Annotated in this window: 42 protein-coding genes and 2 pseudogenes; 22 read left to right on the forward strand and 22 right to left on the reverse strand. The window is 72.2% G+C overall.

Going from position 1 to position 47803, the window contains the following annotated elements:
* Both FB157_RS45035 and FB157_RS45040 read right to left on the reverse strand, forming a co-directional pair.
* Positions 1-591: maltotransferase domain-containing protein (locus FB157_RS45035; RefSeq protein WP_145887323.1), on the reverse strand; the 591-nt coding region annotated here is incomplete at its 3' end.
* A 108-nt stretch (positions 592-699) separates the two neighbouring features.
* Complete coding sequence (locus FB157_RS45040) at positions 700-999, reverse strand: DUF5133 domain-containing protein (RefSeq protein WP_145887325.1); 300 nt, start codon at positions 997-999, stop codon at positions 700-702.
* Between the two features lie 303 nt (positions 1000-1302).
* Between FB157_RS45040 and FB157_RS45045 the strand changes: the two genes are divergently transcribed.
* From FB157_RS45045 to FB157_RS49240, 3 genes are all read left to right on the forward strand, one after another.
* A complete protein-coding gene (locus FB157_RS45045; protein ID WP_145887327.1) occupies positions 1303-1815 on the forward strand; it encodes a pep a2 in 513 nt (170 codons plus the stop codon).
* 23 nt (positions 1816-1838) lie between these two features.
* The gene (gene glgX, locus FB157_RS45050) at positions 1839-3980 is read left to right on the forward strand and encodes a glycogen debranching protein GlgX (protein WP_186581978.1); all 2142 of its coding nucleotides are present in this window, start codon (positions 1839-1841) and stop codon (positions 3978-3980) included.
* Between the two features lie 179 nt (positions 3981-4159).
* Complete coding sequence (locus FB157_RS49240) at positions 4160-4282, forward strand: hypothetical protein (RefSeq protein ID WP_261387002.1); 123 nt, start codon at positions 4160-4162, stop codon at positions 4280-4282.
* A 31-nt stretch (positions 4283-4313) separates the two neighbouring features.
* On the opposite strand, the gene FB157_RS45055 is transcribed toward FB157_RS49240, so the two are convergent.
* Positions 4314-5123 (reverse strand): VOC family protein, encoded by an 810-nt coding sequence (locus FB157_RS45055; protein WP_186581975.1) that lies wholly within the window; start codon positions 5121-5123, stop codon positions 4314-4316.
* A 127-nt stretch (positions 5124-5250) separates the two neighbouring features.
* Here FB157_RS45055 and FB157_RS45060 point away from each other — a divergent pair, with 127 nt between their 5' ends.
* A complete protein-coding gene (locus FB157_RS45060) occupies positions 5251-5607 on the forward strand; it encodes an ANTAR domain-containing protein (RefSeq protein WP_145887334.1) in 357 nt (118 codons plus the stop codon).
* 48 nt (positions 5608-5655) lie between these two features.
* On the opposite strand, the gene FB157_RS45065 is transcribed toward FB157_RS45060, so the two are convergent.
* On the reverse strand, positions 5656-6471 hold the full coding sequence (locus tag FB157_RS45065) for an RNA polymerase sigma factor SigF (protein WP_145887336.1): 816 nt from the start codon (positions 6469-6471) through the stop codon (positions 5656-5658).
* Positions 6472-6667: 196 nt separating this feature from the next.
* On the opposite strand from FB157_RS45065, the gene FB157_RS45070 reads away from it, so the two are divergent.
* The 4 genes from FB157_RS45070 to FB157_RS45085 all read left to right on the forward strand — a co-directional run bounded on the left by FB157_RS45070 (position 6668) and on the right by FB157_RS45085 (position 9517).
* Complete coding sequence (locus FB157_RS45070) at positions 6668-7120, forward strand: MarR family winged helix-turn-helix transcriptional regulator (protein WP_145887338.1); 453 nt, start codon at positions 6668-6670, stop codon at positions 7118-7120.
* A complete protein-coding gene (locus FB157_RS45075) occupies positions 7117-7956 on the forward strand; it encodes an ATP-binding cassette domain-containing protein (RefSeq protein WP_145887341.1) in 840 nt (279 codons plus the stop codon). The genes FB157_RS45070 and FB157_RS45075 overlap by 4 nt, the downstream gene beginning before the upstream one ends.
* Positions 7916-8773: an ABC transporter permease gene (locus FB157_RS45080; RefSeq protein ID WP_145887343.1), complete on the forward strand. Its 858-nt coding sequence runs from the start codon at positions 7916-7918 to the stop codon at positions 8771-8773. Before FB157_RS45075 ends, FB157_RS45080 begins: the two co-directional genes overlap by 41 nt.
* A gap of 189 nt (positions 8774-8962) precedes the next feature.
* Positions 8963-9517 (forward strand): hypothetical protein, encoded by a 555-nt coding sequence (locus FB157_RS45085; RefSeq protein WP_145887345.1) that lies wholly within the window; start codon positions 8963-8965, stop codon positions 9515-9517.
* A 6-nt stretch (positions 9518-9523) separates the two neighbouring features.
* On the opposite strand, the gene hemC is transcribed toward FB157_RS45085, so the two are convergent.
* The 4 genes and pseudogenes from hemC to FB157_RS45110 form a co-directional block, all read right to left on the reverse strand.
* The gene (hemC, locus tag FB157_RS45090) at positions 9524-10459 is read right to left on the reverse strand and encodes a hydroxymethylbilane synthase (RefSeq protein WP_145887347.1); all 936 of its coding nucleotides are present in this window, start codon (positions 10457-10459) and stop codon (positions 9524-9526) included.
* Between the two features lie 72 nt (positions 10460-10531).
* Positions 10532-11308 (reverse strand): NPP1 family protein, encoded by a 777-nt coding sequence (locus tag FB157_RS45095; protein WP_261387003.1) that lies wholly within the window; start codon positions 11306-11308, stop codon positions 10532-10534.
* A gap of 106 nt (positions 11309-11414) precedes the next feature.
* Positions 11415-12392, reverse strand: coding sequence for an ATP-dependent DNA ligase (locus FB157_RS45100; protein ID WP_145887401.1), 978 nt, complete (start codon positions 12390-12392; stop codon positions 11415-11417).
* A gap of 546 nt (positions 12393-12938) precedes the next feature.
* Positions 12939-13742 (reverse strand): annotated as a pseudogene (locus tag FB157_RS45110) (EamA family transporter); the annotation flags it as partial.
* 155 nt (positions 13743-13897) lie between these two features.
* Here FB157_RS45110 and FB157_RS45115 point away from each other — a divergent pair.
* Together FB157_RS45115 and FB157_RS45125 are read left to right on the forward strand one after the other, a co-directional pair.
* Complete coding sequence (locus FB157_RS45115; protein ID WP_145887351.1) at positions 13898-14761, forward strand: LysR family transcriptional regulator; 864 nt, start codon at positions 13898-13900, stop codon at positions 14759-14761.
* A 428-nt stretch (positions 14762-15189) separates the two neighbouring features.
* Positions 15190-16140, forward strand: coding sequence for a VOC family protein (locus FB157_RS45125; RefSeq protein WP_145887353.1), 951 nt, complete (start codon positions 15190-15192; stop codon positions 16138-16140).
* 200 nt (positions 16141-16340) lie between these two features.
* Here FB157_RS45125 and FB157_RS45130 read toward each other — a convergent pair whose 3' ends face one another.
* A complete protein-coding gene (locus tag FB157_RS45130) occupies positions 16341-17099 on the reverse strand; it encodes an XRE family transcriptional regulator (protein WP_261387004.1) in 759 nt (252 codons plus the stop codon).
* A 195-nt stretch (positions 17100-17294) separates the two neighbouring features.
* On the reverse strand, positions 17295-17834 hold the full coding sequence (locus FB157_RS45135) for a hypothetical protein (RefSeq protein WP_145887357.1): 540 nt from the start codon (positions 17832-17834) through the stop codon (positions 17295-17297).
* A 449-nt stretch (positions 17835-18283) separates the two neighbouring features.
* Between FB157_RS45135 and FB157_RS45140 the strand changes: the two genes are divergently transcribed.
* Genes FB157_RS45140 through FB157_RS45150 form a run of 3 tightly spaced genes read left to right on the forward strand, consistent with a single transcriptional unit; the run spans position 18284 to position 21522 of the window.
* Positions 18284-18664, forward strand: coding sequence for a hypothetical protein (locus FB157_RS45140; protein ID WP_145887359.1), 381 nt, complete (start codon positions 18284-18286; stop codon positions 18662-18664).
* On the forward strand, positions 18661-19128 hold the full coding sequence (locus FB157_RS45145; protein WP_145887361.1) for a peroxiredoxin: 468 nt from the start codon (positions 18661-18663) through the stop codon (positions 19126-19128). Before FB157_RS45140 ends, FB157_RS45145 begins: the two co-directional genes overlap by 4 nt.
* A gap of 54 nt (positions 19129-19182) precedes the next feature.
* Complete coding sequence (locus tag FB157_RS45150) at positions 19183-21522, forward strand: SpoIIE family protein phosphatase (protein WP_145887363.1); 2340 nt, start codon at positions 19183-19185, stop codon at positions 21520-21522.
* An 80-nt stretch (positions 21523-21602) separates the two neighbouring features.
* On the opposite strand, the pseudogene FB157_RS45155 reads toward FB157_RS45150, so the two are convergent.
* Positions 21603-22211, reverse strand: a pseudogene (locus FB157_RS45155) (DNA polymerase ligase N-terminal domain-containing protein).
* A 54-nt stretch (positions 22212-22265) separates the two neighbouring features.
* Positions 22266-23129 carry an oxidoreductase gene (locus FB157_RS45160; RefSeq protein ID WP_145887365.1) on the reverse strand — a complete coding sequence of 288 codons (864 nt, stop codon included), beginning with the start codon at positions 23127-23129 and terminating at the stop codon, positions 22266-22268.
* Positions 23130-23281: 152 nt separating this feature from the next.
* On the opposite strand from FB157_RS45160, the gene FB157_RS45165 reads away from it, so the two are divergent.
* A complete protein-coding gene (locus FB157_RS45165) occupies positions 23282-24157 on the forward strand; it encodes a helix-turn-helix domain-containing protein (RefSeq protein WP_145887367.1) in 876 nt (291 codons plus the stop codon).
* An 89-nt stretch (positions 24158-24246) separates the two neighbouring features.
* Positions 24247-25218, forward strand: coding sequence for a TauD/TfdA family dioxygenase (locus FB157_RS45170; RefSeq protein WP_145887369.1), 972 nt, complete (start codon positions 24247-24249; stop codon positions 25216-25218).
* Between the two features lie 70 nt (positions 25219-25288).
* Here the strand turns inward: FB157_RS45170 and FB157_RS45175 are convergent, their stop codons facing one another.
* Both FB157_RS45175 and FB157_RS45180 read right to left on the reverse strand, forming a co-directional pair.
* On the reverse strand, positions 25289-26317 hold the full coding sequence (locus FB157_RS45175) for an LLM class flavin-dependent oxidoreductase (protein WP_145887371.1): 1029 nt from the start codon (positions 26315-26317) through the stop codon (positions 25289-25291).
* Positions 26318-26407: 90 nt separating this feature from the next.
* The gene (locus tag FB157_RS45180) at positions 26408-27910 is read right to left on the reverse strand and encodes a metallophosphoesterase (RefSeq protein WP_145887373.1); all 1503 of its coding nucleotides are present in this window, start codon (positions 27908-27910) and stop codon (positions 26408-26410) included.
* Between the two features lie 109 nt (positions 27911-28019).
* On the opposite strand from FB157_RS45180, the gene FB157_RS45185 reads away from it, so the two are divergent.
* Positions 28020-30317 carry a zinc-dependent metalloprotease gene (locus FB157_RS45185; RefSeq protein ID WP_145887375.1) on the forward strand — a complete coding sequence of 766 codons (2298 nt, stop codon included), beginning with the start codon at positions 28020-28022 and terminating at the stop codon, positions 30315-30317.
* Positions 30318-30327: 10 nt separating this feature from the next.
* Here the strand turns inward: FB157_RS45185 and FB157_RS45190 are convergent, their stop codons facing one another.
* Positions 30328-32130: an alkaline phosphatase family protein gene (locus FB157_RS45190; protein WP_145887377.1), complete on the reverse strand. Its 1803-nt coding sequence runs from the start codon at positions 32128-32130 to the stop codon at positions 30328-30330.
* Between the two features lie 482 nt (positions 32131-32612).
* Here FB157_RS45190 and FB157_RS45195 point away from each other — a divergent pair, with 482 nt between their 5' ends.
* Entirely contained in the window at positions 32613-35006 is a 2394-nt protein-coding gene (locus FB157_RS45195) for a M4 family metallopeptidase (protein WP_145887379.1), read from the forward strand.
* Between the two features lie 56 nt (positions 35007-35062).
* On the opposite strand, the gene FB157_RS45200 is transcribed toward FB157_RS45195, so the two are convergent.
* The 3 genes from FB157_RS45200 to FB157_RS45210 all read right to left on the reverse strand — a co-directional run bounded on the left by FB157_RS45200 (position 35063) and on the right by FB157_RS45210 (position 37896).
* On the reverse strand, positions 35063-36262 hold the full coding sequence (locus FB157_RS45200) for a glycoside hydrolase family 64 protein (RefSeq protein ID WP_145887381.1): 1200 nt from the start codon (positions 36260-36262) through the stop codon (positions 35063-35065).
* 146 nt (positions 36263-36408) lie between these two features.
* A complete protein-coding gene (locus FB157_RS45205; protein WP_145887383.1) occupies positions 36409-37164 on the reverse strand; it encodes a dienelactone hydrolase family protein in 756 nt (251 codons plus the stop codon).
* A 111-nt stretch (positions 37165-37275) separates the two neighbouring features.
* Positions 37276-37896: an L-threonylcarbamoyladenylate synthase gene (locus FB157_RS45210; RefSeq protein ID WP_186581976.1), complete on the reverse strand. Its 621-nt coding sequence runs from the start codon at positions 37894-37896 to the stop codon at positions 37276-37278.
* 314 nt (positions 37897-38210) lie between these two features.
* Here FB157_RS45210 and FB157_RS45215 point away from each other — a divergent pair, with 314 nt between their 5' ends.
* Positions 38211-39749 (forward strand): helix-turn-helix domain-containing protein, encoded by a 1539-nt coding sequence (locus tag FB157_RS45215; protein ID WP_261387005.1) that lies wholly within the window; start codon positions 38211-38213, stop codon positions 39747-39749.
* Positions 39750-39867: 118 nt separating this feature from the next.
* On the opposite strand, the gene FB157_RS45220 is transcribed toward FB157_RS45215, so the two are convergent.
* Entirely contained in the window at positions 39868-41100 is a 1233-nt protein-coding gene (locus tag FB157_RS45220; protein ID WP_145887387.1) for a cytochrome P450, read from the reverse strand.
* Positions 41101-41216: 116 nt separating this feature from the next.
* Entirely contained in the window at positions 41217-42467 is a 1251-nt protein-coding gene (locus FB157_RS45225; protein ID WP_145887389.1) for a serine hydrolase, read from the reverse strand.
* Positions 42468-42677: 210 nt separating this feature from the next.
* Between FB157_RS45225 and FB157_RS47835 the strand changes: the two genes are divergently transcribed.
* Positions 42678-42815, forward strand: coding sequence for a hypothetical protein (locus FB157_RS47835; RefSeq protein ID WP_186581977.1), 138 nt, complete (start codon positions 42678-42680; stop codon positions 42813-42815).
* A gap of 4 nt (positions 42816-42819) precedes the next feature.
* Here the strand turns inward: FB157_RS47835 and FB157_RS45230 are convergent, their stop codons facing one another.
* Complete coding sequence (locus FB157_RS45230) at positions 42820-43287, reverse strand: hypothetical protein (RefSeq protein WP_145887391.1); 468 nt, start codon at positions 43285-43287, stop codon at positions 42820-42822.
* Positions 43288-43565: 278 nt separating this feature from the next.
* On the opposite strand from FB157_RS45230, the gene FB157_RS45235 reads away from it, so the two are divergent.
* On the forward strand, positions 43566-44915 hold the full coding sequence (locus FB157_RS45235) for a transaminase (protein ID WP_145887393.1): 1350 nt from the start codon (positions 43566-43568) through the stop codon (positions 44913-44915).
* A gap of 32 nt (positions 44916-44947) precedes the next feature.
* Positions 44948-45388 carry an Lrp/AsnC family transcriptional regulator gene (locus tag FB157_RS45240; RefSeq protein ID WP_145887395.1) on the forward strand — a complete coding sequence of 147 codons (441 nt, stop codon included), beginning with the start codon at positions 44948-44950 and terminating at the stop codon, positions 45386-45388.
* Between the two features lie 33 nt (positions 45389-45421).
* Here FB157_RS45240 and FB157_RS45245 read toward each other — a convergent pair whose 3' ends face one another.
* Positions 45422-46528, reverse strand: coding sequence for a PP2C family protein-serine/threonine phosphatase (locus FB157_RS45245; RefSeq protein ID WP_145887397.1), 1107 nt, complete (start codon positions 46526-46528; stop codon positions 45422-45424).
* Between the two features lie 225 nt (positions 46529-46753).
* On the opposite strand from FB157_RS45245, the gene FB157_RS45250 reads away from it, so the two are divergent.
* On the forward strand, positions 46754-47662 hold the full coding sequence (locus FB157_RS45250; protein WP_145887399.1) for a GNAT family N-acetyltransferase: 909 nt from the start codon (positions 46754-46756) through the stop codon (positions 47660-47662).
* Positions 47663-47803 lie beyond the last annotated feature (141 nt).

Below are 47803 nucleotides of genomic sequence, written 5' to 3' on the forward strand. Positions count from 1 at the left end.
CCGCTCCCGCTCCACGAGCAGCGGCATCGCGTCCGACGCGGTCACCAACTCGCGCAACGGATACCGGGACAGCACCGCGTCCACCTCGGGTGACAACGCGGCCTTCAGGCGGTGGTGCACCGACAAGGTGTCGTCGCCGAGAGCCCGCGCCGCGGCCAGGACCAGGTCCCGCTGCGGTCCCTTGGGCACTCCCGCGGCCGCACGCTCGTAGAGGTCGGCGCCCTCCTCCAGGACCAGGCCGGTGTCGATGCCCGCCGGGATCTTGACGGAGGCCGTGTGCCGCCAGGTCGCCAGCGGATGGCTCCACGCCTCGACGCGGAAGGTCCAGCGACCGGTGGCGTCCGGGGTGACCTCCGCGCCCCACAGATCGCTGCCGGGGGACAGTTCGCGCATCGGGGTCCAGGGGCCACGGCGGCCCGCCGGATCGCGCAGGACGACGTTGGCGCCGATCGCGTCGTGCCCCTCGCGGAACACGGTGGCCGTGACCTGGAACGTCTCTCCGGGCACCGCCTTCGCCGGGCGCTTGCCGCACTCCACGGCCGGCCGTACGTCACGTACCGGTACACGGCCGATGGCCGGGGTCCTGCGCATGGATCTCACCTCCGCCGTGCGCGAAGCCGGGCCCGAGGCCCGGCTTCGCGATCCGAGAAACGGTTCGGCTGCTGCCGCCCCGTGGGGATTGCCGAGTACGGTGCCACGTCAGGGGCTTGGTGCCGTGGAACGCCGCTCCGGTGGTGGTGCCCTCCGGGCCCCCCGCCCCGACTGCGGCCGCCTGTCCTGGTCGCGCAGATAGCCGGCCAGGCTGGAGCGCAGATAGCGCTCCGCGGCGTCCGCTGCCTCCCGGGCGCAGCGCTTTCCCATCAGCACGCACAAGGTGTAGCCCGAGTCCTCGAAAGTGGCCCGGACCGTGCGGTCGTGGGGCTTGGCGAGCATCACGCGCTCCCATGCCCGGTAACGCCGCAACTGCCGGGCCACTTCGGCCTTGGCGGGTAGCAGCATGACCCTCTTCACCTTCCACGCTCTCGACTGGGCGCGTTCCCGACGGTCGGGTGGTGTCCGCGCAGGGGAGGGCACGGCACCGTTACGGCGATCGAGGCTTTCACTCATGGTGCACGTACGGCCACGCAACGTCCTGTTGGATCTTCAACCATCCGCCGTTCGGGAGGCTCGTGTTGCACGAATGGCGTAGTGACCCCACTGTGGAGGTGACTCAGAAGCGATCGGCGCTCACGCTCGGTGTCCGGGACTCTCCCGGACGCCGGCACGGGGAGCGGGAGCTTCGCGGGTGAGGAGCAAGCGACGATGAAGACCGCAGTGCCCTGCTACTACCACCTGGACGTGGAAGTCAGCCCGGAAAGGGTGGGACAGGTCAGCCGCATTCTGGCCGCCCATCTCCGCTACTGGGACCTCGAGAACCTCGTGGTTCCCGTCTGTCACGGTGCCGAACTGCTGCTGCACGCGATCGACGAGCACGCCTCGGACAAGAACACGTCGATCGAGATGTGGTGGAACGGCCAGCATCTCATCACAGCCGTCGGCGGCGACGACCGTGACCTGCGCCCGGATCAGGACCTGCGGGCGTGCCTGGCGGACATCGCCGCCATGAGCGACGGCTGGGGCTGCTGTGCCTCGGAGGGCGGCGCCAAGATCATCTGGTTCTCGCAACGGGCACGTGCCGGCGAGCGGGTCCCGCTGGTCCCGACCGCTCCGGCGCCGAGCCTCAACCAGGGGCTCCAGGTGCCCCGCGAGCTCCAGGTGCTCGCCCTGGCCGCCCCGGCGGACGCCGTGGACGGCGTCCTGGAGGGCGCCCGGTGACGGCACGGAAGTCCCGGAAAGGGGTGCCCGTCTGGAGCGGGCACCCCTACCCGTTGGGCGCCGCCTTCGACGGGCAGGGCACCAACTTCGCACTGTTCAGCGAGGTCGCCGAGCGCGTCGAGCTGATCCTGGTCGACGAAGCCGGCACCGAGCGCCGCGTCCCCCTGAGCGAGGTCGACGGGTTCGTCTGGCACGCGTACCTGCCCGGCGTCGGGCCGGGGCAGCGCTACGGCTACCGCGTGCACGGCCCCTGGCAGCCGGACCTCGGCCACCGCTGCAACCCGGCGAAGCTGCTGCTCGACCCGTACGCGCGGGCGGTGGACGGCCAGATCGACAACCACCCCTCGCTCTACGAGCGCGCGGCGGAGGGTCCTTCTCCCGACGACAGCGCCGGCCACTCGATGCTGGGCGTGGTCACAGACCCGTACTTCGACTGGGGCGCCGACCGCCCGCCGTCGCACGCGTACGCCGACTCCGTCATCTACGAGGCCCACGTGCGGGGCCTGACCCGCACCCACCCGGACGTCCCCGAGCGGCTGCGCGGCACCTACGCGGGTCTCGCGCACCCCTCGGTATTGGACCACCTGACCTCGCTCGGCGTCACCGCGGTGGAGCTGATGCCGGTCCACCAGTTCGTCCAGGACGGCGTTCTGCAGGACCGCGGCCTGGCCAACTACTGGGGCTACAACACCATCGGCTTCTTCGCCCCGCACAACGCCTACGCCGCCTTCGGCAGCCGGGGCCAGCAGGTCAACGAGTTCAAGGCGATGGTGAAGGCCCTGCACGCGGCCGGCCTCGAGGTCATCCTCGACGTGGTCTACAACCACACCGCCGAGGGCAACGAGATGGGCCCCACCCTTTCTCTCCGGGGCATCGACAACGCCTCCTACTACCGCCTGGTCGACGGCGACTGGGGGCACTACTACGACACCACCGGCACCGGCAACAGCCTGCTGATGCGGCACCCCTACGTACTGCAGCTGATCATGGACTCGCTGCGCTACTGGGTCACCGAGATGCACGTCGACGGCTTCCGTTTCGACCTCGCGGCGACCCTGGCCCGGCAGTTCCACGAGGTGGACCGGCTCTCGGCGTTCTTCGACCTGATCCAGCAGGACCCGGTGATCAGCCGTGTCAAGCTCATCGCCGAACCCTGGGACGTGGGGGAGGGCGGCTACCAGGTGGGCAACTTCCCGCCGCTGTGGTCGGAGTGGAACGGCCGCTACCGGGACGCCGTACGGGACTTCTGGCGGGCGGAACCCGGCTCGCTCGGCGAGTTCGCCTCCCGGCTGACCGGCTCCTCCGACCTGTACCAGCACAGCCGGCGCCGGCCGCGGGCGAGCGTCAACTTCGTGACGGCACACGACGGTTTCACCCTCCGCGACCTCGTGTCGTACAACGACAAGCACAACGAGGCCAACGGCGAGGGCAACCGGGACGGCGAGAGCGCGAACCGTTCCTGGAACTGCGGTGCCGAGGGCGACACGGACGACCCGGCCGTCCTCGAACTCCGGGCCCGCCAGCAGCGCAACTTCCTCGCCACCCTGCTGCTGTCCCAGGGCATACCGATGCTCAGTCACGGCGACGAGCTCGGCCGCACCCAGCGCGGCAACAACAACGCCTACTGTCAGGACAACGAAATCTCCTGGGTCGACTGGAAGCTGACGGACGAGCAGCTCGGCCTCGTGGACTTCACCCGGTACGTCATCAACCTGCGCGCCGAGCATCCCGTGCTGCGCAGGCGCCGCTTCTTCCGCGGCGAGACCGCGACCAACGCCGAGCAGCCGCTGCCCGACCTGATGTGGCTGCGGCCCGACGCGCGCGAGATGACCGCCCGGGACTGGCAGCGCGAGGACGCCCACTCGGTCGGCGTGTTCCTCAACGGCGACGCGATCGCCGAACGCGACCCCCAGGGCGGGCGCGTGCGCGACGACTCCTTCCTGCTGCTCCTGAACGGCTACTGGGAGCCCGTCGACTTCCGCCTCCCCGACAAGTCCTACGGCGAGCGCTGGACGACCCTGATCGACACCGCCGAACCGGACGGCACTCCCGACGAACGCGAACGCAAGGCGGGCACCCGACTCCGTGTGGAGTCCCGGAGCCTGATCGTGCTCTCGAGGACGTCGCGCGGCGGGGGAGGGGCCAGGAGGGCTCGTCGCCGGTGACATGCTCTTGGACGGCCGTATGGCGAAACGGAGCGGGAAGCAGAGGCCGCTCGTCGGCGTGCCCGAGAGCATCGTCCTGCCGGCGGCAGCGGACGGCCGGCGTCACAGCATCGCTACCGCGGACGGCGGGATGCTCTGCGGACGCCTCGACGGGGTGCCGGTGGTGGTGGAAGGCCGAAGTGGCGCAGGCCGCTGCCGTCGAGCCGGCCAGGGACCTCGCCGAAGACGCCGGCGTCGAAGTGACCTGGGCCGCCTCCCCGGAGCCGGGCGCCTGGACCGGTCGGGTCGGACCGGTCCGCTGAGGTCACCTCCCGCCGCTCACGCTGAACCGGCTCAGCGTGAGCGGCGGGAGGTGACCGTGAACTGGGCGCCGTCCGGGTCCCGGAGGATCGCCTCGTCCTCCCGCTCGCTCAGGACGCTGCCGCCGTGCTTCTCGGCGGCCCGTGCGCACCCCGCCACGTCGGCCACCGCGAAGTGGATCTGCCAGTGCGGTCGTACGGAGGGGTCCGGGGCCGACTCCGCCGCGCCCGAGTCGATGCGCGCCACCACGTCACCCCGGCTGCGCAGCACCACCTCGCCGCCCTCGTACTCGACCTCGCAGCAGCCCGGTTTGCCGGAGGCCCAGTCGAGGATCTCGCCGTAGAAGAGCGCGGAGTCGAAGGCGTTGCGGGTATGCAGCCGGATGAAGGTCGGGGCGGCCCGCCGCCAGGCCTCCCAGTTGCCGACCAGCTCGCCCTCCCAGATCCCGAAGGTGGCCCCGTCCCGGTCCGCGAGCAGTGCCGCCCGTCCCGGCGGGAAGGACAGGGGACCCACGGCCGCCGTACCGCCGCGCTCCCGCGCCCGCGACACCGCCTCGTCCGCGTCCGGCACGGCGAAGTACGGGGTCCAGGCCACCGCCATCTGCCACATGGCGGCGACCGCGGCGATCCCGGCGACCGGCACACCGTCGGCCAGCGCGATCCGGAAGTGCTCGCCGAGCTTGGCACCGCGCCACCGCCAGCCGAACAGCGCGGAGTAGAACTCCTGGGTGGCCGCCAGGTCGCGGCTGGTCAGGCTCACCCAGCACGGGGAACCGAAGACGGAGTGCGTGGAGATGATGTCCCTCGTCCTCGGTCCACCGCTGGCAGGCGTTTCATGGTTCATGGAAGTCGCGTCCTGGTCTCGGGGTCCGGCGCCCACCGGTCTGGCACCAGTGTCCAACCGGAACCGGGTGCGGTGCCTGTCGAGTACCCCGGTGGCGGGGGGCCAGGCGGGTGAGCACGATGGAGGCATGGGAGAGACGGAACCCGACCGGATCGCCGAGCTGCAGGCCGAAGTGGACCAGTTGAAGGAGGCCGTGGCCTCCCACGCTGTCATCGACCAGGCCATCGGGATGATGGTCGCCCTCGGTCGGGTGACACCCGACCAGGGGTGGGAGGTGCTGAAGGACGTCTCCCAGCACACCAACATCAAGCTGCGCAGCATCGCGGAACTGATCCTCGTCTGGGGGCGCCGGGGTGAGATACCGCCCGCGCTCCGAGCGGCGCTGGAGGACGCCCTGGACCGGCACGGGCCCGTCCAGATCCCCGGGACCGCCGAGGCCATCCCGGCCGGCACGGAGGAGAGCCCCGGCAGCGTGGAGGACTGAGGGCCCGGCCCGCGTCCGCGAGGTGCCGCGCCGGCCTCCGTCGGGTGCTCAGCCGGCCTCCGCCAGGTGCTCGGCCGACGCCTCCGCGAGCAGTTCCTCCCGCAGCCGCTCGAAGCAGCCGCTGAGCAGCCGGGAGACGTGCATCTGGGAGATACCCAGCTGCTGGGCGATCCGGCTCTGCGTCATCCCGTCGAAGAACCGCAGGTAGAGGATGATCCGCTCACGCTCGGGCAGCGCCTGGAGACACGGCTTGACCGAGGCGCGGTCGACCACGAGGTCGAAGCCGGGGTCCGCCTCGCCGAGCGAGTCACCGAGCGCGTACCCCTCCGTCCCGGACACCTCGGCGTCCAGCGACAGGGCCGAGAAGCACTCCAGGGCCTCCATACCGGCGTGCACCTCGGCCTCGCTGAGCTTCGTGTGCGCGGCTATCTCGGCGACGGTGGGCGCCCGGCCGGCCGTGGTCTGGGCCAGTTCCTTGAGGGCGCCGCGGACCCGGTTGCGCAGGTCCTGCACCCGGCGCGGCACATGCAGCGTCCACATGTGGTCGCGGAAGTGGCGCTTGATCTCACCGGTGACCGTGGGTACCGCGTACGCCTCGAAGGCGCGGCCACGGGCCGGGTCGTAGTGGTCGACGGCCTTCACCAGGCCGAGGGCGGCCACCTGGTACAGGTCCTCCAGGGACTCCCCGCGGCCCCGGAACCGTACGGCGATCCGCTCGGCCATGGGCAGCCAGAGCCGGACCAGTTCGTCCCGGAGCGCCTGGCGCTCGGGACCGTCCGGCAGCCGCGCGAGCCGCTCGAAGGACTCGGCCGTGTCGGGGGCGTCGTCATGGGGGTGAGGCTTCGTGCTGCCGGTGACAGGCATCGCGCGCGCTTCCCTCAGCGGTTGCTGGATCCGGGCGTGCCTCCTGTCCGAAGCACTGTTCTGCGGATTCCCGCTGAAGGATAGATCAAACAATTCGTGTGATATCGGGCATGAGGTGTGCGGGGTCGCTCCCGGCCGCCCGCTCTTGACCGCCTCTTGAGGCGCGATACCTCTGTAACAGAGATAATCTTCAGGAGTGGAGTCCGGTTTCCCCGAGGAGCTGGCCGACGCACTCGTCCGGATCCAGCGGCTGATCCGGCGCAGGCTGCGCGGCGGGCTGACCCTGCCGCGGCTGCGCGGCGCCGAGGTGGAGCTGCTGCGCCTGGTCGAGAGCCGGCCCGGCATCGGCATCTCGGAGGCCGCCCGGGCCCTGCACCTGGCGGGCAACTCCGTGTCGACGCTGGTCAACCACCTCGTTCGGGACGGCTACCTGATCCGCGAGACGGACCCCGCCGACCGGCGGGCCGCCCGCCTGCTGCTCACCGAGGCCGCCGAGCAACGGCTCGGGGACTGGCAGCGCCGCCGGGCCGAACTGGTCGGCCGGCACGTGGCCCGGCTGGACGAGGCGGACCGGGAGGCCCTGCGCGCGGCCCTGCCGGCGCTGCGCAGGCTGGCCGTCACCCTGCACGAGGAGGCCGAGGAGACATGACGAGCGACACCCCCGCCCCGCCCGCCGAAGCCGTCGCCTGCACCCGTCTCTGCTACGCCTTCGGGGACACCAGGGCGGTCGACGAACTCGACCTGGCCGTCCGTGAGGGCGAGGTGTTCGGACTGCTCGGGCCCAACGGCGCCGGAAAGACCTCCGCGATCCGCTGCATCACCACACTCCTCCCGGTGCCGGCCGGCATGGTCCGGGTCTTCGGGCACGACGTCGCCAAGGAGCGCATGGCGGTACGCCGGCTCCTCGGCTACGTCCCGCAGCAGCTGTCCGCCGACAGCGGGCTCACCGGACGGGAGAACGTCGCCCTGTTCGCCCGGGTCTTCGACGTGCCGCGCCGCGAGCGCGGCGAGCGTGTCGCCCAGGCCCTGGCCGCCGTCGGGCTCGCCGGAGCCGCCGACCGGCTCGCCGGCACCTACTCCGGCGGCATGGTCCGCCGCCTCGAACTCGCCCAGGCGCTGGTCAGCGCGCCCCGGCTGCTGATCCTGGACGAGCCCACCATCGGTCTGGACCCGATCGCGCGCACCGGCGTCTGGGAACACATCAACGCCGTACGCGCCGCCACCGGCATGACGGTTCTGGTCACCACCCACTACATGGACGAGGCCGACCAGTACTGCGACCGGGTCGGTCTGATGCACCGCGGCCGCGTCCGCGCCCTGGGCACCCCGGCCGAGCTGCGCCGGGGCCTCGCCGAACGCCGGGGCACGGGCGCCGTGCCCACGCTGGAGGACGTCTTCCGCGACGTCGCCGGCAGCGGCCTCGACTCCGGAGGAGGTTTCCGCGATGTCCGAAGCACCCGCCGCACCGCGCACCGCGTCGGCTGATCCCACCGTCGCCGGCACCGCCCTGCTGCTCACCCCGCCCAGGCCCCGCGCGGGCTGGCGGCTGCTGCCCGCCCGGGTCGGCGCGATGTGCGCCGTCGAACTGCAGAAGCTGCGCCACGACCGCACCGAGCTGTACACGCGCGCCGTCCAGCCCGCCCTGTGGCTGCTGATCTTCGGCCAGACCTTCACCCGGATCCACGCGATACCCACCGGCGGCATTCCCTACATCGACTACCTGGCGCCCGGCATCATCGCCCAGTCCGCGATGTTCATCGCCATCTTCTACGGCATACAGATCATCTGGGAGCGCGACGCGGGCATCCTGAACAAGCTCCTGGTCACACCGACCCCGCGTTCGGCGCTGATCACCGGCAAGGCGTTCGCGGCCGGAGTGAAGTCGCTGATCCAGGCCGTCGTGGTCGTCCTCATCGCCGCCGTGCTGGGTGTGGCCCTCACCTGGAACCCGCTGAAGCTGCTCGGTGTCGCCGCGGCCGTGGTCCTCGCCTCCGCGTTCTTCTCGTGCCTGTCGATGACCATCGCGGGCATCGTCCTCAGCCGCGACCGGCTGATGGGCTTCGGGCAGGCGATCACGATGCCGCTGTTCTTCGGCTCCAACGCCCTGTACCCCGTCTCGGTGATGCCGGGCTGGCTCCAGGCCGTCAGCAAGGCCAATCCGCTCAGTTACCAGGTCGACGCCCTGCGTGGCCTGCTGCTGGGCACGCCCGCCCACCTCGCCGCCGACTTCGGCGTCCTGGCGGTGGCCGCCGCCCTGGGCATCGCCGCGGCTTCCTCACTGCTCGGCCGGCTGGCCCGTTGATCTTGCCGCCGAGTGAAATACGGCACGCGGCCGCAACCCGCCCCAGGCCCCCGTGACGGGATTCTTCCTGGGCAGCGCTTGATCACCGATCAAAGCGGGCGAACCCCCTGGCCACAGCGCATTCTGCTCATTTGACAGTGCGCTGAGCGCACAGATAGACAGCAGCTCTCCGAGGTCGAGAGGGGCACCGTGTACGAGCCGAACGTGGTCGGGGACTGGCACGAGTACGACGAGCATGCCGGTCTGCGGGTCCGCGTCCACCGCCTGGAGGCGGCCGAGCCGCCGCGCGGACGTGACGACGCCGCGGCCGGGCTGACGTACTTCAGTGTCCGGGTGACCGTCGAGAACCGGGGTGCGCGGCACTACGGCATCCATCTCGAGGACGGCCAGATGGACGTCCGGGTCGGCCCGGACGGCGAGGGCGCGTTCATCGACTGGCGCAACTCCCAGTTCATCGAGGGCTTCGACGTCTACCCGCTGCGCCGGGCCACCGCCGTGCTCTACGCGGCCGCCCCGGAGGCGGCCCTCACCCACGTGGACGTACAGGTCCAGCTGCGGGTGGACGAGGAGTGGGCCGACCGCCGGCTGTGGGCGGGCGGCATCGGCATCCTGGACGCGGCCACGGCGGCCGCCCCCGTGGGCACCGGGCAGGGCAGCCTGGTCCACCAGGTCAGCGCCTTCCTGAAGGACCAGACGGTGAACGATCAGACGGTGAAGGACCAGAAGGAGCCCGGCACCGCCTGACCCGGGTCAGTGCGGGATGCCGTCGATGATCTCCCGCGCCCCCTGCCGCAGCAGCGCCACCGCGACCGAGGTGCCGAGCGTGGCCGCGTCCAGCCGGCCCGCCCACTCGTGGGCGTTCAGCCGCGTCTTGCCGTCCGGGGTGAACACACAGGCTCGCAGGGAGAGTTCACCACCGCGGTCCAGGTGTGCGTAGCCGGCGATCGGGCTGTTGCAGTGCCCCTGGAGCACATGCAGGAACATCCGCTCCGCCGTGGCCTCCCGGTGCGTGGCCGGGTCGCCGAGCCCGCTCACCGCGTCGATCAGCTCGGTGTCGCCCTCCCGGCACTGCAGGGCGAGGATGCCCGCGCCGATCGGCGGCATCATCGCCTCCGGGGACAGCACCTCGCTGATCACGTCCTGGCGGCCGATCCGCTCGAGGCCGGACACCGCGAGCAGCAGCGCGTCCGCCTCGCCGGCGGCCAGCTTCTCCAGCCGGCGGTTGGCGTTCCCGCGGAACGGCACGCACTCCAGGTGCGGGTGTGTGGCGGCCAGTTGCGCGATCCGGCGCACCGACGAGGTGCCGATCCGGGTGCCGGCCGGGAGCTCGTCGAGAGTGAGCCCGCCCGGGTGCACCAGCGCGTCCCGGATGTCGTCCCGCTTCAGGAACGCGGCGAACACCGTGCCGGCGGGCAGTGGCCGGTCGGCGGGCACATCCTTGACGCAGTGCACCGCGAGGTCGGCCTCCCCGGCCAGCAGGGCCGCGTCCACCTCCTTGGTGAACGCCCCCTTGCCCTCGACCTTGGACAGGTCACCGAGCCACTTGTCACCCGTGGTCTTCACAGGCACGACCTCGGTGCGCACCCCTGGATGCAGCACGCCCAACTCGGCACGCACGCGCTCGACTTGGGCGAGAGCCATCGGTGAGTCGCGGGACACGATGCGGATCAGTTCCGGGACGGACATGGGGGACACGATAGACCCTCGGGTGCCATGCCCCGTCATGTCCCCACCGAGAACAAGATGTTCGAGGGCGGGTCAGGCGTTCGGGTCGAAGGGGATGCCGGACGGTTCGGCCGAGGCCAGGTGGGAAGGGAAACTCGCGTCCTTCAGGCCGAAGTGGGCACTGCCGAAGTCGTAGGCGCTCAGCTTGTCGCGCAGACCTGCCGGATAGCCGTTCCAGCCGACCAGCGGCGGGTACTGCCAGGTGTGCCTGTGGTTCTCCGGCGGCTCGTCGTTCGTGTTGGCCAGCCGGAAGCAGTGCGTGCCGATGCCGTCCTTGTGGTACACGACCTTCGGGTGGCTGCCCTCGAAGCGGACCTCGGAGGCCGGGTGCACGGTGAACGAGCCGTGGTTGGACGTCGACACGTACCGCACCTGCCCGTCCTGCACCCACACCACCACGTGCTCCCAGTCGTGCCGGTGCCCGCCGATGCTGCTGCCGGGGAGTGCCTGGTCCTTCTCGAAGTACAGGCCGTACAGATAGGCGCACCAGCCGTTGTTGCACTTGTGGCGCGAGTAGCTGTTGGTGTTGGCCAGGTCGGAGGCGTCGTGACAGCTGCCGTTGAGGGCGCCCGTCGGTTTGAGGCCGCCGTTGACCGTGCCGTCGGGGCCGATCGCGGGCGTCGGGTAACAGCCGTCGGTGTCGTAGTCGAAGGCCGGCTGGTACGCGGGCTCGGCGGGCTCGGCGTTCGCGGGCAGCGCGAGCGGCGGTGCGGCGAAGGCGGCGGCCGGGAAGGCGACGACGAGAGCGGCGGCGCCGGCGAGCACGCCGAACCATCTGCCACGCCGGGCACGGGATGTGAGCGACGGCACGAGGTTTCTCCAACGGCGGTCGGGAGCAAGGGAGTTCAGCATCCCGGGCAGAAGTCGCGCAGCCAAGAGGTCACACGCGTCCCACGAGTGAAGCCCCGCGGAACACCTACCGTTCACCTTCCGGGACGTCCGCCGAGGACTCCTCCGGGGTGAGGTCGGGGCGCAGCCGCAGCCACGAGGGCTGGCGCAGCAGCCCGGCCCGGGTCCGGGTGCTGTAGCTGACCTCGCCGACGAGGCGGGGCAGCACCCAGTGGGCGTCCGGAATCCGCGGCACCGGGTCGAAGGGGCACTCGGTGCCGGCGGCGGCCCGCAGCAGCGCCGCCAGCTCCGTGCGCTCCGCCTCGCTCCAGCCGGTGCCCACCCCGCCCACGTAACGCAGTCGCCCGCCCGCCCGCTGGCCGACCAGCACCGCGCCCGGCAGCCCGGTCAGCCGCCCCTTGCCCGGCAGCCAGCCACCGACGATCACGTCCTCGCTGCGCATGTTGCGGATCTTGACCCAGGCGCGGGAGCGCACCCCGGGCTCGTACGCCGAGTCCAGCCGCTTGCACACCAGCCCTTCGAGACCGTGCTCCCGGGTCGCCCGGAGCGCCTCGGTGCCGTGCCCGGTCACCGCGGCGGGCGTCGACCAGTAAGGCCCCGTCAGGCCCAGCTCCTCCAGTCGCGCCCGCCGCTCGGCGTAAGGGACCCCGAGCAGCGGGCGCTCCAGGTAGGGCACGTCGAACAGCACCAGATGGACCGGCACCTGGGCGGCCCGGCGGGCCGCTCGCGCGGGGGAGTGGGCGAGGCCCATCCGGCTCTGCAGCAACTGGAAGTCCGCCCGCCCCTGCTCGTCCAGGGCCAGCACCTCGCCGTCCAGGACGGCGGCAGCCCTGCCCAGGGCGCCGCCGAGCGGCCGGAGTTCGGGGTAGGCGCCGGTGATCTCCTCACCGGACCTCGCGCGCAGCAGCACGCCGCCGTCGCCGGGCAGGTAGACCATCACCCGCTGACCGTCCTGCTTGGTCTCGTACGCCCACCGTTCGTCCTGGGCGGCCGGTGGCAGCCTGCCCGGGGTGGCGAGCATCGGCGGAATCAACGGCAGGGTCATGGCGGTCACGGCAGAAGGTGTCGACCGCCCCCGGCACCCTCACGCGCCTTTCGCCACCGGTTCCCCTGAACGGGCCCGTCCGGCCGCCTCGGTGCCGTCGGCGCCGACTGGTGGGCCGGCACCACGAGTTGGGGACGGTCCCGTGCTGCTGACGCGTGCTGCAGGTGGGCGAGCCGACAGGGTCTTCGGGCCACTGCCGACAACGGCGGCCACCTCGTGCCCGACAGAGCTGGGCAGCGGCACCGGACCCTCACGCAACGGCGCGTCGTCCTCGGCGATCACCACACGCACGGCGACTCCACCTCGGTCGCACCCCCTACGGGGACCGGCCGGTCATGGTCGTCGCAGAGCCCGGGCGACCCGCCGCCCGCGACCCGCCCGGCCCTCCGGCAGGCCGTCGCTCCGTGACCGCGCCCGGACGGTCCCGCCACTGCAGGCACGGCCACCGTTCCACCGCAGGGACGCTCGCGTTTCCTGGCCCACCGCCTCGGCCGACGGCTCCGTCCGCGCCGGGGCCCCGACCGTGCCCGCGGGGCGGTGGCGGGGCGCGGTCAGCATGCTGGTCGCGTTCGCGGCGACGACCGCGCCGATGCCCGCCCACTCCGGCGCGCCGAGCCCCTGGCCGAGGACGATCCAGCCGACCACGGCCGCGAGCACGGGATTGACGCTCATGAAGAGTCCGAAGGTCTGCGTGGGTACGGTTCGCAGGGTGAACAGGTCGGCGAGGTACGGCACGGCCGAGGAGAGCACCCCGGCGGCCACGGCGCACAGCACGGCCCCGGCCGTGGGTGCGTGCCGCAGGGCGACGACGATGCCGACCGGCAGGAAGGCCAGTGCCGACACGCCCGCGGCGGCGGCCGCGCCCTGGGCGCCGGGGACACGACGGCCGACGACCTGGTTGAGCAGGATGTACGAGGCCCAGCAGCAGGCCGCCACCAGGCCGAGACCCATGCCCACGTAGTCGGTCGAGGGCTGCGGGCGCATCAGGACCACGACCCCGGCCGCAGCCAGCACCGCGCACGCCGCGTCCAGCCGGCGCCGGGACGCGGCCAGGGCGACGGCGAGCGGGCCGAGGAACTCAAGGGTCACCGCGAGCCCCAGGCCGATCCGGTCGACCGCGCTGTACAGCGTGAGGTTCATCGTGCCGAAGACCGCCGCCAGCAGGAGCACCGGCCACCACTGGCGCCAGGTGAAGGACCGAAGCCGCGGCCGGGCGACCGCCAGCAGGACCAGTGCGGCGACGTACTGGCGCATCGCGACCACGCCGACGGGGCCGAGCACGGGGAAGGCCAGCGCCCCGATGGCCGCGCCGGTCTGGTTGGACAGGCCGCTGCCGAACATGGTGGCCACTCCGGCCGGCTGCCGGGCCTGCGGCGCGGGGGCGGACAGGGCGGTGGGCCCGGTCGCGGCGGCAGGGCGGTCGAGAGCTTGAGGCATGCCTGGATGGTGCGCCGCCTGAATGCTTACGCAAAATGCATTCTCAGGCTCATCTATACGCTGACCGTATGCATGAAGCCGACATCGAGCTGCGCCAGCTCCGCTGTCTCGTGGCCATCGTCGACGAGGGCACCTTCACCGACGCGGCCATCGCCCTCGGCGTCTCCCAGGCCGCCGTCTCCCGCACCCTCGCCTCGCTCGAACGGGCCCTGGGGGTACGGCTGCTCAGGCGCACCTCGCGTGCGGTGACCCCGACCGCGACCGGACTGCGCGTGGTGGCGCAGGCGCGGCGGGTGCTCGCTGACGTGACCGAGCTGGCCCTGGAGGCCACCTCGGGACACGAGCGGGTGCGGATCGGCTACGCGTGGTCGGCGCTCGGCCGCCACACCGTGGCCTTCCAGCGGCGCTGGACCGCCACGCACGCCGGGACCGACCTGCACCTGGTGCGCGTCAACTCCCCGTCCGCCGGGCTGGCCGAGGGTGTCTGTGATCTCGCGGTCGTCCGCAGGCCGCTGGACGACCGGCGCTTCGACTCCGCCATCGTCGGGCTGGAACGGCGCCTGTGTGCGCTGGCCGCCGACGACCCCCTCGCCAGGCGCCGCTCGGTCCGGCTCGCCGACATCGCCGGGCGCACGCTCTTCATCGACCGCCGTACCGGCACGGCCACGCCGGAACTGTGGCCGCCGGATGCCCGGCCAGCCGTGCAGGAGACGCACGACGTGGACGACTGGCTCACGGTCATCGCCGCCGGACGCGGCATCGGCGTGACGGCCGAGTCCACCGCGAACCAGTATCCGAGGCCCGGCATCGTCTACCGGCCGGTGCGTGACGCCGAACCCGTCGCCGTGCGCCTCGCCTGGTGGCGGGACGACCCGCACCCCGCCCACCGGGCCGTGCGCGAACTGCTCACCGAGCTGTACCGGGCGGGCTGAGGCGGCGGCAGGAAACGCGAACAGGAGGCGGGGCGGCTGATGGGGCTCGGGGACGTGGAGACCGCCCCCTCCCAAGCTCACCCTGCTCGCCCCGCCCCGCCCCGCCACGGCGGTGCGGTCACCACCCGCACCTTCATCCCCGTCCGCTGCCACACCTCCATCGCGTCCTCGGCGCCGCGGGCGTGGCGGCCGGGCTGCGACTGCCCGGCGGGGTGGGGGAGGGGATCGCCCGGCCGCCCGGGCGAGGCGACCGGCTCCGCATCGAGCACCCCACCGGCTTCCTGGACGTCGCGACGGCCGTCGACCCGTCCGCCTCCCCGCCCACGGCGCGTCGTACCGCCGTCGTCCGCAGGCCCGAAAGATCATCGACGGCATCGTCTTCCCGCGTGCCGCTGCCCCTGCACCCGTACAGCCCCTTGGAGGCAACGATGGCTCCGCCGCTCGGTGACATCGCCCATATCGGCCACGTCGAGCTGTTCACCCCGGACCTGGACGCCAGTGTCGCCTTCTTCACCGACTACCTGGGGCTGACGGTCAACGGGGAGGACGGCGACACGGTCTATCTGCGCACGTTCGACGACTATGAGCACCACAGCCTCGTCCTCACCGCCCGGGACCGGCCCGGCCTCGGCCGGCTCGCGCTGCGCACCTCCGGTGAGGAGGCCCTCCACCGCCGTATCAGGGCGATCGAGGCGGCAGGCGGCAAGGGACGCTGGGCCGAGGACGAACCCGGCCTCGGCGCGCTGTACGTCACGACCGACCCGGACGGACACGAACACGCCCTGTACTGGGAGAGCGAGCACTACCAGGCCCCCGACGAGCTGAAACCGGCGCTGAAGAACCAGCCGCAGGCCAAGCCCAACCGGGGTGTGGGGGTGCGGCGGCTCGACCACGTCAACTTCCTCGCCGCCGACGTGCTCGGCGCCGCCGAGTTCCAGGAACACGTGCTCGGCGCCCGGCCCACCGAGCAGATCCGGCTCGACACCGGGCGGATCGCGGCCCGCTGGCTGACCTTCACGAACAAGTCGTACGACGTCGTGTACACGGAGGACTGGACCGGTTCGAGCGGCCGGCTGCACCACATCGCCTTCGCGACCGACACCCGCGAGGACATCCTGCGCGCCGCCGACCTCGCGATCGACACCGGCGTCTTCATCGAGACCGGCCCGCACAAGCACGCCGTCCAGCAGACGTTCTTCCTCTACGTCTACGAGCCCGGCGGCAACCGCGTCGAGCTGTGCAACCCGCTCACCCGGCTCGTCCTGGCCCCGGACTGGCCGCTCATCACCTGGACCGAGGCCGAGCGGGCCCGGGGACAGGCCTGGGGACTGAAGACCATCGAGTCCTTCCACACCCACGGCACACCGCCGGTGGGCTGACCGCCGACGCCCGGAGTCCCCACGTGAGCGCCTCATTGTCGATGAGACTTCGACGGCCTCGACATGATGGTCTCCATCGGCCTCGCGGCCCTGCGTTCGGCCCACGGGCCGCAGCGCAGCGGCACGGAGCATCAGCTCGTCACCGCCCGGTGACCCGCACGGTGCCGCACCCGGATCCCGGGCGCGGCACCGCCGTCGCCTCACTCGCCGGGCGGCTCCACGTCCACACCCGTGCACGCCAGCTTCCCGTCCACCTCGGCGCAGGCCTCCACGCCCTTGGGGGAGCGGACGGCGAGCATCGGGCTGGTGTCCTCGGCGGAGTTGTCCGCCGGATAGCTCGCCGACAGCACGTCCTGCCCAGCCCGCACCGAGACCTCCCGTGCCCTCGGTGTGCGCACCCGCACCTCCGACCACGCGGTGCCGCAGGCGGGGGAGTAGCGCAGCCGGACGTCGTAGTCGGTGCCGGACACCGTGCTCGTGGTCTGCGCGTCCCGGGCGCACACCGACGCGTCGGGCAACTGGCCCTGACAGGAGCGGGCGTGGCAGCGGGCTGCGGTCAGGAGGGGCTGTGCGGCGGGGGCGGGGGAACCCTGCCGGCCGGAGACGGTGACCGCGGCGACCACCGCTGCGGCCGTGGCGAGCAGCGCGAGCGCCGACAGCGGAAGCCATCGGGAGCGGGCCCGGCCCGCCTGCTCGGGCGGACTCGGTGCGGGTGGTTCCTCGGCCGCCTCCCACAGGGCCAGTACGGCTTCGGGATCGGCGCCGGCCAGCCGGCTCAGCGCCTCCACCGCGGCCCGTGGAGGCCGTTTGCCGCCGGTCAGATAGCGGTGCCAGGCCGACTTGCTGTACGGGGTGCGCGCGGCCAGTGCCGCCAGGCTCAGCCCAGTACCGTGCTTCAGTTCGCGCAGTCTCACCACCAGTGGCTCGTCCGGCTCGGCCGATCCTTGGGGATGCCGCATCGTGCGTCCCTCGACTCCCATTCCGCTATGGGCGCTTTCGCCCCTGTTGTCGCAATGGCTTCCCAGGAGATCGGCATCCGCAACACCGGCCGAGGTATGAGGACGGTGAGGCATGTGCGCGCCGAAGGCCTGTTCGGGGGAAGGGGGTTCCCGAGCAGGCCTTCGACGGTCAGGCGGTGCGTACGTGAGTGGTCGTCAGCACCACGCGACGGAGCGCCCGGTGCGGACGTAGCGGGCGGAGACGTAGCCCCGGTGGTGCGGGAGGCGGTACCAGATGTGGTTGCCGTGCACCCAGGAGCCGTACGTCCTGCAGCTGAGCGTGAGCAGCCGGTTGGTGTGCCGGTGTCCGATCACGCGGTAGTAGGTGCCCGGGCCGGAGCGGACGTTCAGGCGGGCGCCGTGCGTGGAGACCCGGCCGAGGGCGGGCAGGGTGCGGCGGTACGACATGCCCTGCGCGACCGCCCGCGTCATGCCCATGGCGGCGAAGTGGTGCATGTGACGCGTGCGGTACCGACGGTGGTGGACGCGGCGGACGGTGCGCTTGGTGTGGTGGCGGCGGTGCTTGGTGTGGTGCGTGCGCTGCTTCGCGTGGTGGGCGGTGTGCTGGGCCGCGACAGTGGGCACCGGGCGCGGAGTGGCGGTCGTGCTCGCCGAGGCGGCCCCGGCCGCCGTGGGCAGGAGTGCGAGCACCGCGACCGTGGCCAGTACCCCGCTCTTGAGAGTCCGTCGGATCATGGAAACCTCCGGCTGTCGTTCTCGTGACCACGAAGCGTGATCACAACAGCCAGCCTTGCCGTGACGGGCCGTCAGGATGCCGTTCCCGCGTCCCCTGGGACGCCGGGGACGTCTCCGGGGACGGGCCACCGCCCCGTGCCCCGGCCCGTCCGGTCCTGTGCCGGGAGGTGTTCCACCGTCCTGCCCGTCCCGTGGACGTCCGGACGCCGGACCGGGCCCATGTGACGCGGACCGTGCAGCAGCCGCGGCGGCCCGGGTACGTCTCCCGGGCCCCCGACCCCGACGGCCGCGCGGCGACGGGGTGACGGCGGTGGCAGCGGCCGTTCCTCCCGGATCGACGGTCCCGGCCGTTCCTCCCGGAGCGGCCGCCCCATCTGTTCATCCCGAAGCAACGGCCCCAGGGTCTACCGTCGAGTAATATCCGGCGGCAGGACACCTGAGGAGGAGCCGTGCCCCGGTCCGAACGCTCACCCCTGCTGCTGGCCGGTCTGCTGGCCACGGTCGGGGTCGCCCACTTCGCCGCCCCGCGGCAGTTCGACGCCACGATTCCGAAGGTGCTGCCGGGCTCGCCCCGGGCATGGACGTACGGCAGCGGGGCCGTGGAGCTGGCGCTGGCGGCCGGGCTGGCATCGCCCCGTACCCGCGCCGCCGCCGCGAGGGCGGCCGCCGTCTTCTTCGTCGGGGTGTTCCCCGCCAACGTGAAGATGGCCGTCGACTGGCGGCACCGGACCGCACCGCAGCGGAACGCGGCGCTGGCCCGGCTGCCCCTCCAGGTGCCCCTCGTGCTGTGGGCCCGCAGCGTGGCAAGGAACGGAGAGGGACGGTCGTGAGCGAGCGCATCGAGGTCGGGGACAAGGTCGAGGACTTCGCCCTGAAGGACGAGACCGGCACCACCCGGCGGCTCACCGAGCTGCTGGCCGAGGGCCCGGTGGTCCTCTTCTTCTATCCCGCCGCCCTGACGCCCGGCTGCACCGCCGAGGCCTGCCACTTCCGCGACCTCGCCGCGGAATTCGCCGCCGTCGGTGCCCACCCGGTCGGAATCAGTGGCGACAGCGTCGAACGGCAACAGGAGTTCGCCGGCCGGCACACCCTCGGCATGCCGTTGCTCTCCGACGCCGACGGAGCGGTCCGCGAGCGGTTCGGGGTCAAGCGGGGCTTCACGCTCGCGCCCACCAAACGGGTCACCTTCGTCATCGCCGAGGACCGCTCGGTCCTGGAGATCGTCCGCAGCGAGCTGCGAATGAACACCCACGCCGACCGGGCCCTGTCCGTACTGCGTGCCCACAAGGGCTGAAGCGGGCCGCTGCCGCGCTTGATGCCCCGGAAGAATCGGATCATCCTTGGGCATATGGAGCGTGTCGCGGCCGCGGCGATCATCGATGCCCAGGGCAGGGTGGCGGGGTGGAGCGAGGGCGCACGACTGCTCACGGGCCGCACGGCGCAGGAGGTCGTCGGCCGGCCGGCGACCGACCTGCTCGCCGAGGACGTTCCCTGTGGCGCCCTCGCCGCGCACGCCGGGACCCTCGCCCTGCGGCACCGTGACGGACACCGGGTCGAGCTGGCCCTGACCGGCTGTCCGGTCGTCGGCCCGGACGGCGCGCCCACCGGATACGTGGTCACCGTCGACCCGCCCGTCCCGGCCGGCGCCGCGCTGGCGGCCCAGGCCTTCCAGCAGGCCTCGATGTCCATGTCGGTCTTCGACCTCCGGCAGCGCTATCTGCGCGTCAACGACGCCGCCTGCCAGGTGATGGGCGTACCCGCGGAGGCGCTGGTCGGCCGGTTCTACCCGGAGACCGTGGCTGACTCCGAGCACAGCCGGGGGTTTCTGGGGCATCTGCGCGAGGTCGCCGATACCGGCCGGCCGCTGCGCTACGAGAGCTTCACCAGCGCCCCGGCCCTGAACCGCGAGCACGCCTGGAGTATCGAGATGTGGCCCCTGCGGGACCACTCCGGCGAGCCGACCGCCGTCGCCCTGTCGGCGTTCGACAGCAGCGATCAGTACTGGGCCCGCCGTCGGCTCGCCCTGCTGAACGAGGCGACCACCGCCATCGGCACCACCCTCGACGTGGTGCGCACCGCCGAGGAGATGGTCGAACTGCTGGTCCCGCAGTACGCCGACTTCGCCAGCGTCGACCTGCTCGACTGGGTCCTCGGCGCGGACGAGCCGCCGACGATCCCGGACGGCGGTGTCGAGCTGCGCCGCGTCGCCCACGGCTCCACCCGGGAAGGCAGCCCCGGTGCGGCCGTGAAGGTGGGCGACACGCACGTCTACCAGCCGTCCGCGCCGCCCGCCCGGGCGCTGCGCGAGGGCCGTGCCGTGGTCGCCCACGCCGGTGAGCCCGATTTCGTCCAGTGGCTCGCCGAGCGCAACGAGCGTTCGCCCGACGGCCGCCCCTACCGGCAGGGCGTCCACTCCATGATCGCGGTGCCGCTCCGCGCCCGCGGCACCCGCCTGGGCGTGGCGGTGTGCATCCGGATGGCCCACCCGGACGACTACGGCCCCGACGACGCCGTCTTCGCCGAGGAGCTGGGCAGCCGCGCCGCCGTCTGCGTCGACAACGCCCGCCGCTTCGCGCGCGAACGCAGCACCGCCCACGCCCTCCAGCACAGCCTGCTGCCCAGGAGACTGCCCGGACAGGCCGCGGTCGACGTCGCCCACCGCTATCTGCCCTCCGGGTCGCTGGCCGGCATCGGCGGTGACTGGTTCGACGTGATCCCGCTCTCCGGCAGCCGGGTCGCGCTGGTCGTCGGCGACGTGGTCGGCCACGGCATCCGGTCCTCGGCCACCATGGGCCGGCTGCGCACGGCCGTCCGCACCCTCGCCGATGTCGACCTGCCCCCGGACGAACTCCTCACCCACCTCGACGACCTGGTCACCCACCTGGCCTCCGACGAAAGCGGTGAGGAGGTCGCCGAACTCGGCGCCACCTGCCTGTACGCCGTCTACGACCCCGTCTCCCGTCATCTGTGCATGGCGGCCGCCGGCCACCCGGCCCCCGCCGTCGTCCTGCCGGGAGACGTCCCCGAGTTCGTCCCCATGACCGCCGGACCGCCCCTCGGGGTCGGCGGGCTGCCCTTCGAGGCGACGGAACTCGAACTGCCCGAAGGCTCGGTCGTCGCCCTCTACACCGACGGACTGATCGAGGACCGCGACCGGGACTTCGACCGCGCCACCGACGAACTGCGCCGCGCCCTCGGCGCACCCGCCGACTCCCTCGAGCAGCTCAGCGACAACGTCCTCAAGGCCGTCATGCCCGAACATCCCACCGACGACGTCGCCCTCCTCATCGTCCGCACCCGCGCCCTCGGCGGCGACCGCGTGGCCACCTGGGACGTACCACCCGACCCGGCCCGTGTGGCCGGCTTCCGGCAGTCGGCCACCGAGCGACTGGCCGCCTGGGGACTGGAGGAGGCCGCGTTCGTCACCGAACTCGTCGTCAGCGAACTCGTCACCAACGCCATCCGCTACGGCGAACCGCCCATCAAACTGCGCCTGATCCGCGACCGCGCGCTCATCTGCGAGGTCTCCGACGGCAGTTCCACCTCGCCGCACCTGCGCCGGGCGCACGCCTACGACGAGGGCGGCCGCGGACTGCTGCTGGTAGCCCAGCTCACCCAGCGCTGGGGCAGCCGGCAGACGGGCAGCGGCAAGACCATCTGGGCGGAACAGCCCCTGCCCGAGGCCTGATCACCGGGCCGGGCGGCCCGGGTCCGGCGAGAACGGGGATCCGTGCGGCGGCGCGCGGAGCACGAACCCGGCGCCCACGGTCACTCGCGGCCGTCGTCGGCGGCGACCTGGGCCAGGGTGCGCCCCGTGCGGACCGAGCGGGCCCTGCGGGGATCCGGGTGCCGTGCGCCTGCGCGCGGGCCGGTCGCTTGCGGACCAGCAGCCAGGCCTCCTCCTCGCCCTGGCCGGTGCGCAAGCGGGTGAGGGCGTACTCGCCGCGCAGCTTGGTTCCGTGCAGCCGGAAGGTGGCGTGCCCCTGCTCCAGCGACTCCGCGAAGTCCACCGGACGGCCCCGGCGGTCGTGGCTGAGCGGTCGTACGTCCCGTGGTCCCAGACGATCACGGTGCCGCCGCCGTACTCACCCTGCGGGATCACGCCCTCGAAGTCCTCGTAGCCGGCGGATGGTCCTCGGTGGGCACGGCCAGCCGCTTGTCACCGGGGTCCGTCGAGGGCCCCCGGGGGACGGAACAGGACTTGAGCACGTCCCCGACCTGCAGCCGGAAGTCGAAGTGCATGCGGCGCGCGTCATGGATCTGCACCACGAACCGGGGCCGCGCGGCCGCCGGGGCCGCCGCCTTCCCCGACGGCTCGCGGGTCCGCTCGAAGTCGCGCCTGCCACGGTAGGCGCGCAGCGGGTCCTCCGTCACCACGGGCGGCTCCTTCCACGCGCGGGCCTCACGCCCGAGTACCCCGCTGCGACCCGCTCAGCCGGCCATGTCGTCCAGCTCCGCGACCGCGTCCTGCGGGAGGACCAGCGCGGCCGCGGCGATGTTCTCGCGCAGGTGGTCCGGGGACGACGTGCCGGGGATGAGGGCGATGTTCGGCGAGCGGTGCAGCAGCCAGGCCAGGGCGACCTGCTGCGGTACGGTGCCCAGCCGCGCGGCCACCTTCGACAGCGTCTCGGACTGCAACGGCGTGAACCCGCCCAGCGGGAAGTAGGGCACGAAGGCGATGTTCTGCGCCGCCGTACGCTCGACGAGCGGGTCGTCCTGCCGGTTGGCCAGGTTGTACAGGTTCTGCACCGTGACCACGGGCGCGATCTGCTGTGCCTCGGCCAGCTGCGCGACGGACGCGGCGCTGAGCCCGAGGTGCCGGATCAGGCCCTGCTGCCGCATTTCCGCCAGGGCGCCGAACTGGTCGGCGATGGAGTCCTCGTTCGGGGTGTCCATGTCACCGAGCCGCAGATTGACCACGTGCAGCGTCTCCAGCCCCAGGTGGCGCAGGTTGTCGTGCACCTGCGCCTTCAGGTCCTCCGGATGCCGGGACACGGTCCAGCTGCCGTCGGCTCCCCGGCGCGCGCCGACCTTGGTCACGATGTGCAGCTCGTCCGGGTAGGGGCGCAGGGCCTCCCTGATGATCTCGTTGACGACCACGGGGCCGTAGAAGTCGGCGGTGTCGATGTGCGTGATGCCCGCCCCCACCGCCGCACGGAGCACCGCCACGGCCCGCGCCCGGTCCTTCGGCGGGCCGAACACATGCGGCCCGGCCAGCTGCATGGCGCCGTAGCCCATGCGGGTCAGGGTCAGACCGTCGGCCGGGGTGACGGTGCCGCCGAGCTGCGCAGTCATGTCGTACCTCTCGTGCTGTGCGGGGGAGGGCACCGGTAGGTCCGGTGTCCCGTCTCCACGGTGCGCCGAACACCCCCCGGGCGGCAGTGCCCCCGCGTTCCTGGGAGTGACAGGGACAGTCACGGCCACCGGTACGGCCGTACGTTGGTGTCATGGACGGTACGAACGCGCTCGGCGAGTTCCTGCGCGCCCGCCGGGCACGGGTCCGGCCCGAGGACGTGGGGCTGCCCGGCTCGGGCCTGCGCCGGGTGCCGGGGCTGCGCCGCGAGGAGGTCGCGATGCTCTCCGGCATCAGGTCCGACTACTACCTGCGCCACGAGCAGGGCCGCGACCGCAACCCGTCCGCGCAGGTCCTCGACGCCATCGCCCGGGTGCTGCGGCTGGACGCCGACGCCACCTCCTACCTGCTCGGCCTGGCCCAGGAACGGCCCACCGCTGCGCGGCCCCCGTCCCGCACCCGGGCCGCGCGGGGCCGGGAACCGGTGCCGGCCGGCCTGCTGCGGCTCATCGAGGGCTGGCCCCGCAACCCCGCCTACATCCAGAACAGGTACACCGACGTCCTCGCCGCCAACGCGCTCGCCACGGCCCTCACCCCGAACTGCAGGCCCGGCGTCAACCTGCTGCGGGCCGTCCTCCTCGACCCCGCCGAGCGAGCACTGCGCCGGGACTGGGAGGACCTGACCGAGGAGGGCGTGGCCGCCCTGCGCACGTACGCCGGGCCCGACGCCGAGGACCCCCAGCTGCGCGACCTGGTCGGCGACCTGTCCCTGCGCAGCGAACGCTTCCGCATGCTCTGGGCCCGGCACGACGTACGGCTTCGGCGCGGCCGGGTCAGCCACCTGAGCCACCCGCAGGTCGGCGACCTGGACCTGCACTCGAACAAACTCTCCGTGGACGGCACCGACGGACTCACCCTGGTCGTCTTCCACGCCGAGCCCGGCAGCCGCAGTGCCGAACTCCTCGACATCCTCGGCAGCCTCACCGCACCCCACGCGGGCGCCCGGACCGAGCGCGTCGAGGAGCAGTAGACCGGCGGCGCGGCACCGGAGTTCGCGGTCCGGGGGCACACGGTGTCACGATCTCCGTGGAGCCGGTTCGGACGACCATCGGAGCGCACATGACGACGCACAGGGACACGGCGGAGCGGGCGGATCGGGTCAAGGGTGTCGAGGTACATCCGACGGCCGGGCACATCGGTGCCGAGATCACCGGTGTCGACCTCGCCGGACCGCTCGACGACGCCGTGGTCGCCCTGGTCCGGGAGACGTTGCTGCGCTGGAAGGTGGTGTTCTTCCGCGGGCAGGAGCTCGACCACCGGGGTCACGTGGCACTCGCCCGCCGCTTCGGTGAGCCGGTCGTCCTCGGCCGGCGTGGCAGTGCCTCGCCGCCGGACTTCCCGGAGGTGGAGACGACCGCCGACCGGCTGGAGCTGGGCGGGCGCTTCGGCATGGAGCACGAGGAGTGGCTGCGCCGCCGCCACACGCTGCTGCGGGGCTGGCACTGCGACCACGGCGCCCGCATCGACCCGCCGGCCGCGACCATCCTTCGCGCCGAGACCGTACCGCCGTACGGCGGCGACACCACCTGGTCCAACCTGGCCGCCGCCTACGCGGGGCTGTCGGCGCCGGTCCGTGCCTTCGTGGACGGGCTGCGCGCCGAGCACCGGCTCGGTGTCGGCTACCAGCCGCGGCCCGGTGACGACGGGTACGTCCGGCACCTCCTGGACCACCAGGTCGCCTCGGTGCACCCGCTGGTGCGCGTGCACCCCGAGACGGGCGAGCGGGTGCTGTTCGTCAACGGCTACTACCTGGAGCAGATCTCCGACGTCTCCCGCCCCGAGAGCGAGGCCCTGCTGGAGATGCTGCTGGAGCAGGCGGTCCGCCCCGAGTACACGGTCCGCTTCCGCTGGGAGCCCGGGAGCGTCGCCTTCTGGGACAACCGGGCCACCATCCACCTGGCCCCGGGCGACAGCGCCCACCTGGGCTTTCCACGGATCATGCATCGGGTGATGCTCGCCGGTGAGGTACCGGTGGGTGTGGACGGCAGGCCGTCCGAGCCCGTCACCGGTACGGAGGCGGGCCGCTGGTGAGCGCGGACGCGTCACCGCTGTCGACGCAGACGCCGGCGACAGCGGTGTGCCGACGAAGGGCGGCGGGGGATCAGGCCGCCGGCCGCCACCCCAGCGCCGGGCCCAGTCTCGTCGCCATGTCGGTCAGGATCTGGACGTAGTCCTCGTGTTCGAAGGTGAACGGCAGCGCGAACGCCACCTCGTCGACCTCACGGAACGCGGCGTGCGCTTGCAGCCGTTCGGCGAGTTCCTCGGAGGTGCCGACCAGGTCCGGGGCGAAGAGCAGCCGCGCCGGACCCTGTGGGGCAGCCGTCCGGGGAAGGCGTTCGGCGGCGTACGCCTCGTACCTGGCCCGCTGCTCGGGGCTCGCCGAGTCGGTGGGGATCACCACCAGGCCCTGGGAGACGCGGGCCGCGTCCCCGTCGGGGTGCTGGGCACGGAAGGCACGGACGTGGGACAGCTGGATCTCCGCGAAGTCCAGTGGTCCGTCCGGGTCCTCGGCCCTGACCACGCTGCTGGTCAGGAAGTTCATGCCGTGCTCGCCCGCCCAGCGCGCCGAGCCGAGGCTGCCGCCGCCGTACCAGAGCCGCCGGCCGAGCCCGGGGGAGTGCGGCTGGACGACGTCCGAGAACACCTCGAAGCCTTCCACCCCGCTGAAGTCGCTGGCCGCCTCGCCGCGCACGAAGCCGAGGAGGCGGCGCACCCGTTCGTAACCGAAGTTCTCGGCGTCCGCGGTGTCCGGGTACAGGGCCCCCTTGACCTGCTCGTAGTGCATCGGCGGGCCCACACTGACGCCGGGGTTCAGCCGGCCGCCGGACAGGATGTCCACGGTCGCCAGGTCCTCGGCCAGACGGAGCGGGTTCTCCCAGCCCAGGGGGATCACCGCGGTGCCCAGCTCGATGCGCCGGGTGCGCTGTGAGGCCGCCGCCAGCACCGCGACCGGGGACGAGATGCCGTACTGCAGGTGCCGGTGGCGGACCCAGGCGCTGTCGAAGCCCAGCCGCTCGCCCAGCTCGATGATCTGCAGCGTGCTCTCGTGGCCCCGGCCCGGGTCGGCCGCTTCGAACAGACCGATGGTGAGGAAGCCCAGCTTGCGCAGCGGGCGGGCGGTGGACGGCACGGGCTCCTCCAGCGGTCGTACATCGGCTCCGCCCCTGTTCCGGCGTCGGCCCTGCCCCGATTCTGGCAGGCGAGTGTGACAACCGTGTGATCAGTTCAGCGGGATGGTGACCTCGTCCTCGACCGGCGGATCGAGTTCCTGGGCACGGTTGCCCGTCGCCGCGAAGCAGCGCAGCCGTACCGCCTCCGGGGTGACGTCCAGGCGCAGGAAGCACTTGAAGAACGGCGGGCTGTAGGTGGCCGAGCCGGGCGAGAACAGCTGCGTGTACAGCTTGCGCACGGGCAGCCGGAAGCGGGAGGCGCGGTCGGGGCGGCCGCCGGTGCCCAGCAGGCTCGCCACCCGCCGGGTGCGCCGGGTGACCCGGGTGTCCGGGCCGGGGGCCCGGCCCGGCTCGATGCCCAGCCGTTCGGCGATGACGGCCGTCGCCTCGGACTCGGTGAGCGTGAAGAAGCGGCGCAGGCGCAGGCGGCGGCCGTACAGGCGGCTGTAGAAGGCCAGCGAGTCGCCGCGCAGCGGATAGCAGCGGAAGTCCCGCTCGGTGACTCCCGCGACCGACACCCGCGGGATGGTGTGCGTGGCGTGCATGAACGCTCCGCCGCCGCCCGCGACCACGTACTGGATGGTCCGGCCGCCCACGTCGACCGGATAGCGCTGGTAGTTGTGGATGTCGCCGCCGATCGCGGCCACGTAGCGGTGCGCCGGGTCACGGACGATGTCGTCGACCGTGCCGCCGTCCTCGATGGCGCAGGGGTGGTGCTCGCCGTCCACGTACAGCGGTGAGCCGGTGATCAGGATCTTCGGCTGCGGCCCGCGGGAGACCTCCCGCAGCCACGCGCCCTGTTCTGCGTCGACCGTGCCCAGCAGCCCGGTGTCGATGCCCACGATCCGCACCGGACCGGCGTCGATCGCCCAGTACGGCCCCGGCTGCACGGCCTGTTGCCCCGGCGCCGACCGCAACTTCTTTGCCTCGGCCAGACGTTGGCCGTCCCCCGGGTGTGACCGGTGCCAGAGCAGGTTCTGCCACCAGGCGCCGGTGAGCGGGCGGGGCGTGGGCTCGGGGGACGGCGGCGGGGCGTCGGCGCAGAAGACACGCATGAACGCGCCGAGGTCCTCGTACCAGTCGTGGTTGCCGGGTATCGCATATATGGGTGCCGGGTAGTCCTGGTACGGCCGGAAGAACTTGGTGCCGTAGTCGTCCGCGCTGCCGACGGGGTAGATGACATCGCTCGCGATCACCGCGAACTCGGTTTCCCGACCCGCCTTCAGAAACCCCGGCACGACGGCGTACTGGGAGTCGTCGCCCTCTCCGGTGTCCCCGATGACCATGAAGGAGAACCGGTCCGGCACCTCCCGCCGGATCACCTTGTCGACGGGGGCACCCGCCTCGGCCTGCCGGGCCACCAGACGGCTGCGGGTACGGCCCGTCGGGTCGCCGAACCAGGACGCCAGAACCCCGTTGCGGGCGGCCCACAGGGTCCTCGGGTTCAGCCACGACAGCTTCTCGACATGGCCGGGCATCAGCTGCTGGTAGGCGCCGCGTTCGGCCGCGCCCCAGCCGGCGCCCTGTGCGGTATCGCGTGAGGAGTCAGACACGCGGTGCACGGTAACAACGTGCCGGTCACGGCCCGCAGGGCGGGCCTGACACGATGCGTCCCCGGACCCGCACCGAGCGTTCCCGGACCGCACCGACCGAGAGGCCCGCATGACCGGCGACGACTCCTCCGACCCCGACTTCCTCGACCTCGTACCCGACCTCGAAAGCGGCCCGGAGCGGCTGCTGTTGGGCATCCGCCACTTCGACGAGCCGTTCCTGCTCACCGTCTCCCTCTCCCAGGGCGTCGGCTCCAGCGAACTGCAGCTGGACCGGGGCCGGGCGGGCAAGGCCCGCCTCGCGGAGTTCCGCCGGGCGGGCGGCCGGGTGCTGCTCGTCCTACGCAACAAGCACTTCCTGACCAGCGGTGAACCGGCCGGCGTGCGGGCGGGCCAGGAGTCCTTCGCCGTGTCCGTGGTGTGGAGCGGAACAGTGCTGCGGGAGGCGGCGGGCGCGGTCGTCGTGGACGCCACCGGGCTCGTCCTGTACGACCACGACCGTGTCGCCGAGCACCTGGAGGACGCGGGACAGGGTGAGTACGCCCTCGACGCCGCCACGAGTCTCCCGCTCGTCGCCGAGAGCCGCACCGGCCCGGACGCCGTCCGCCTGCCCGCACTGCTCACCTTCCGGGGGCAAGGCCGCGGCCGGGCGCTCCGGCCGGTCGCCGCCGATCCGCGCGCGGTGACCGTCGTCCAGCAGCTGGTCCTCCTGCGCCTGCCCAAGTCCCCGCTGCCCGCCCGCCGTTACCATCCGGCCTCCGGCAGCTACGGCGTCGGGTGGGCCGACCACGGCCTGGCCGGGCGTGCGGACACCCAGGTGAAGGTCCAGCCCCGGTTCCGTGCCGAGCCCGGTGGCGCGCCCGTCGTCTTCCGCGTCGACCCGGCCGTCCCCGAGCCCTTCCGTACGGCGGTCGTCGAGGGCGGCAACTGGTGGCGGGAGGCCTTCGCCCGGATCGGTCTGCCCGACGCCTACCGCGTGGAGGCCGCGGGAGACGACTTCGACCCGCACGATCCGACGGTCAACGGCGTGGTGTGGGTGCACCGTTCCGGTCGCGGCTGGTCCCTGGGGCAGGGCCTGACCGACCCGCGCACCGGTGAGATCCTGCACGCCCGGGTCCGGCTGGGCTCCCAGCGCCTCGACCAGGTCCGTGCCCTCGGCGAGGCACTGCTCGCCCCGTACGGCCGCCCCGACGAGACCGAACGCCTCGCCGTTGTCGAGGAGTTGGTGCTCGCCCGGCTCCGCCTGCTCGCCGCGCACGAGATCGGCCACGCCCTCGGGTTCATGCACAACTTCGCCAGTACGCGGCACCCGGCACCGTCCGTCATGGACTACCCGCACGCCCAGGTCACCGTGACCGACACCGGCGGCCTCGACCTCACCCACGCCTACCCGACCGGCCCGGGGCCCTGGGACCACTTCCTCGTCGCCCACGGCTACGGCCACTTCGCAGACGAGGAAGGCGAGTTGGCCGGGCTGCGCCGCGCGGCGGCAGAGGCGGGCCTGATGTACGTGAGCGACGTGGACGCCCAGGGCACCGCGGCCGCGCACCCGGACGGCGTGCCCTGGGTGACCGGGGAAGACGCCCTCCGGGCCCTGGAGACCGTGCTCCGGGTACGCCGCATCGCGATGGAGGGTTTCTCGCGTGGGGTGCTGCCGCGCGGGCGGCAGACCGGTGAACTGGAGGAACGGGCGGTGCTGCTGCACCTGCTCCACCGCCACGAGGTCACCGCCGTGGCCCGCCTCGTCGGTGGGGTCCGGTACGGCTACGCGCAGGCCGGAGACGACTCCCCGGGCGTGACGGCCGTCGACGCGGCCACCCAGCGTACGGCCCTGACCCGGCTGGCCGAGCTGCTCCGGACCGGTCGGCTCGGTCTGCCCGAGGCAGTGCTGGACGCCCTCACCCCGCCCGCCATCCGGTACGAGCGGACCGACCAGTACTTCGACACCCGCACCGGACGGCTCTGCGACCCCTTCGAGGCCGTACGGACCGCCGTCACGCTCGTCACCTCCGAACTGCTAGACCCCGCCCGGCTCGGCCGTGTGGCCTGGCAGCACGCCAAGGACCCGGCCATGCCGGGTGTCGGGGATGTCGTGGACGCCCTGCTGGCCACGACCTGGCTGAGCGACGAGGAGGACGGCGAGGCACAGGTGCCGGGCGCCGCGGGCGTGCGGCAGACAGCCGACTGGACCGTCCTGAACCATCTGCTCACCGTCCTCGGATCGCCCGGCCTGCACGCTCCGGTCAGAGCCACCCTCCGGGACGCCCTGCGGCGACTCGCCGACACCCTGCGCGTGCAGACCGGCGAACAGCGGCGTGAGGCGGCCAGGTCGATCGGTGCCTACCTGGCCGACCCACGCACGGTGCGGCTCGATCCGCTGCCCCGGGTACCGCCCGGGGCGCCGAACTGAGGGTGCCCGATCAGTCCACGGTCAGCGAGAACGGCCCGGCCAGCACCGAGTATCCGTCATTGGCGAGGTAGTACACGTCGTACTTGCCCGCGCCGCCCAGCTTGCCGGTGGAGAAGGTGGCCGCGCCACTGGCGTTGGGCGTGTAGGCCCAGGTCAGTGCGGACCGCTGGCCCGGGGTGACACCGGCCGGGTAGATGCCGATCCAGTTCTTCGCGCCGGCCTGCGCGGCGGACGGAACCGAGTACCGGAAGGTGACGTTGCCGCCGTTCGCGACCGCGTTCAGGTCACCGGTGAGCGTCGGCGCAGTCGCGGTGGACGGTGCGAAGGCGGCGTTCAGCGGCGTCGCGTAGGCGTCGTTGGCGGTCAGGCCGGGCAGGCCGAGGGCCGACTCGATGGTGCGGGCTATGCCGTAGTGGTCGTAGTGGGCGGGGCTGCTGGTGCCGGCCGGGACGGTGCCCTGCGAGCCGACGACCGTGGTGACGATGTGGTTGTAGGCCTCACTCTGGCTCTCGTCCCACGTCAGGACGAGCAGGGAGCGCTGCTGGGTCCAGGCGGGGGAGGACAGTACCGGGGCGAGAGTCTGCTTCAGCCAGCCGTCCTGTGTCTTCAGACTGGTGGCGCTGCCGTTGCCGGAGGCCTCGCCGTCGTAGTAGTCGTCGGCGGCGATCCAGGAGAAGTTCGGCGTGGTCGCGGCCGACTGCAGGTCGGTGGCCAGCTGCGAGGTGTCGAACAGGTGGGCGGCGCAGCGCGAGGCGTTGCCGCTGATGTCGGTGTAGTTGATGAACGGGGCGTCGTCGGGCTCGTAGTAGCTGTCGTTGTTGTTCTTGGTGTTGCAGGGGGTGCCCATGCCCTGCTCGTAGGCCTTCCAGGTCTTCCCGGCGTCCTCCAGGGTGTCACCCAGGTTGCGCTGCGGGGAGTTGATGTTGGGCCAGTACGTGGCGCCCATGGCGTATGTGTCACCGCCCGCGACGGCGAGGTAGTTCTCGTCGCTCGGGTGGTAGACGCCGTGGAAGTCGGTCAGGGTCGCGCCCTGGTTCATCAGGCTGTGCATGTAGGGCGTGTCGGCCGGGTCGTTCATGACCTCGGAGTAGTCGGTGTTCTCCATCATGACCATGAACACGTGGTCGTAGCCGGGCACTCGGGACACGGGCGGGGTGAGCGGCGCCGGCGCGGTGACCGGGGTGTTCAGGGTGAGGGAGAGGTTGTCGAGGTAGCCGCTCTCGTGCGAGGTCGACAGGAACTGCACCTCGACCTGGATCGACCGGGTCCCGGCGGGCACCTGACCGGTGGTGCTGCGGGACAGGAACTTGGTGGCCAGGCCCCGGTCGGACGCGGAGACCGTCGGCAGCTCGGCGGTCGCACCGAGCGGGTGGCCGCTCGCGTCCTGGAAGTGCAGGCCGACCGCGACGTATCCGCCGTAGACCGTCCAGCCACCGAGCCAGCCGGAGAGGTTGTAGCTCACGCCTCCGCCGTCGACGGCCGTGGCCGCCGAGGAGACGTCCACGGTCTGCGACATCGAGCCGTCACCGAAGTTGCCGGGTCCGAAGAAGGCCTTGCCGGGGGCCTTGCCGTCACCGGGCAGCCCGAAGGACCCGGCGGTGTGGCACATGACGTCCGGGCCGCCGGCCTGGGTCGTCCAGCCGGGCACCGTGGTGGCCGCGGACCAGTCGTCGGTGCAGTGACCACCGGCCTCCGCATCGCCGTTGACGATCAGATTGCCGCTGCTCCCGGCCGCGTGGGCCGGGGGAGTGGAGACGATCAGTGCGCCGAGGAGGGCCAGGAGCCCGCCGAGGGATCTCCAGCGCAGTCGCATGCGTGTACCTCGTCCCGTTCAGGAGGGTGTGGTGAGGGTGAGGGGCGTAGGGCCCGGCTGTGCACGATGAACGGGACATGGGTATCGGTCTGCGCTGTCGAACGGAAGAACCGAGACCAAACTTGACCAGACAAGTTGGCGTGGTGTCGGTCAGGCGGCACCCTGCTCCCGGGGGTCGCCGGGAGGGGGGGACCTGGGCGGTGACCTGCTGGGCCGTCAGGTCCGATTCCCGCGGGCGTACTTGGGGGTCATACCTGGGGGAGTGTCCGGGGGTGTCCCGCCCGCATAGGGAAAACCCTCGATTGGCCACGACATGGCTGACATGCGCGGGTCAAAGCTGAAATCCTCCCCCAGCACACGGTTCCTCCAAGGTGTGTGTTCGGAGCACGGTCCCCGCACAGCTCAGCTCGTCCCGGGCAGCACACCCGTCTGTCCGGTCTGTCATCGGCCGCGACCCGGCGGCCGCAGCAGGAGGAGTACGAGTGAGACGTCTTCCCCACAGACGGGCCACGGTCGGAGCGGCACTGGTCTCCACCGCCGCCTTCCTCGCCGTCGGCATCCAGTCGGTCCCGGCGACCGCCAAGCCCGCAGGCCCCCACCCCAGCCCCGTCCGCACCGGAGGCCTGGAGGCGAAGCTCAGCCCCGCCCAGCACTCCGCGCTGATCAAGAGCGCCAAGGAGAAGACCGCCGCGACGGCCCGCACCCTCGGGCTCGGCGCGAAGGAGAAGCTGGTCGTCAAGGATGTCGTCAAGGACAACGACGGTACCCTGCACACGCGTTACGAACGCACCTACGCCGGCCTGCCGGTCCTCGGTGGCGACCTCGTCGTGCACACCCCGCCCGCCTCCCTGGCCAAGGGCACCGTGAGCACGACCTTCAACAACAAGCACAAGATCAAGGTCGCCTCCACCACCGCGGCCCTCACCAAGTCCGCCGCCGAGGCCAAGGCCCTCAAGGCCGCCAAGGCCCTCGACGGCAAGAAGGCCACCGCGGACAGCGCCCGCAAGGTCATCTGGGCCGGCCACGGCACCCCGAAGCTGGCGTGGGAGACGGTGGTCGGCGGCTTCCAGGACGACGGCACCCCCAGCCAGCTGCACGTCGTCACCGACGCCACCACCGGCAAGGAGCTGTACCGCTACCAGGCGGTCAAGACCGGCACCGGCAACACCCAGTACAGCGGCACGGTCACGCTGACCACGACGCAGTCGGGGTCGACGTACACGCTGAACGACGCCTCGCGCGGCGGCCACAAGACGTACAACCTCAACCACGGTACGTCCGGCACCGGCACGCTGTTCTCCCAGACGAACGACACCTGGGGCAACGGCACGACGTCCAACGCCGCCACCGCGGGCGCCGACGCGGCCTACGGCGCGCAGGAGACCTGGGACTTCTACAAGAACACGTTCGGACGCTCCGGCATCAAGAACGACGGCGTCGCCGCGTACTCCCGTACGCACTACGGCAACGCGTACGTGAACGCGTTCTGGGACGACAGCTGCTTCTGCATGACCTACGGCGACGGCTCCGGCAACGCCGACCCGCTGACCTCGCTGGACGTCGCGGGCCACGAGATGAGCCACGGTGTCACCTCCAACACCGCGGGCCTGGAGTACACGGGTGAGTCCGGCGGCCTGAACGAGGCCACCTCCGACATCTTCGGCACCGGCGTGGAGTTCTACGCCAACAACAGCTCGGACGTCGGCGACTACCTCATCGGCGAGAAGATCAACATCAACGGCGACGGCACCCCGCTGCGCTACATGGACAAGCCCAGCAAGGACGGCGGCTCCGCCGACAGCTGGTACTCCGGTGTCGGCAACCTCGACGTGCACTACTCCTCGGGCCCCGCGAACCACATGTTCTACCTGCTGTCCGAGGGCAGCGGCACCAAGGTCATCAACGGCGTCACCTACAACAGCCCGACCTCCGACGGCGTCGCCGTCACCGGCATCGGCCGGGCCGCGGCCCTGCAGATCTGGTACAAGGCACTGACGTCGTACATGACGTCCAGCACCGACTACGCCGCCGCCCGCACCGCGGCTCTCAACGCGGCCGCCGCGCTCTACGGCACCAACTCCACCCAGTACGCCGGGGTGGGCAACGCCTTCGCCGGTATCAACGTCGGCGGCCACATCACCCCGCCCAGCAGCGGAGTGACGGTCACCAACCCGGGCAGCCAGACCGCCACCGTCGGCACCGCGGTCAGCCTGCAGATCCAGGCGAGCAGCACCAACAGCGGTGCCCTCACCTACAGCGCCTCCGGGCTGCCGGCCGGTCTGTCGATCAACAGCTCGACCGGCCTGATCTCCGGCACGCCGACCACCGCGGGCAGCTCCAGCACCACGGTCACGGTGACCGACTCCACCGGCGCGACCGGCACCGCGACCTTCGGCTGGACCGTCAGCTCCACCGGCGGCGGCTGCTCCTCGACCCAGTTGCTGAGTAACCCGGGCTTCGAGTCCGGCAGCAGTGGCTGGACGGCGACCAGTGGGGTCATCACCACCGACAGCGGTGAGGCGGCCCACAGCGGCTCCTACAAGGCCTGGCTGGACGGCTACGGCTCCTCGCACACCGACACGCTGTCCCAGTCGGTGACGATCCCCGCGGGCTGCAAGGCGACGCTGACCTTCTACCTGCACATCGACACCTCGGAGACCACCGCCAGCACCCAGTACGACAAGCTGACGGTGACCGCCGGTTCGAAGACCCTGGCGACGTACTCGAACCTCAACAAGGCCTCCGGCTACAGCCAGAAGTCCTTCGACCTGTCCTCGCTGGCGGGCTCGACGGTCACGCTGAAGTTCAACGGGGTCGAGGACTCCTCGCTCCAGACCAGCTTCGTCGTGGACGACACCGCCCTGACGACCGGCTGAGTCCCACGTCACGGTCCCGCACACCAAAAGCCTCCGGTGTGCGGGACCGCGGCATGTCAGGACAGGGGATCCAGCGTCAGGTACGCCTGCTGCGGGCCGCCGTCGTGGACCAGCGACTCCTGGTTGCCGACGTCGTCGAAGGCGAAGGCGTACGCCTTGCCGTCGGCCATCTGCGCGTGGATCCTGCGCGCGTAGTGGTTGGTCACCGCGTCCTGGTAGAAGTTCGCCGCCGAGGTGTCCGGCTGGTCGGGGTTCACCAGCAGGGTGGAGCGGTTGAAACCGGCGCACAACGTGCGGGAGATGGGGCCGCGCACGGCGTCGTTGGGCGCGTCCAGCAGCTTGTGGCAGCCGAAGATGCTGGACGCGTCCGGCTTCTGGAAGCTGGTGACGACCGCGCCGGACGCGTTGGTGAAGTTCATGACGTTCCCCGAGACCCGGCCGTAGTACCTGGTTCCCGGCTGGTCCGCGAACGGCGTCACCGTGAGGGTCGACGTCGAGTACTTCTGCCAGACCCGGTTGACGTAGTCGTCCATCACGTTCGCCGGCAGAGCCCCGGTCTCCACGCCGTACAGCGGTGACAGGGCGCGCAGCACGGTGCCGTCGGAGCGCGTCTGGATCAGGTTCGCCCAGCCGCCCGGCTGCCCGCGCAGCGCGTCGAAGAAGCCGGTGTAGCCACCGGACTTGAGGTGCCCGGTGCTGGTCACACTGCCGTCGGCCCGCTGTACGCCGACCGCGTACGGCGCCGAGAACATGTCCACCTGGGTGCTGTTGAGCCACAGTCCGGAGTCGTTGAGCGTGTACTCCGACCAGTTGAACAGGATGTTCCGGTTGGGATCGGACGGGTTCTGCACGGCCGGCTGCACCAGCCCGCCGGTGGTCAGCCGGAAGTCCAGCTTCTGGCCGTAGGAGAAGTAGATCCGGCCGGAGAACTTCGGGATGCGGATCGTCTTCGACTGTCCGGCGGCGGGCCCCGCGATGGCCGCGTCCGGTGCGGGGGTCGGCGGGTTGCCGCCCGTCGGCCAGGCATGGAAGGCGCCGTTCGCGTCGGCCCAGCCCTGTTGTCCCGAGGACAACTGGGTGCCGAGGTCGTAGACGTACACCGGGTCGGAGCGGCCCGAGTTGTTGGTGATCTTCAGTGGGACGGTGTCCGGTACGGCGGCGCCGGCGGGGTCCGGTGCGACCAGCGTGAGCAGGCCGCCGACCAGGGCCGCCGCGGCCGTCAGGGGCAGCGCGGGGCGCGTGATGCCGAGAGGCACTCTCCACCTCCGTGTGGGGTCGGGGTGGTACGGAAATTGGTCCGTACCTGTTTGAGAGCGCTCTCAGAGTTGCGGTCGGGCGGGTGCATGTCAATGAGTTGGACGGGATGCGGGGCGCCCGCCGCGTGGCGGGCGCCCCGCATCCCTCAGAAGGTGCGCTCCAGAAGGTCGAGAAGTGCCGCCCAGTGCCGCTCGTCGGCCTCCCGGTCGTAGGAGGGAGTGTCGGACTGCGTGTAGCCGTGCTGCGCCCCCGGGTAGACCTCGCAGGTGTTCCGTACGCCGGCGGCGGTGAGCGTGTCCGCCAGGAGCCGGATCTGCTCCTCGGGCATGGACTGGTCCTGGTCGGCATGGCCGAAGTACAGCTCGGCGGTGATGTGCCCGGCGCCACGGTGCGGGCTGTCCGGGGCGTCGGTGGCCAGCCGGCCGCCGTGGAAGCCGGCCGCCGCGGCCACCCGTTCTGGATGCGTGGCCGCCGTGCGCAGCGCCAGGCGGGCACCCATGCAGTAACCCGTCAGCGCGACCGGGCCGTCGGCGACCAGCGGGCTGCCGGCCAGCCAGCCCAGGTAGGCGTCCGCGTCCCGCCGGACCTGATCGGGGGTGTGGGAGGCCATGACCGGGCCGATCCGCTCCCAGATGGTCGGGTCGGCATCGGGGTCGATGAACTCCGGAAGCTCGCCGATCGGTGTGCGGCCGTGCCGGTAGAAGACGTTCGGCACCAGGACCGTGTAACCGGAGGCGGCGAGCCGGTCGGCCATCGCCCTCAGCTGCGGGCGCAGACCGTAGGCGTCCTGGTAGAGCAGGACGCCCGGATGCGGGTTCCCGTCCGCGGGGTGGGCCAGGTACGCGTCGGCGGTGCCGTCCCCGGTCGGGATGTCGACGGCTGTTCCCTGTACGGCGGTCATGCCGTGAGGCCTCCTGAGGATTCGGCGGCGGGAGGCGGGTGCCCCTCGGTGCTGCGTGTACGTCTCATGCTGCCATGCAAGATCCACACCGCCGGGCCGGACCTCCGCCCGCTACTCGAACCGGGAGGTGTCCCCGGCGCCCCGCCGCACGATCTCCGCCTCGCCGCTGGAGAAGTCCACGACCGTGGTCGGCTCGGTGCCGCAGTCCCCGGAGTCCACCACCGCGTCCACCGCGTGGTCTAGCCGGTCCTTGATCTCCCAGCCCTGGGTCATCGGCTCCTCCTCGTCCGGCAGCAGCAGCGTGCTGGACAGCAGCGGCTCGTCCAGCTCGGCCAGCAGCGCCTGGGTCACCACGTGGTCGGGGATGCGCACACCCACGGTCTTCTTCTTGGGGTGCTGCAGCATGCGCGGCACCTCGCGGGTGGCCGGCAGGATGAAGGTGTAGCTGCCGGGAGTCGACGCCTTGACGGCCCGGAACACGTCGTTGTCGACGCGGACGAACTGGCCGAGCTGCGCGAAGTCCCGGCACATCAGTGTGAAGTGGTGCCGGTCGTCGAGGTGGCGGATGGAACGGATCCGGTCGATGCCGTCCCGGCTGCCCAGCTGGCAGCCGAGCGCGTAGCAGGAGTCGGTGGGGTATGCGATGAGCGCACCCGAGCGGACCGCGTCGGCGACCTGAGCGATGCTGCGCGGCTGGGGGTTCTCGGGGTGCACGTCGAAGTACTTCGCCATCCGCCGAGCTTATGCCGTCGCCGGGCACCGCGGGCGGCTCCGGCGCGCTGCGCCGCGACGCCCGTGCGGGCCGGGGTGCTCCGTGTGCGGGCGCGCCCTCGCGGCCGCCGGGATGCGGGCCCGTAGGCCGGACAGTTGACTGCTGCCCGGGGCAATGGAGTTGGGGGGAGGCGGCTGGTGCCCGGCGCCGTCCCCGGTGCCGTGTCCCCGCCGCCGCATTCGCCCTCGCCGCCGGCGGGCTGCGTGCGGCCCCGCTTGGGGTAACGTCCACGTTCGAAAGTCGAGGTCAAACCGACGACGAGGAGAAGGTCGACGTGGCCGGCCGAGCCGACGAGGGCCCTCACACCCAGCAGCCGCGGGACTCCGACACCACGTGGGCGGAGCAGCTGCTCGACCATCTGCGTCCCGCCGGCCGCGATCCGCGCCGGGTGGTCACCTGGCTCGGGCGGACCGTCGGGGCCACGGTCTGCCTCCAGGACACCCACGGAGGTCTCCTCGCCGGTGAGCGCCTGCCGCTCGACACCGCCGTGCTCGCCGACGTGGTCACCGGCCGGATCTCCGCGGCGGCCCTGGAGGACGGCGAACGCCATGTCCGCATGGTCGGGATACGCGACCCCGAACGGGGCCCGGCGGCGGGGGCGGTGCTCGCCGTGGCCCGCCGCGACCCCTTCGACCGGCGTGCCGCCGAGATCGTGAACCGTACCGCGTCCGTGCTCGAACTCCTGCTCAGGGAACGGAAGCTGACGGACGACGGGCACCGGCTGCGCCGGGCCACGGCCGACCTGCGGCTGGCCATCCTGCAGCTGCTGATGGTGGAGGACACCGTCTCCGCCCGCCGGGTCGCGGCAGGACTGTGGCCGGGCCTGCTCGAGGAGGACACCGCGTGTGTCTACGTCGTCGAGGTCTCGCCCGCCGAGCGGGACGCGCTCGCCGACGCCTGCGCGCACATCACCGAAGGCCTGGCCCTCGTCGTGCGCTGCCCCGCGGTGGACGGGCACGTCATCGTCGTCGGCCCCCGGCCGGCGGCGGGGGACCGGCTGCGCTCCCTGGTCGACGGCCGGCCGGGCACCTTCCTCGGCGGCAGCCTGCGCCAGCGCCTCGCCCGCACCGCCACCGCCTACGGGCAGGCCGTCAGTGCCCTCGCCGTCGCCCGCTTCCGCCCGGACCAGACGGCCGTCTACGCCGAACGCACCCACCCCGAGCGGCTCATGGACCCCGTCGCCCTGCGCGCCTGGTCCGCGGGCGTGCTGCGCCCCCTCGACCGGCTGCCCCACCACGTCCGCGCCGAACTGCTGGCCACGACCCGGCTGGGCCTGGAGTTCACCGCCGTCGCCGCCGCCAAGGTCCTCGGCGTCAGCCGCAACACCGTCCGTGCCCGCATGGACCGCGTCGAGGCGCTGCTCGGCACCGACTTCTCCCACCTCACCACCCGGGCCGCCGTCCGCCTCGCGCTCAACTCCGAGGCGGTGCAGGGCCCGTACGACCCCGACGGCACGGCCGCGCCCGCGGCCTCCGGCCGGCTCGGTGACCTGCTCGGCTCGGCGGCGCTGCGGGCCTGGGCGCGGGACCTCCTCGGCCGCCTGGACGCGGACGGCCGCGACCTGCGGGGCACCCTGCGCGCCTGGATCGCCGCGGACTCGAACGCCGAGCGCACGGCCCGGGACCTGGGCGTGCACGCCCAGACCGTACGCGACCACGTCCGGGCCGCCGAACCGGTTCTGGAGCGTCAGCTGCTGGCCATGGGCAGCGACCTGTACGAGGTCGTCCTCGCCCACCTGGCCACCGGTGCCCTCGCCGCACCCGTCGTAGGCCAGGCGAACCCGGGCCAACCGGACTCACCTGTGCACGAGTGAGTCCTCACGGCTCCGGAAAGGGCACCGGCGCGATACCCACCGCCGTGCCCCCGCACGTAGGTTCAGCAGTCGCGGGGCACGACCGGTGCGGGGGACCGGTCGGTGCCCCGCACATGTCTCAGCCGCCGAGCCGGACCGGCACCTCCTGCCGACCGTGGGCGATGAACGACGCCACCTGCCGCAGCTCGTCGGCGCCGACGGCCAGGTGCAGCCGCGGGAAGCGGGCGAACAGCGCGGGCAGTGCGGTCAGTGCCTCCATGCGGGCCAGTGGAGCGCCGACACAGCGGTGCACACCGATCCCGAACGCCAGATGGTCGTCGGCGCCGCGCCCCGCGTCGAAGTCGGCCGCGTGGGGCCCGTAGCGCGCCGGGTCCAGGCCGGCGGCCGCGTACGTCGTGATGATCGCGTCCCCGGCCGGGATCGTCACGCCCCCGACCGTCAGGTCCGCGACCGCGAACCGCAGCGGCAGCGCGGCGACCGGCGGATGCACCCGCAGCGTCTCCTCGACCACCCCCTCCCAGCCGGCCTCCCCGGAGCGCACCGCCGCCAGCTGCGCCGGATGCGTCAGCAGCGCGACGACCGCGTTGCCGATGAGATTGACGGTGGTCTCGAACCCGGCGCCGACCACCAGCAGCAGCGTGTGCAGCAGCTCCTCGTCGGAGAGCCGGTCGCCGTCCTCGTCCCGGACCCGGATGAGCTCCGTGGTGAGGTCGTCGCCCGGCTCCCGCCGCCGGTACGCGAGCAGCGCCCCCAGCACCGTGCCGATCCGCTCCTGCACGGATGCCGCGTGCTCCGGGCTGGGGTCGGAGGTGTCGAAGATGTCGGTGATGAGGCGTGCGGCGTCCGCCCGCAACTCGTCGGGCACTCCCAGCAGTTCGCAGATCAGGCGCATCGGCAGCGGATGGGCGAACCCGGCCCGCAGATCGACCGCGCGGCCGTCGGCGCCCGCGGCCGCCAGCGCGTCCAGCAGCTCGGCGGTGATGGCCGCCACGCGCGGGCGCAGCGCCTCGGTGCGCCGGAGCGTGAAACTCGGCGCCACCAGCTTGCGCAGCCTGGTGTGGTCGGGACCGTAGGTGGTCAGCATGTTGACCACGCCCACCCAGGTCACGATCCAGCTCCAGGCGGGGCGCTCACCGGTGTGCGGCCACAGCCGCCAGTGCCGGCGCGCGTCCTTGCTCACCAGGGGATCGAGGATCAGTTCCCGCAGGACGTCGTACCCGGTGGGCGCCCAGGCGGGGATGCCGCCGGGCAGCTCCACGGGGACGATCGGGCCGAGGGCGCGCAGCCGGGCGCTCTCGGCGACGATGTCGGTGCCGAACGGGTCGAGCGGGATGCGGTCGGTGACGGTCACGACGGCTCTCCTGGCTGGTCGGCTCTTGCGAGGCAGGCACGATCCAGTACACACCGTCGTCGTCCGGCAGCGAACAGGGCGTCCTCGACCCGACCGGAAACCAGCCAGGCCGGGGCCTACCTGGCCGCGGGTTCGGCCGGCAGGTCGAAGACGTGGTCCGGGGAGATGATCTGCGTGATCGCCTGGCCGAACAGGGTGCTCGGTTCCTGGCCGTTGTGGTCGATGTCGGTGTTGAGCAGCACCACGAGGGTCGCCTGTGCCGCCGGGAGATAGACGGTCAGTGACTCGTAGCCCGGCAGCGAGCCGTTGTGGCCGATCCAGCCCTGTACGTTGAAGATGCCCAGCCCGTAGCCCGCCCCCGCGATCGGTGTGGCCGGGGTGGTGAGCCGCTGCTTCTGTGTGACCGGGCTGACCATCCAGCTGCCGTCCGGGAACTGGCCGGTCGCCACCGTGCGTGCCCACACCCGCAGGTCGTCCTGCTTCGAGATCATCGCGCCCGCCGCCCAGCCCCAGGACGGGTTCCAGTCGGCCGCGTCCGCGATCCTGCCGTCGGCGGTCTGGTTCGTGTAGCCCTGCGCGTGCGGGGCGGGGAACTCCGAGCCGACCGGGAACAGCGTGTTCTTCATTCCGGCGGGCTCCAGGATGTGCTGCCGGATGTAGTCACCGAGACGCTGTCCGCTCTGCTGCTCGACGACCAGGCCGAGCAGGATGAGATTGGTGTTGCTGTAGTAGAACTTCTGTCCCGGCGGGAACAGCACCGGGTGCCTGAACGAGTAGGCGAGCAGCTGCTGGGGCGTGAAGGGGCGTCGCGGGTCGGACGTGAGCGCCTTGAAGAAGTCGTCGTCCTGGGAGTAGTTGAAGAGCCCGCTGCGCATGCCTGCGAGCTGCCGCAGCGTGATCTCGTTCCCGTTCGGCACCCCGGCGATGTACTTTCCGATCGGATCGTCCAGCCCCACCTTGCCCTGGTCCACCAGCTGCAGCAGCGCCGTCACGGTGAAGGTCTTGGTCTCGCTGCCGATCCGCATGTACAGGTCGGGCGTCATCGTCCGGCCGCTGACCTTGTCGGCGACGCCGAACGAGCTGACGTAGCTGCCCCGGTGCGGTGTCCAGATGCCGACCATCACGCCGGGCACGTTCGCCTCGGTCATCACCTTCTGCACGGCGGTGTCCAGTTGGCGGGCCACGTCCGGTGTGATCGTGCGGACCTCCGCCCCCGAAGGGGAGGGGGTGGGCTGCTCGGCGGCGAACGCGGTGGGTACAAAGGCCGGCACCGCCCCCGCGGGAGCGCCCCCGAGCGGCACCATCAGTGTCCCCACCACGACGGCGACCGCGGCCCCCCGGCGCAGGCGTGCGGATGAATGCGGCATGGGCTGACTCCAAGCACGTGAGAGCAGTACGTGCGGCGGGCGAGACGTCGGAGCCCTGGCTCCCCAGCATAGGAGCGCGCACCTGGCCGCGCCTGTCGGCCGGATGGGCCCCCGGGCCGGCCTGAGCCGCCCCCGTGCCGAGGTGTCGCCGGACGGACGGAAGGCCCCGTTCGGACGGTTCGGACGGACCGAAGCAGCCGCGGGGCCCCGGTGGACCGGACCCGAGAGCCGGTCCGCGCCCAACTCGTCGCGGCGCGGCGGGCCGAGGGACGCACCGTCCCCGTGGAACCCGACGTGCTCCGGGGCAGCCTCGGCGGGCTCGTCCTGCCCGGGCCCGAACGCCCCTGATCGGCTACTGCCCGAGCGACGGTGCGAGGACCGCCAGCGCGCCGTTGGCCTCCTGCAGCGCCGTCTCCAGCGTGCCGGGCCGGTGCAGGGTGCCGTTGCCGTCCGGCGGGATCAGCCACTCCAGGGAGCGCGCGGGCCGGTACGGCGGCGGTACGGAGACCCAGGACCCCTTGGTCGCGTACCGCAGGCCGGCGCCGATCCAGCCCCCGGCCGGGTCCGGCGGCAGGAAGAACCCGACCCGGCCCGCGGCGGTGTCCACGAGGGTCGGCCCCGGCACGGGCAGCGAAGGCCGCCACAGCAGGTCCAGGGTGAGCAGACCGAGCCGCTCGGGGACGCTCAGGACGTCCCAGAAGCGGCCCGCCTCCAGCAGCGCGATGCCCTCCCCGTGGTCCCACTCCCACTTGCACGCTCGGGGATCGGCCGCCGCCGCGGCGAGCCACTCCACGCCCCGCATCCACACCCTGTTCATCATGCACCGCTCCGCTGATCCTGCACACCAACCCGGCATATGCATGCTGTTAGATATTTCTACCTGGCGGAAGGGGTGGCGAACCCTGGCGTTTGAGACATCTCTTTCGAACACCGGACAATGGTTCGTCAGTTGGGGCATCAGTGCCAAGGCGGCCTTGTGCCCGGCCGACGCTCGATTCGAGTGTTGCGGCAACTGATTCGAGCGCGGACTCTTGAACTCGCAACAGTTTCGCTCGTACGCTCGGACTGTTCCGTCCCCGGCATGCATCGAGGTACCCCATGGATCGCACCCGTCTGCACGCCCTCCTGGCCCGCGAGAGCGCCGAGGCCGAACGCCGCAACCCGCGCTCCAGGGCGGCCAACGAGAAGGCCGACCACCTCTTCGGCCGGGTACCGATGACCTGGATGAACAAGACGGCCGGTGCCTTCCCGCGCTATCTGGCCGGAGCGCGCGGCGCACGGATCACCGACGTGGACGGGCACGAGTACATCGACTTCTGCCTCGGTGACACGGGCGCGATGGCCGGTCACTCGCCCGCCGCGGTCACCGAGGCGGTCGACCGCCGGTACGGCGCTCTGGGCGGGGCCACCGCCATGCTGCCCACGGAGGACGCCGAGTGGGTCGGCGCCGAGCTGACCCGCCGCTTCGGCCTGGCCCGCTGGAGCTTCTCGCTGACCGCGACCGACGCCAACCGATGGGCGATCCGGCTCGCCCGGGCCGTCACCGGGCGCCCGAAGATCCTGTTCAACAGCTACTGCTACCACGGCAGCGTCGACGAGTCGCTGATCGTCGTCGGCCCGGACGGCCGGGGCACCGCCCGCCCCGGCAACGTCGGAGCCCCCTGTGACGTCACCCTGACCAGCAGGGTCGCCGAGTTCAACGACCTCGCCGGGCTGGAGCGCGAGCTGGCCCACGGGGACGTCGCCGCCGTCCTCATGGAGCCCGCGCTCACCAACATCGGCATCGTCCTGCCCGAGCCCGGCTACCTCGCCGGCGTACGGGACCTGACCAGGCGCTACGGCACCCTGCTCATCAACGACGAGACCCACACCTTCTCCGCGGGCCCCGGTGGCTGCACGGCCGCCTGGGACCTCGACCCGGACCTGCTCACCATCGGCAAGGCGATCGGCGGCGGCATCCCGGCCGGCGCCTACGGCCTCTCCGCCGACCTCGCCGAGCGGCTGCTGGACCGCTCCGACCTGGACCTCGTCGACATGGGCGGCGTCGGCGGCACCCTCGCCGGCAACGCGCTGTCGGTCGCCGCGACCCGGGCCACCCTGGAGCACGTGCTCACCGACGAGGCCTTCGCCCGGATGGCGAAGCTCTCCGAGCGCTTCGAGGCGGGGGTCCGGGCCGGCATCGAGGCCCACCGGCTGCCCTGGTCCGTCAGCCGACTCGGCGCCCGCACCGAGTACCGCTTCACCTCGCCGGCGCCCCGCACGGGCACCGAGTCGGCCGCGGCCGCCGACCCGGAACTGGAGGACTTCCTGCACCTCTACCTCGCCAACCGGGGCATCCTGCTCACCCCGTTCCACAACATGGCGCTCATGTGCCCCGACACCACCGAGCAGGACGTCGACACGCACACCGAGGTGTTCGCCGCGGCCCTCGCCGAACTGGCCGGCTGAGCAGCCCCCCGGCACGGCACGAAGGGAGAGTCGTGGACGAGATCGACCGGGCCATCCTGCGCGAGCTGCAGACCGACGGCCGGATCGCCTACGCCGACCTCGGTCCCAAGGTCGGGCTGTCCGCCTCGGCGGCCCGCCAGCGCCTGCAACGCCTGCTGGACTCCAGGGCCGTTCAGGTCGTCGGCGTCACCGACCCGATGGCCATGGGCGGGCAGGCCATGGCCCTGCTCGGCATCGGCGTCGACGGTGACCCGCGCGTCGTCGCCGACGCCCTCGCCGAACGCCCGGAGGTGGTGTACTCCGTGCTCACCTCCGGCGGATTCGACCTGTTCGCGGAGGTGGTCGCGCCGGGCCCCAAGGACCTGCTGGACTTCGTCAACGACGTGGTCCGGCCGATCGAGGGCGTCCGCGAGATCCAGTCCTTCCCGTATTTCGGCATCCACACCCACCGCTTCCTGTGGGACGTGGGCTGACCCGTGTGTCCGCACAGGCACGGGGTGCCCAGGTCAGGTGCCCGGCGGCTGGGGCGTCAGGACCAGCAGGCTGGCGTCGTCGCGCACCTCGTAGCGCTGTAGGCCGAGGTCGGTCCACACGGCGTCGGTCAGGTCGCCGGAGACGGTGTCCGCGATGTCGGACAGCCGCTCGGACAGCGGATAGAAGGTGCCGGAGGCGTTCCGGGCCTCCCAGACGCCGTCGGAGGCCAGCAGCAGGCGGTCGCCCGGCCCGAGCGGCACGGTCACCTCCTTGGGGGGATCGGCGCCGATCAGCCCGAGGCCCAGCGGGGGAGCCGACGTGACAGTCACCTCGTGGGCCCGGCCGTCGTGGAGCAGCACCGGGGCCGGATGCCCGTAGGCGACCACCCGCACCGCCCGCGCGTCGGGCGTGAACTCCAGCAGCACCGCGGTCGCGAACAGCTCAGTATGCCGCTCACCCGCGGAGTCCAGCCCCAGCCTGCGGTCCATGCGGACCGCGACCGACGCCAGGTCCGGCTGGTCCAGCACCGCCTCCCGGAACGCGCCCAGCAGCGACACCACCGTCGCGACCGCCGCCAGCCCGTGCCCGCGCACGTCCCCCATCACCGCCCGGACGCCGTGCGGTCCCGCCCGCACGTCGAAGAAGTCCCCACCCACCAGCGTCCCGTCCTGGGCGGCCCGGTAGAAGCCCGTGCACCCCACCCGCTCCACGCGCTCCGGCAGCGGCGGCATCACGGCCTGCTGCACGGCCTCCCCGATCGCCCGCTCCATGATCAGCTGGGCGTCCCGGAGTCTGCGCACGTAGGAGAGGAACACACTCAGCAGGGCGACGAACACGATGGTGAGCAGATCGGTGTTGCCCGGACGGTTCAGGTGCGTCGACGGGAGGTTCAGCACGACGACGACCAGAGCGCCGAGGACGGCGGTCGCCGCCGGCCCGTACGACAGGACGGCGAGCGGCGGGATCGCGCCCAGCAGGAAGCCGAGGTCGCTCGCGTGCGGGGTGACGACCGTGGCCGTGGTCACCCCCACCAGCAGCGCCACCGGCAGCACCCGCACCCATCGCGGCGGTGGCGCGCCCCGTAGCCAGCCGCGCTCTTCCCGGTTCCGCCGCGACGACGAGCCGCGCACCGATCTCACATCCCCACGCTACGCCGTCGCCGGGAGGGGGTGCACCGCGGAAAAGCCGTCGACGCCCGGCTGCCCGTTCTCCTACCGTGTGGGCACGCCCGAGACGGCACCGGAAGGAGGTGAGCGTCATGCAGTCCGCAGTCACCCAGCGCTCCCGCCTTCCCGTTCCTCGGGCGTGACACGTCCGACCGGGAGCGCGTCCCGCCGTACGCAGCACGCACCCCGGAGGAATCCATGACCGCCGTGGTCATCCGCACGCTCGACGAGAGCAGTGCTCACCTTTTTGACACCCTGCCCGACCCGCTGGGCTTCCGTGAGAAGCACCGGCGGACCCGGTACCGGCCCGACTGGAAGCGGGCCGCCCTGCGTGACGGCCGGGTCGTGGCCCGCGCCGCCTGGTGGGGCCGGCCCGAGGACCCCGAGCCGCTCGTCATCAACTGGTTCGACGTGGCCGAGGGCGAGGAGGACGCGGGAGCCGAACTCCTGCGGACTGCACCCTGGCGCACCGAGGAACTCGAACTCGACCTGCCCGCCGGCCGGCGCGACGTCCCCGGTCTGCCGGCCGCCGTCACCGCCCGCACCGTCGCCGCCCGCGCAGCGGGATACGAGCCGCTCGTGGAACGCTTCATCTACCGCTGGACCCCGGACCACGGACTGCCCGAGCGCCCCGGACGCCTCGTCTTCTCCGCCGAGCCGGACGACACCGTCTTCTTCGACGCCCTGCGCCGCATCCACTCCGTCACCCTGGATGCCCACGCCCGGCGGGCCGTCGAGCAGGGCGGAGTCGACCTGGCCGCCCAGGAGGATCTCGACATCTTCCACTGGTTCCCGTCACCGCGCACGTGGTGGCAGCTCGCCCGCACACCCGAGGGCGAGCCGGTCGGCACCCACATCCCGGCCCGCAATCCGTCCGGACCGTGCGTGGGCTTCATCGGTGTCCTGCCGGAGCACCGCGGTCACGGCTACGCCTTCGACCTGCTCGCCGAGTGCACCCACTTCCTCGTCGAACGCGACGCCGAGTTCATCGCCGCCGCCACCGACCAGGACAACTTCCCGATGGCCGCGCACTTCACCCGGGCCGGCTACCCCGTCGTACGGGAGCGCCTCAACTTCTGGTCCGAGCGCGTTGTCAGTGCCGGGTGACCGGCTGACGAGGTGATCGACCAGGGGGTTTCGTCTGGATCGGGTCGGATCAGGCCGCGGCGTCCGGTGCGGTGCATCGCAAGGCGGAGGAGCACCCGCGTACCGGGCGTACCCGGGTGGTCCGACAACGCGGCGAGGTGC

This window comes from Streptomyces sp. BK340 (assembly GCF_007827595.1).
GTDB lineage: Bacteria > Actinomycetota > Actinomycetes > Streptomycetales > Streptomycetaceae > Streptomyces.

What these genes read in the sequence shown, in the direction of transcription:
- FB157_RS45040 (WP_145887325.1), bottom strand. Translation starts at nt 999, where the DNA reads ATGCTGCTACCCGCCAAGGCCGAAGTGGCCCGGCAGTTGCGGCGTTAC.
- FB157_RS45045 (WP_145887327.1), top strand. Translation starts at nt 1,303, where the DNA reads ATGAAGACCGCAGTGCCCTGCTACTACCACCTGGACGTGGAAGTCAGC.
- FB157_RS45055 (WP_186581975.1), bottom strand. Translation starts at nt 5,123, where the DNA reads ATGAACCATGAAACGCCTGCCAGCGGTGGACCGAGGACGAGGGACATC.
- FB157_RS45060 (WP_145887334.1), top strand. Translation starts at nt 5,251, where the DNA reads ATGGGAGAGACGGAACCCGACCGGATCGCCGAGCTGCAGGCCGAAGTG.
- FB157_RS45065 (WP_145887336.1), bottom strand. Translation starts at nt 6,471, where the DNA reads ATGCCTGTCACCGGCAGCACGAAGCCTCACCCCCATGACGACGCCCCC.
- FB157_RS45075 (WP_145887341.1), top strand. Translation starts at nt 7,117, where the DNA reads ATGACGAGCGACACCCCCGCCCCGCCCGCCGAAGCCGTCGCCTGCACC.
- FB157_RS45080 (WP_145887343.1), top strand. Translation starts at nt 7,916, where the DNA reads ATGTCCGAAGCACCCGCCGCACCGCGCACCGCGTCGGCTGATCCCACC.
- hemC (WP_145887347.1), bottom strand. Translation starts at nt 10,459, where the DNA reads ATGTCCGTCCCGGAACTGATCCGCATCGTGTCCCGCGACTCACCGATG.
- FB157_RS45100 (WP_145887401.1), bottom strand. Translation starts at nt 12,392, where the DNA reads ATGACCCTGCCGTTGATTCCGCCGATGCTCGCCACCCCGGGCAGGCTG.
- FB157_RS45115 (WP_145887351.1), top strand. Translation starts at nt 13,898, where the DNA reads ATGCATGAAGCCGACATCGAGCTGCGCCAGCTCCGCTGTCTCGTGGCC.
- FB157_RS45125 (WP_145887353.1), top strand. Translation starts at nt 15,190, where the DNA reads ATGGCTCCGCCGCTCGGTGACATCGCCCATATCGGCCACGTCGAGCTG.
- FB157_RS45130 (WP_261387004.1), bottom strand. Translation starts at nt 17,099, where the DNA reads ATGCGGCATCCCCAAGGATCGGCCGAGCCGGACGAGCCACTGGTGGTG.
- FB157_RS45135 (WP_145887357.1), bottom strand. Translation starts at nt 17,834, where the DNA reads ATGATCCGACGGACTCTCAAGAGCGGGGTACTGGCCACGGTCGCGGTG.
- FB157_RS45150 (WP_145887363.1), top strand. Translation starts at nt 19,183, where the DNA reads ATGGAGCGTGTCGCGGCCGCGGCGATCATCGATGCCCAGGGCAGGGTG.
- FB157_RS45160 (WP_145887365.1), bottom strand. Translation starts at nt 23,129, where the DNA reads ATGACTGCGCAGCTCGGCGGCACCGTCACCCCGGCCGACGGTCTGACC.
- FB157_RS45165 (WP_145887367.1), top strand. Translation starts at nt 23,282, where the DNA reads ATGGACGGTACGAACGCGCTCGGCGAGTTCCTGCGCGCCCGCCGGGCA.
- FB157_RS45170 (WP_145887369.1), top strand. Translation starts at nt 24,247, where the DNA reads ATGACGACGCACAGGGACACGGCGGAGCGGGCGGATCGGGTCAAGGGT.
- FB157_RS45185 (WP_145887375.1), top strand. Translation starts at nt 28,020, where the DNA reads ATGACCGGCGACGACTCCTCCGACCCCGACTTCCTCGACCTCGTACCC.
- FB157_RS45190 (WP_145887377.1), bottom strand. Translation starts at nt 32,130, where the DNA reads ATGCGACTGCGCTGGAGATCCCTCGGCGGGCTCCTGGCCCTCCTCGGC.
- FB157_RS45205 (WP_145887383.1), bottom strand. Translation starts at nt 37,164, where the DNA reads ATGACCGCCGTACAGGGAACAGCCGTCGACATCCCGACCGGGGACGGC.
- FB157_RS45210 (WP_186581976.1), bottom strand. Translation starts at nt 37,896, where the DNA reads ATGGCGAAGTACTTCGACGTGCACCCCGAGAACCCCCAGCCGCGCAGC.
- FB157_RS45225 (WP_145887389.1), bottom strand. Translation starts at nt 42,467, where the DNA reads ATGCCGCATTCATCCGCACGCCTGCGCCGGGGGGCCGCGGTCGCCGTC.
- FB157_RS45230 (WP_145887391.1), bottom strand. Translation starts at nt 43,287, where the DNA reads ATGATGAACAGGGTGTGGATGCGGGGCGTGGAGTGGCTCGCCGCGGCG.
- FB157_RS45235 (WP_145887393.1), top strand. Translation starts at nt 43,566, where the DNA reads ATGGATCGCACCCGTCTGCACGCCCTCCTGGCCCGCGAGAGCGCCGAG.
- FB157_RS45250 (WP_145887399.1), top strand. Translation starts at nt 46,754, where the DNA reads ATGACCGCCGTGGTCATCCGCACGCTCGACGAGAGCAGTGCTCACCTT.